The organism is Pantoea sp. X-Soil-MYKO-1289, assembly GCF_059730625.1.
In genome coordinates, this window is sequence record NZ_AP036004.1 from 846528 (window position 1) to 901948 (window position 55421).

Annotated in this window: 53 protein-coding genes, 3 tRNA genes, 3 rRNA genes and 1 other annotated feature (2 of these 60 cut by a window edge); of the genes, 39 read left to right on the forward strand and 20 right to left on the reverse strand. The window is 58.0% G+C overall.

Going from position 1 to position 55421, the window contains the following annotated elements:
- Positions 1-620 carry the end of a glutamate--cysteine ligase gene (gene gshA, locus AC6I7Z_RS04015; RefSeq protein ID WP_497813233.1) on the forward strand. Its footprint begins 985 nt before the window's first position, so 620 of the gene's 1605 nt are visible here — the last part of the coding sequence; its start codon lies beyond the left edge, outside the window; the stop codon is at positions 618-620.
- A 149-nt stretch (positions 621-769) separates the two neighbouring features.
- Positions 770-1285, forward strand: a complete 516-nt coding sequence (gene luxS, locus AC6I7Z_RS04020) for an S-ribosylhomocysteine lyase (RefSeq protein WP_033752034.1) — start codon at positions 770-772, stop codon at positions 1283-1285.
- A 68-nt stretch (positions 1286-1353) separates the two neighbouring features.
- On the opposite strand, the gene AC6I7Z_RS04025 is transcribed toward luxS, so the two are convergent.
- Positions 1354-2640: an HlyC/CorC family transporter gene (locus tag AC6I7Z_RS04025; RefSeq protein ID WP_497813234.1), complete on the reverse strand. Its 1287-nt coding sequence runs from the start codon at positions 2638-2640 to the stop codon at positions 1354-1356.
- A gap of 18 nt (positions 2641-2658) precedes the next feature.
- Positions 2659-3456 carry a cytochrome C assembly family protein gene (locus AC6I7Z_RS04030; protein ID WP_497813235.1) on the reverse strand — a complete coding sequence of 266 codons (798 nt, stop codon included), beginning with the start codon at positions 3454-3456 and terminating at the stop codon, positions 2659-2661.
- A 168-nt stretch (positions 3457-3624) separates the two neighbouring features.
- On the opposite strand from AC6I7Z_RS04030, the gene ffh reads away from it, so the two are divergent.
- The 5 genes from ffh to rplS all read left to right on the forward strand — a co-directional run bounded on the left by ffh (position 3625) and on the right by rplS (position 7132).
- Positions 3625-4986 carry a signal recognition particle protein gene (ffh, locus tag AC6I7Z_RS04035; RefSeq protein WP_033752026.1) on the forward strand — a complete coding sequence of 454 codons (1362 nt, stop codon included), beginning with the start codon at positions 3625-3627 and terminating at the stop codon, positions 4984-4986.
- Between the two features lie 144 nt (positions 4987-5130).
- Complete coding sequence (rpsP, locus tag AC6I7Z_RS04040; RefSeq protein ID WP_033791972.1) at positions 5131-5379, forward strand: 30S ribosomal protein S16; 249 nt, start codon at positions 5131-5133, stop codon at positions 5377-5379.
- An 18-nt stretch (positions 5380-5397) separates the two neighbouring features.
- Complete coding sequence (rimM, locus tag AC6I7Z_RS04045) at positions 5398-5946, forward strand: ribosome maturation factor RimM (RefSeq protein ID WP_497813236.1); 549 nt, start codon at positions 5398-5400, stop codon at positions 5944-5946.
- A gap of 35 nt (positions 5947-5981) precedes the next feature.
- Entirely contained in the window at positions 5982-6743 is a 762-nt protein-coding gene (gene trmD, locus AC6I7Z_RS04050; RefSeq protein WP_033752014.1) for a tRNA (guanosine(37)-N1)-methyltransferase TrmD, read from the forward strand.
- A 41-nt stretch (positions 6744-6784) separates the two neighbouring features.
- The gene (rplS, locus tag AC6I7Z_RS04055) at positions 6785-7132 is read left to right on the forward strand and encodes a 50S ribosomal protein L19 (protein ID WP_033752010.1); all 348 of its coding nucleotides are present in this window, start codon (positions 6785-6787) and stop codon (positions 7130-7132) included.
- A 333-nt stretch (positions 7133-7465) separates the two neighbouring features.
- Here rplS and AC6I7Z_RS04060 read toward each other — a convergent pair whose 3' ends face one another.
- From AC6I7Z_RS04060 to AC6I7Z_RS04070, 3 genes are all read right to left on the reverse strand, one after another.
- The gene (locus AC6I7Z_RS04060; protein WP_497813237.1) at positions 7466-8386 is read right to left on the reverse strand and encodes a HEPN domain-containing protein; all 921 of its coding nucleotides are present in this window, start codon (positions 8384-8386) and stop codon (positions 7466-7468) included.
- 9 nt (positions 8387-8395) lie between these two features.
- Entirely contained in the window at positions 8396-9574 is a 1179-nt protein-coding gene (locus AC6I7Z_RS04065) for a DUF262 domain-containing protein (protein ID WP_497813238.1), read from the reverse strand.
- Between the two features lie 431 nt (positions 9575-10005).
- Complete coding sequence (locus AC6I7Z_RS04070; RefSeq protein WP_497813239.1) at positions 10006-10545, reverse strand: GNAT family N-acetyltransferase; 540 nt, start codon at positions 10543-10545, stop codon at positions 10006-10008.
- A gap of 286 nt (positions 10546-10831) precedes the next feature.
- Between AC6I7Z_RS04070 and AC6I7Z_RS04075 the strand changes: the two genes are divergently transcribed.
- Both AC6I7Z_RS04075 and tyrA read left to right on the forward strand, forming a co-directional pair.
- On the forward strand, positions 10832-11911 hold the full coding sequence (locus AC6I7Z_RS04075) for a 3-deoxy-7-phosphoheptulonate synthase (protein WP_497813240.1): 1080 nt from the start codon (positions 10832-10834) through the stop codon (positions 11909-11911).
- Positions 11912-11917: 6 nt separating this feature from the next.
- The gene (gene tyrA, locus AC6I7Z_RS04080; protein WP_497813241.1) at positions 11918-13039 is read left to right on the forward strand and encodes a bifunctional chorismate mutase/prephenate dehydrogenase; all 1122 of its coding nucleotides are present in this window, start codon (positions 11918-11920) and stop codon (positions 13037-13039) included.
- 31 nt (positions 13040-13070) lie between these two features.
- On the opposite strand, the gene pheA is transcribed toward tyrA, so the two are convergent.
- From pheA to bamD, 4 genes are all read right to left on the reverse strand, one after another.
- The gene (pheA, locus tag AC6I7Z_RS04085) at positions 13071-14237 is read right to left on the reverse strand and encodes a bifunctional chorismate mutase/prephenate dehydratase (RefSeq protein WP_497813242.1); all 1167 of its coding nucleotides are present in this window, start codon (positions 14235-14237) and stop codon (positions 13071-13073) included.
- 22 nt (positions 14238-14259) lie between these two features.
- Positions 14260-14384, reverse strand: a sequence feature (Phe leader region).
- Positions 14336-14383, reverse strand: a complete 48-nt coding sequence (locus tag AC6I7Z_RS04090; RefSeq protein WP_497815393.1) for a hypothetical protein — start codon at positions 14381-14383, stop codon at positions 14336-14338. It overlaps the preceding feature by 48 nt.
- Positions 14385-14482: 98 nt before the next feature.
- Positions 14483-14809: a ribosome-associated translation inhibitor RaiA gene (gene raiA, locus AC6I7Z_RS04095; RefSeq protein ID WP_497813243.1), complete on the reverse strand. Its 327-nt coding sequence runs from the start codon at positions 14807-14809 to the stop codon at positions 14483-14485.
- 272 nt (positions 14810-15081) lie between these two features.
- On the reverse strand, positions 15082-15816 hold the full coding sequence (gene bamD / locus AC6I7Z_RS04100) for an outer membrane protein assembly factor BamD (RefSeq protein WP_103794846.1): 735 nt from the start codon (positions 15814-15816) through the stop codon (positions 15082-15084).
- Positions 15817-15947: 131 nt separating this feature from the next.
- Between bamD and rluD the strand changes: the two genes are divergently transcribed.
- The 9 genes from rluD (at position 15948) to AC6I7Z_RS04145 (ending at position 26969) form a co-directional block, all read left to right on the forward strand.
- The gene (rluD, locus tag AC6I7Z_RS04105) at positions 15948-16928 is read left to right on the forward strand and encodes a 23S rRNA pseudouridine(1911/1915/1917) synthase RluD (RefSeq protein ID WP_033751993.1); all 981 of its coding nucleotides are present in this window, start codon (positions 15948-15950) and stop codon (positions 16926-16928) included.
- Positions 16925-17653: a purine nucleoside phosphorylase YfiH gene (yfiH, locus tag AC6I7Z_RS04110; protein ID WP_497813244.1), complete on the forward strand. Its 729-nt coding sequence runs from the start codon at positions 16925-16927 to the stop codon at positions 17651-17653. Before rluD ends, yfiH begins: the two co-directional genes overlap by 4 nt.
- Positions 17654-17778: 125 nt before the next feature.
- Positions 17779-20352: an ATP-dependent chaperone ClpB gene (gene clpB, locus AC6I7Z_RS04115; protein WP_497813245.1), complete on the forward strand. Its 2574-nt coding sequence runs from the start codon at positions 17779-17781 to the stop codon at positions 20350-20352.
- 473 nt (positions 20353-20825) lie between these two features.
- Positions 20826-22367 (forward strand): 16S ribosomal RNA (locus AC6I7Z_RS04120).
- A 93-nt stretch (positions 22368-22460) separates the two neighbouring features.
- Positions 22461-22535: transfer RNA gene (locus AC6I7Z_RS04125), tRNA-Glu, on the forward strand.
- Between the two features lie 211 nt (positions 22536-22746).
- A 23S ribosomal RNA gene (locus AC6I7Z_RS04130) occupies positions 22747-25652 on the forward strand.
- Positions 25653-25746: 94 nt separating this feature from the next.
- Positions 25747-25862, forward strand: a 5S ribosomal RNA gene (rrf, locus tag AC6I7Z_RS04135).
- Together the 16S, 23S and 5S rRNA genes with 2 tRNA genes alongside form the textbook arrangement of a ribosomal RNA operon.
- 74 nt (positions 25863-25936) lie before the next feature.
- Positions 25937-26013 (forward strand) — tRNA-Asp (locus AC6I7Z_RS04140).
- A 164-nt stretch (positions 26014-26177) separates the two neighbouring features.
- Positions 26178-26969, forward strand: a complete 792-nt coding sequence (locus AC6I7Z_RS04145; RefSeq protein ID WP_497813246.1) for an endonuclease/exonuclease/phosphatase family protein — start codon at positions 26178-26180, stop codon at positions 26967-26969.
- 228 nt (positions 26970-27197) lie between these two features.
- On the opposite strand, the gene mltD is transcribed toward AC6I7Z_RS04145, so the two are convergent.
- Positions 27198-28577, reverse strand: a complete 1380-nt coding sequence (mltD, locus tag AC6I7Z_RS04150) for a murein transglycosylase D (protein ID WP_497813247.1) — start codon at positions 28575-28577, stop codon at positions 27198-27200.
- A 71-nt stretch (positions 28578-28648) separates the two neighbouring features.
- Positions 28649-29404, reverse strand: a complete 756-nt coding sequence (gene gloB / locus AC6I7Z_RS04155; protein ID WP_497813248.1) for a hydroxyacylglutathione hydrolase — start codon at positions 29402-29404, stop codon at positions 28649-28651.
- Between the two features lie 42 nt (positions 29405-29446).
- On the opposite strand from gloB, the gene AC6I7Z_RS04160 reads away from it, so the two are divergent.
- A complete protein-coding gene (locus AC6I7Z_RS04160; protein WP_497813249.1) occupies positions 29447-30184 on the forward strand; it encodes a class I SAM-dependent methyltransferase in 738 nt (245 codons plus the stop codon).
- Here the strand turns inward: AC6I7Z_RS04160 and rnhA are convergent.
- Positions 30166-30633, reverse strand: coding sequence for a ribonuclease HI (rnhA, locus tag AC6I7Z_RS04165; RefSeq protein WP_033752878.1), 468 nt, complete (start codon positions 30631-30633; stop codon positions 30166-30168). The two genes, AC6I7Z_RS04160 and rnhA, sit on opposite strands and share 19 nt — an antisense overlap.
- Positions 30634-30687: 54 nt before the next feature.
- Here rnhA and dnaQ point away from each other — a divergent pair, with 54 nt between their 5' ends.
- Positions 30688-31419 (forward strand): DNA polymerase III subunit epsilon, encoded by a 732-nt coding sequence (dnaQ, locus tag AC6I7Z_RS04170; protein WP_497813250.1) that lies wholly within the window; start codon positions 30688-30690, stop codon positions 31417-31419.
- A 133-nt stretch (positions 31420-31552) separates the two neighbouring features.
- Positions 31553-31629: transfer RNA gene (locus AC6I7Z_RS04175), tRNA-Asp, on the forward strand.
- A gap of 61 nt (positions 31630-31690) precedes the next feature.
- Here AC6I7Z_RS04175 and AC6I7Z_RS04180 read toward each other — a convergent pair.
- Positions 31691-33178, reverse strand: a complete 1488-nt coding sequence (locus tag AC6I7Z_RS04180; protein WP_497813251.1) for an NCS1 family nucleobase:cation symporter-1 — start codon at positions 33176-33178, stop codon at positions 31691-31693.
- A gap of 143 nt (positions 33179-33321) precedes the next feature.
- Here AC6I7Z_RS04180 and AC6I7Z_RS04185 point away from each other — a divergent pair, with 143 nt between their 5' ends.
- The 5 genes from AC6I7Z_RS04185 to AC6I7Z_RS04205 all read left to right on the forward strand — a co-directional run bounded on the left by AC6I7Z_RS04185 (position 33322) and on the right by AC6I7Z_RS04205 (position 38151).
- Complete coding sequence (locus tag AC6I7Z_RS04185; protein ID WP_497813252.1) at positions 33322-34044, forward strand: GntR family transcriptional regulator; 723 nt, start codon at positions 33322-33324, stop codon at positions 34042-34044.
- Positions 34041-34772: an allantoin racemase gene (hpxA, locus tag AC6I7Z_RS04190; protein WP_497813253.1), complete on the forward strand. Its 732-nt coding sequence runs from the start codon at positions 34041-34043 to the stop codon at positions 34770-34772. Before AC6I7Z_RS04185 ends, hpxA begins: the two co-directional genes overlap by 4 nt.
- 34 nt (positions 34773-34806) lie before the next feature.
- The gene (puuE, locus tag AC6I7Z_RS04195) at positions 34807-35763 is read left to right on the forward strand and encodes an allantoinase PuuE (protein ID WP_497813254.1); all 957 of its coding nucleotides are present in this window, start codon (positions 34807-34809) and stop codon (positions 35761-35763) included.
- A gap of 310 nt (positions 35764-36073) precedes the next feature.
- Positions 36074-37285 (forward strand): cupin domain-containing protein, encoded by a 1212-nt coding sequence (locus tag AC6I7Z_RS04200; protein WP_497813255.1) that lies wholly within the window; start codon positions 36074-36076, stop codon positions 37283-37285.
- A 140-nt stretch (positions 37286-37425) separates the two neighbouring features.
- Complete coding sequence (locus AC6I7Z_RS04205) at positions 37426-38151, forward strand: HPP family protein (RefSeq protein ID WP_497815394.1); 726 nt, start codon at positions 37426-37428, stop codon at positions 38149-38151.
- Positions 38152-38153: 2 nt separating this feature from the next.
- Here the strand turns inward: AC6I7Z_RS04205 and hpxZ are convergent, their stop codons facing one another.
- The 4 genes from hpxZ to AC6I7Z_RS04225 are packed head-to-tail and all read right to left on the reverse strand — an operon-like array spanning position 38154 to position 41712.
- Positions 38154-38543, reverse strand: coding sequence for an oxalurate catabolism protein HpxZ (gene hpxZ / locus AC6I7Z_RS04210; RefSeq protein WP_497813256.1), 390 nt, complete (start codon positions 38541-38543; stop codon positions 38154-38156).
- Positions 38533-39930, reverse strand: coding sequence for an AtzE family amidohydrolase (locus AC6I7Z_RS04215; RefSeq protein ID WP_497813257.1), 1398 nt, complete (start codon positions 39928-39930; stop codon positions 38533-38535). Before AC6I7Z_RS04215 ends, hpxZ begins: the two co-directional genes overlap by 11 nt.
- On the reverse strand, positions 39927-40112 hold the full coding sequence (gene hpxX / locus AC6I7Z_RS04220; protein ID WP_033752868.1) for an oxalurate catabolism protein HpxX: 186 nt from the start codon (positions 40110-40112) through the stop codon (positions 39927-39929). The genes AC6I7Z_RS04215 and hpxX overlap by 4 nt, the downstream gene beginning before the upstream one ends.
- Before the next feature lie 13 nt (positions 40113-40125).
- On the reverse strand, positions 40126-41712 hold the full coding sequence (locus AC6I7Z_RS04225; protein WP_497813258.1) for a gamma-glutamyltransferase family protein: 1587 nt from the start codon (positions 41710-41712) through the stop codon (positions 40126-40128).
- A 135-nt stretch (positions 41713-41847) separates the two neighbouring features.
- Here AC6I7Z_RS04225 and hpxU point away from each other — a divergent pair, with 135 nt between their 5' ends.
- The 10 genes from hpxU to katG all read left to right on the forward strand — a co-directional run bounded on the left by hpxU (position 41848) and on the right by katG (position 51389).
- Positions 41848-42687 (forward strand): MurR/RpiR family transcriptional regulator HpxU, encoded by an 840-nt coding sequence (gene hpxU, locus AC6I7Z_RS04230; RefSeq protein WP_497813259.1) that lies wholly within the window; start codon positions 41848-41850, stop codon positions 42685-42687.
- A 181-nt stretch (positions 42688-42868) separates the two neighbouring features.
- A complete protein-coding gene (locus AC6I7Z_RS04235; RefSeq protein ID WP_033788667.1) occupies positions 42869-43654 on the forward strand; it encodes a transporter substrate-binding domain-containing protein in 786 nt (261 codons plus the stop codon).
- Positions 43655-43663: 9 nt separating this feature from the next.
- Positions 43664-44329 (forward strand): amino acid ABC transporter permease, encoded by a 666-nt coding sequence (locus tag AC6I7Z_RS04240; RefSeq protein ID WP_033788668.1) that lies wholly within the window; start codon positions 43664-43666, stop codon positions 44327-44329.
- The gene (locus AC6I7Z_RS04245) at positions 44329-44985 is read left to right on the forward strand and encodes an amino acid ABC transporter permease (RefSeq protein ID WP_497815395.1); all 657 of its coding nucleotides are present in this window, start codon (positions 44329-44331) and stop codon (positions 44983-44985) included. Before AC6I7Z_RS04240 ends, AC6I7Z_RS04245 begins: the two co-directional genes overlap by 1 nt.
- A complete protein-coding gene (locus tag AC6I7Z_RS04250) occupies positions 44966-45697 on the forward strand; it encodes an amino acid ABC transporter ATP-binding protein (protein WP_497813260.1) in 732 nt (243 codons plus the stop codon). The genes AC6I7Z_RS04245 and AC6I7Z_RS04250 overlap by 20 nt, the downstream gene beginning before the upstream one ends.
- 18 nt (positions 45698-45715) lie before the next feature.
- Entirely contained in the window at positions 45716-46948 is a 1233-nt protein-coding gene (locus AC6I7Z_RS04255) for a pyridoxal-phosphate-dependent aminotransferase family protein (RefSeq protein ID WP_497813261.1), read from the forward strand.
- Positions 46945-48204 carry an allantoate amidohydrolase gene (gene hpxK, locus AC6I7Z_RS04260; RefSeq protein ID WP_497813262.1) on the forward strand — a complete coding sequence of 420 codons (1260 nt, stop codon included), beginning with the start codon at positions 46945-46947 and terminating at the stop codon, positions 48202-48204. Before AC6I7Z_RS04255 ends, hpxK begins: the two co-directional genes overlap by 4 nt.
- Positions 48201-48695: a 2-oxo-4-hydroxy-4-carboxy-5-ureidoimidazoline decarboxylase gene (uraD, locus tag AC6I7Z_RS04265; protein WP_497813263.1), complete on the forward strand. Its 495-nt coding sequence runs from the start codon at positions 48201-48203 to the stop codon at positions 48693-48695. Before hpxK ends, uraD begins: the two co-directional genes overlap by 4 nt.
- The gene (gene uraH, locus AC6I7Z_RS04270) at positions 48692-49027 is read left to right on the forward strand and encodes a hydroxyisourate hydrolase (RefSeq protein WP_033752858.1); all 336 of its coding nucleotides are present in this window, start codon (positions 48692-48694) and stop codon (positions 49025-49027) included. Before uraD ends, uraH begins: the two co-directional genes overlap by 4 nt.
- A 103-nt stretch (positions 49028-49130) precedes the next feature.
- Complete coding sequence (katG, locus tag AC6I7Z_RS04275; protein ID WP_497813264.1) at positions 49131-51389, forward strand: catalase/peroxidase HPI; 2259 nt, start codon at positions 49131-49133, stop codon at positions 51387-51389.
- A 78-nt stretch (positions 51390-51467) separates the two neighbouring features.
- On the opposite strand, the gene AC6I7Z_RS04280 is transcribed toward katG, so the two are convergent.
- Positions 51468-52238, reverse strand: coding sequence for an amidohydrolase (locus tag AC6I7Z_RS04280; protein WP_497813265.1), 771 nt, complete (start codon positions 52236-52238; stop codon positions 51468-51470).
- Positions 52226-53386: a pyridoxal phosphate-dependent aminotransferase gene (locus tag AC6I7Z_RS04285; protein ID WP_497813266.1), complete on the reverse strand. Its 1161-nt coding sequence runs from the start codon at positions 53384-53386 to the stop codon at positions 52226-52228. The genes AC6I7Z_RS04280 and AC6I7Z_RS04285 overlap by 13 nt, the downstream gene beginning before the upstream one ends.
- Positions 53387-53518: 132 nt before the next feature.
- Between AC6I7Z_RS04285 and AC6I7Z_RS04290 the strand changes: the two genes are divergently transcribed.
- From AC6I7Z_RS04290 to AC6I7Z_RS04300, 3 genes are read left to right on the forward strand one after another with little or no spacing between them, the layout of a single operon-like run.
- Positions 53519-54133: a methylthioribulose 1-phosphate dehydratase gene (locus tag AC6I7Z_RS04290; RefSeq protein WP_497813267.1), complete on the forward strand. Its 615-nt coding sequence runs from the start codon at positions 53519-53521 to the stop codon at positions 54131-54133.
- Complete coding sequence (mtnC, locus tag AC6I7Z_RS04295; protein ID WP_497813268.1) at positions 54130-54807, forward strand: acireductone synthase; 678 nt, start codon at positions 54130-54132, stop codon at positions 54805-54807. The genes AC6I7Z_RS04290 and mtnC overlap by 4 nt, the downstream gene beginning before the upstream one ends.
- Entirely contained in the window at positions 54804-55346 is a 543-nt protein-coding gene (locus tag AC6I7Z_RS04300) for a 1,2-dihydroxy-3-keto-5-methylthiopentene dioxygenase (protein ID WP_048781551.1), read from the forward strand. The genes mtnC and AC6I7Z_RS04300 overlap by 4 nt, the downstream gene beginning before the upstream one ends.
- 32 nt (positions 55347-55378) lie before the next feature.
- On the opposite strand, the gene mtnA is transcribed toward AC6I7Z_RS04300, so the two are convergent.
- On the reverse strand, positions 55379-55421 hold the final stretch of the coding sequence (mtnA, locus tag AC6I7Z_RS04305) for an S-methyl-5-thioribose-1-phosphate isomerase (RefSeq protein ID WP_497813269.1). Its footprint extends 977 nt past the window's final position; the window shows 43 of its 1020 coding nt (coding positions 978-1020); its start codon lies beyond the right edge, outside the window — the gene reads right to left on this strand; its stop codon occupies positions 55379-55381.

Genomic DNA, 55421 nt, shown 5'->3' on the forward strand with positions numbered 1-55421 from the left:
CGCCTTCCGATGCGCTGCTGCGCGGCGGCATCGAGTATATCGAAGTGCGCTCGCTCGACATCAACCCGTTCTCCGCAATCGGCGTCGACGCCAACCAGGTGCGTTTCCTCGATCTCTTCCTGATCTGGTGCACGCTGGCCGATGCGCCTGAAATGAGCGCCGACGAGCTGCTGTGTACGCGTAAAAACTGGAATCGCGTGGTGCTGGAAGGGCGCAAGCCGGACCAGAAAATTTCGGTCGGCTGCAGCGAAACTGAACATTCGCTGGTGGAAGTGGGTAAAGCGCTGTTTGCCGATCTGCATCGCGTGGCGGAAGTGCTCGACAGCAATCAGGGCAGCACGCAATATCAACAGGTGTGCGATCAACTGGTAGCGTCCTTTGACGATCCTGAGCTAACCTATTCGGCGCGCATTCTGCAGGCGATCAAAGCGAGCGGCGTTACTGATACCGGCATCGCTCTGGCGGAACAGTATCGTCATATGCTGTGCGAAGAGCCGCTGGAAGTGATTAGCGAAGAAGATTTTACGCGTCAGGCGCTGGAGTCGGTGGCGGCACAGAAGAAGCTGGAAGAGGGCGATACGCTCGATTTTGAGGCTTATCTTGCCAGTCGCGAAGGCTAGAAAAGAAAAAGGCCACATCAATGTGGCCAAATTAACATCTCTGTTGTCAGGGATGATGATAACAAATGCGCGTCTTTCATATATTCAGACGTTGGGCGAACAGAAAAGTTTCATCGTTTATAAAAAAATTTCAAAACAGGAGGTGACGTATGCCACTACTGGACAGTTTTACCGTTGACCATACCATTATGGCCGCGCCCGCAGTGCGTGTTGCGAAGACCATGAAAACTCCCCATGGCGATACCATCACCGTTTTTGACCTGCGTTTCTGCCGTCCCAATAAAGAGATCCTGACCGAGCGCGGTATCCATACGCTCGAGCATCTCTTCGCGGGCTTTATGCGTAATCACCTTAACGGCGACGGCGTAGAAATCGTGGACATCTCTCCAATGGGATGCCGCACCGGTTTCTACATGAGCCTGATCGGCACGCCGGACGAGCAGCGCGTCGCCAGCGCATGGAAAGGGGCAATGGAAGACGTTCTGAAGGTGAAGGATCAGAATCAGATCCCTGAGCTGAATGAATACCAGTGCGGCAGCTACAAGCTGCATTCGCTCGACGAAGCGCAGCAAATCGCGCGCAACGTGCTGGCGCATGATATCGGCGTGAACCGCAACGAAGATCTGAAGCTGCCGGCTGAAAAGCTGCAGGAGCTGCACATCTAGTCGTAGTTGGTTACGCGCAGTAAAAAAAAACGCCGCATTGTTGCGGCGTTTTTTATGGGCGGGCGTCGTCAGGAGCCGACAGAGGACTTCAGCGGCGTCTGCGGCGTAATGCGCACCTGCTTTACCATATTGTCCTGCACGTCAAGAATATCGACGGCGTAGTTCGCCAGCTCGACGCGGGTATTGATCTCGGGGATCTCCTCCAGCGCTTCCAGCAGCATGCCGTTAATGGTGCGCGCCTCCTGCTCTGGCAAATGCCAGTTAAACGCCTTGTTGATTTCCCGCACGTTGGCGCTGCCTTCCACCAGCACTGAACCGTCGTTCTGCGGCATAACTTCCTCCGCCAGCGTAGGGGACATTGACGTCGTAAAGTCGCCGACAATCTCTTCCAGGATATCCTCGATGGTTACCAAGCCTTTGATATCGCCATACTCATCCACCACCAGACCAACTTTCTTCTTGTTGCGCTGGAACTTCACCAGCTGAACATTCAGCGGCGTGCCTTCCGGTACGTAGTAGATCTCATCGGCGGCGCGCAGCAGGGTCTCTTTGTTGAACTCTTTCTTCTCGGTCATGGTGCGCCAGGCTTCGCGTACGCGCAGCATGCCGACGCAGTCGTCCAGCGAGTCGCGGAACAGCACGATGCGGCCGTGCGGCGAGTGGCTGAGCTGGCGCATCACCGACTTCCAGTCGTCGTTGATATTGATGCCGACGATTTCGTTGCGCGGCACCATAATGTCGTCAACGCTGACTTTTTCCAGATCGAGCACTGACAGCAGCATATCCTGATTGCGGCGCGACATCAGGCTGCGCGACTCGTAGACGATGGTGCGCAGCTCTTCTTTGCTCAGCGCCGAGCTGGCGGCGCCCTCGGTTTTCATGCCGGCCATACGCATCAGCAGGCGCGTGATGGTGTTCAGCAGCCAGACCAGCGGCGACATAACAATTTGCAGCGGGCCCAGCAGCATGCTGCTGGGAAAGGCGACCCGCTCGGGATAGAGCGCCGCCACGGTTTTCGGCAGCACCTCCGCAAACACCAGCACTACAAAGGTCAGGATGCCGGTCGCAATGGCGACGCCCTCATCGCCATGCAGGCGCATGCCCACGATGGTGGCGAGCGCGGAAGCCAGAATATTCACCAGGTTGTTGCCGATCAGCACCAGGCTGAGCAGGCGGTCGGGGCGGCGCAGCAGTTTTTCCACCCGGCGGGCGGCGCGGCTGCCGTTTTTCGCCTGATGGCGCAGCTTATAACGGTTAAGCGTCATCATGCCGGTTTCCGACCCGGCGAACCAGGCGGAAACCAGCACCATAACGACCAGAATGATAATGAGGGTGGTGGTTGAAACCTGTTCCAACGCAGAACTTCCTTTTGGTTAAGACGAGTGAGTCAGCAGATGCTGTAAGATACGACTGCCGAAGTAGGCCATAGTCAACAGCAGCGCGCCGCCGCAGTTGAACCACACAACGCGACGTCCGCGCCAGCCTTCATGATAGTGGCCCCAGAGCAAAACGATATAGACGAACCAGGCAAGAATCGACAGCACCGCTTTATCTACGTTCTCGGCGCTGAACAGGTTATGCATATAAAACAGACCGGTGCAGAGCACCAGCGTCAGCAGCACGACGCCAACCTGAGTGATATGAAACATTTTGCGCTCGATGCTCAGCAGCGGCGGCATATCCTGGGTGAAGGTCAGCTTTTTGTTTTTCAGCTGATAGTCGATCCACGCCAGCTGCAGCGCGTAGAGCGCGGCGATAATCAGCGTCGCGTAGGCGAACAGCGACAGGCCGATATGGATCATCATGCCTGGGGTGGTTTCAAGATGGGTGATAAAGGCATTGGGCACAAAGGTGGCGAAAGCCAGATTGATCAGGGCGAAGCTGTAGACGATCGGCAGCAGCAGCCAGCCGCGGTTGCGCGAGGCGACGATAGTCATAATGGCGCAGATAAGCAGGCTCACCAGCGAGCCGATATTCAGCAGGCTGAGGTTCTGCCCGCTGTCGACGGCGAAGATGCGCTGCTGCAGCGCCACGGCGTGCGCCACCAGCGCGAAACAGGCGGAAAGCACCGCCATTCGCCGCCAGCCGCTATTGCGCTTCAACAGGCTGGGAATAATCAGTGCAATACTCAGAGAGTAGGCGAACAGCGCCAGGAGCGAGAAAACGGACATAGATCCTTACAGGTATCAGCGAGATGAAAGGAAAAAGGCAGTATAGCGCCAGCCGTAGCCGCCTCCAACCGATCTGAGGCGCAATAGCAGAGATCGTTGCAGCTTCGTGTTATAATCCGCCGCATTATGCCGATCAGGCGCCTCGCGATTTTTTTTGAGTGAGAGACAATGTTTGACAATTTAACCGATCGTTTGTCGCAAACCCTGCGCAATATCAGCGGCCGCGGAAGGCTGACAGAAGACAACATCAAAGACACGCTGCGCGAAGTGCGCATGGCGCTGCTGGAAGCGGACGTTGCGCTGCCGGTGGTGCGCGACTTTATCAACCGCGTCAAAGAGAGCGCGGTGGGTCACGACGTCAACAAAAGCCTGACGCCGGGCCAGGAGTTTATCAAAATCGTGCGCAACGAGCTGGTTGCGGCGATGGGCGCGGAGAACAACGCGCTTAACCTGGCCGCGCAGCCGCCGGCCGTGGTGCTGATGGCGGGTCTGCAGGGCGCGGGTAAAACCACCAGCGTCGGCAAACTGGGTAAATTCCTGCGTGAAAAGCACAAGAAGAAAGTGCTGGTCGTCTCTGCGGACGTTTATCGTCCGGCGGCGATCAAACAGCTTGAGACGCTGGCGCAGCAGGTCGGCGTCGATTTTTGCCCATCCGATCTGAGCCAGAAACCGGTCGACATCGTTAAGAACGCGCTGAAAGAAGCGAAGCTGCAGTTCTACGACGTGCTGCTGGTGGATACCGCCGGCCGTCTGCACGTCGACGAAGCGATGATGGATGAGATCAAACAGGTGCACGCCGCGATCAATCCTGTCGAAACGCTGTTCGTGGTCGACGCCATGACCGGTCAGGATGCGGCGAACACGGCGAAAGCCTTTAACGAAGCGCTGCCCCTGACCGGCGTCATTCTGACGAAGGTCGACGGCGACGCGCGCGGCGGCGCGGCGCTGTCGATTCGTCATATCACCGGCAAACCGATCAAGTTTATGGGCGTCGGCGAGAAGACAGAGGCGCTGGAGCCGTTCTATCCCGATCGTATTGCCTCGCGTATTCTCGGCATGGGCGACGTGCTGTCGCTGATCGAGGATATCGAGAGCAAGGTTGACCGCGATCAGGCGGAAAAGCTGGCGAAAAAACTCAAAACCGGCGACGGCTTCGACCTCAACGACTTTCTCGAGCAGCTTAAGCAGATGCGCAACATGGGCGGCATGGCGAGCCTGATGGGCAAACTGCCGGGCATGGGTCAGCTGCCGGACAACGTGAAGTCGCAGATGGACGATAAGGTGCTGGTGCGTATGGAGGCGATTATCAACTCCATGACGCGTAAAGAGCGCGAAAAGCCGGAGATTATCAAAGGCTCGCGCAAACGCCGCATCGCCACCGGCGCCGGCATGCAGGTGCAGGACGTCAACCGCTTGCTGAAGCAGTTCGACGATATGCAGCGCATGATGAAGAAAATGAAGAAGGGCGGCATGGCGAAAATGATGCGCGGTATGAAAGGCATGATGCCCCCAGGATTCCCCGGACGCTAAGCGTTCGGCAATAAAAGCCCGAAAGGTTGGCCTCACAGGTTGCTTTTTGCGCCGAAATGAGTAAAATTTTCGGGCTTTTTATATTGCACCCGGGCCCCGTTCCCTCAATGGGGCCCGGTTGTTTTATTAACTTAAGAGGATGTTATGGTAACAATTCGTTTGGCACGTCACGGCGCTAAAAAGCGTCCGTTCTATCAGGTCGTCGTTACTGACAGCCGCAATGCACGTAACGGTCGCTTCATCGAGCGCGTAGGCTTCTTCAACCCGATCGCTTCTGGTCAGGCTGAATCACTGCGTCTGGATCTGGACCGCATCGAGCACTGGGTTGGCCAGGGCGCAACGCTTTCCGATCGCGTTAACGCGCTGATCAAAGAAGCAAAAAAAGCAGCTTAATCTGTCACGGTGGTGAGCATGAGCAAAGAAGTTGCCGCACAGCCTCCCGTTAAGCCCCTTGTGTTGGGCAAAATGGGCGCTGCCTACGGCATACGTGGCTGGCTCAAAGTGTTTTCCTCCACCGAAGCGGCCGAAAGTATCTTCGACTACCAACCCTGGTTCATTCAGCGCGCCGGTAAATGGCAGCAGGTTGAGCTGGAAAGTTGGCGGCATCACAATCAGGACCTGATCATCAAAGTCAAAGGCATTGACGATCGGGACGCGGCGACGCAGTTGACCAATTGCGAAATTACGGTCGACTCGGCGCAGCTGCCGGCGCTGGATGACGGCGATTACTACTGGAAAGACCTGATGGGTCTCCAGGTAGTCAACGTTGACGGCTACGAGATGGGCAAAGTCATCGATATGATGGAGACCGGCTCGAACGACGTTCTCGTCGTTAAGGCGAACCTGAAAGATGCGTTCGGTGTGAAGGAGCGGTTAATACCGTTTCTTGATGAACAGGTTATCAAGAAAGTCGATCTCGCTACTGGCGTCATTGAAGTAGACTGGGATCCTGGTTTTTGATCTCCGAATCGCAAGGTAACGTAACGGCGAAAACGATGTGGATTGGTGTTATTAGCCTCTTTCCAGAGATGTTTCGCGCAATTACCGATTACGGGGTAACTGGCCGGGCAGTAAAAAATGGCCTGCTCAGCATCGAGAGCTGGAGTCCTCGCGATTTCGCTCACGACCGGCACCGCACGGTGGACGATCGTCCTTACGGCGGCGGACCGGGAATGTTGATGATGGTGCAGCCCTTACGGGATGCAATCCACGCAGCGAAAGCGGCGGCGGGAGAAGGGGCCAGGGTGATCTACCTGTCACCTCAGGGACGCAAACTTGACCAACAGGGCGTTTGCGAACTGGCGACGCAGCAGAAGTTAATTCTGGTCTGCGGCCGCTACGAAGGTATTGATGAGCGCGTGATTAAAACCGAAATTGACGAAGAATGGTCAATCGGCGACTACGTGCTCAGCGGCGGCGAACTGCCAGCCATGACGATGATTGACTCAGTGGCCCGGTTAATTCCCGGCGTGCTGGGCAAGCAGGCGTCAGCCGAGGAGGATTCGTTCTCTGACGGTTTGCTGGATTGCCCGCACTATACCCGACCTGAAGTGCTGGAAGGCATGGAAGTACCGGCAGTTTTACTGTCTGGCAACCATGCAGAGATTCGCCGTTGGCGCCTGAAACAGTCGCTGGGCCGTACCTGGCTAAGAAGACCTGAACTTCTGGAAAACCTGGCTCTGACTGAAGAGCAAGCAAGGTTGCTGAAAGCGTTCCAGCTGGAACATCAGCAACAAAACGATGAGGCGGCAGAGTAATCTCCGCGACTATCAGTTTACCCAGGATAAGAGATTTAATTATGAGCAACATTATCAAGCAAATTGAACAAGAGCAGATGAAACAGGACGTACCTTCCTTCCGCCCGGGTGATTCCGTGGAAGTGAAAGTATGGGTCGTTGAAGGTTCTAAAAAACGTCTGCAGGCATTCGAGGGCGTGGTTATCGCTATCCGTAACCGCGGTCTGCACTCTGCATTCACTGTTCGTAAGATTTCTAACGGCGAAGGCGTTGAGCGTGTCTTCCAGACTCACTCTCCGGTCATCGACAGCATTTCTGTCAAACGCCGTGGTGCTGTGCGTAAAGCCAAACTGTACTACCTGCGTGAGCGTACTGGTAAGTCAGCTCGTATCAAAGAGCGTCTTAACTAAGGTATCGCTAACGCGACATCTAAAAGTTAATAGCAAACAAGGGGTTGGCGTGATGCCAGCCCCTTTTTTTATGGATTTCTAAAAAAATAAACATAAAATATGTCATTAGCGGCCAATGGTACCTGTAGTAGCCCAAAGCGATATATACCCGCAAGTGAGATACAGGATGTGCACCTTTTAATAACTGACAGCGCATTCAAAAAATTAATTTAGTCTGCATGATTACTCAGCTATTATTCAATTATATAAAAATAAGCAATTAATAATATTATTATTTGGTGTTTTTCTTTCCTTGTTCATAATTGAATATTCCATGAAAGGTTCCTAAATAACTTAAAGGTGTTGGCTATTTCGAGCAGTTTGTACTTTTGTTTGCACTTCATATTCTAAAGCATTCAAGGAGTTTATTAAGACGCTACTTAAAATTTCTAAAAAATCAAGAGCGCCAGTAATGTACTCAGCGTCTGGCCATGTAATGCTTCTTGATGGATGGGCTATTTGATTGCGTTTCTCCATCATTTCATTCAAAAATTTCTCCGACTTGCTTTTAGCACTGTTTGCATCGCTAGTTTCGAAATGAACTTGAATTTGAGATTGTTGAGACATTTTATCCCAAATATTTTTTATTCCGACTCTTTTAAATAAGTCAGATAAGACGTCGGGACGCATGTTTTCATGTGTAACAGATAAGCATTGATGATTAATCTCAGTTAAGTTTGTATCGTCAATTAAGTTGCTAGATAGGATTTTAACGAAAGATCTAACCCCATTATCTGCATGTCCATATTTCCTAGGGTTGGATATAACATCAGAAGTAAATTTAATTAGGTTTTCTCTCATTTCTTTAGGAAGATGTGAAAATCTATCGGCCATCTCCACGATGTTTTTACACAATTCCTCAAATGTTTCTCTTACAAACGATTCGAATCTACCAGCTATAAAAAGCAATAAAGTTCCATTTAAAATGGTTAAGTTTGAATGGTTGTTTCTTGCGCAAAGATGTAATGAGTTTATTTTTTCCACTAAGCTTGTGAGGTCACTTGTTGCTGACTCTTCCGGGTTTTCACATTTATAAGTTACTTCATCTAAAAAGGATTTTGTGTTAGCTGTGGGATCCGTATTGTTGTGGCCTTGGGGAGAAAGCTTACTATTGACTTCACCAATGCCTGAAAAATCTTTTAAGATAATTGTCATCTTTAACAATAATTTTGCTTTAGCAATATCACCATGAAAGTCTTCTAAGGTCGTGTACATGGGGGCACCTTATGATTGAAGGATTTCAGTTGCTAGGTCAATACGTTCTTTTATTGATTCAGTGGTGTTTCCCTTGCCTATAAGAATATCGTAATTTTTAGTTCCCGGTTCAACAGAGCGAATAGCTTTTTTAATATTATCCGAAGTACCAACTTTGCTTTTGTCAATAATGCTATACGCCACCATAAAAGCATCATACAATGGACGGCTTAGTTTACCTGTTGACGGCATAATGAATAGATCAGTTTGAAAAATATTATAAAGTCCGTCTATAGTGTTTTTGAAGTCACTTTTATACTGTTCAATACTCTCGTCCGTTAAAAATTGATATTGCTTAGCAGTCCTATCTAAAATACTTCTCAAAGAACCTTTAAGGTTTTCAGTTATAATTCTTTTTATTGCAAAGTATCTGAGTACTAGTTCGCAATCTGCCATGCTTTTAAATAATGTGTTTTTAAGCAAGCGTTGTGTTGGGTTAATATCCTCATCTGGCTGTGGCTCGGGAATTCCCCAAGCTTCAGCGAATGTTGAGTAGCGTGACAAATCAGCAACTAATTCATTAAATTTACCTGGATAGAGAGCATTTCTTAGTTCTTGAGGATTCAACTGAACGCCACCAGTGTTCAATCTTTTAAAAAGTATTTTTCTTATATCCATGTCGTCACTACTATCTTTCATAGTTTCTGCCAGTAAAACCACTGCATTGATAGTTCTTCTTGCTAATCCTCTTTGAATAATAATCGGTAAGTCATGGTTTCTCTTACCTTCAAGTTCTTTCCAAAATTCAAGACCCCTCAATGGGAATTCATTGTTCATGAAGCTCCGTAATGTATCAATTCGCTGACGTCCATCCATTATTTCGTATTGATTATAATCATTTTCATAAAGAAATATTGGCGGGACAGGGATGTTCATTAAAAAGGATTCAATAAGTTGTGATCGTTTTTTAATGTCCCAGCGATGACGTCGTTGGTACTTTGGCGAGGAGTTAATATATTCTTTGTCTTCTAAGGATTGCTTGAGATGGTGTAACGTAAAATCCATTGAAGTTCGAATTACCCTTAGCTGAGATTGAGCAAACTTTTCTTCAATTGTTATCTGAGTATTGTCATCAGAAGCCTCATTAACTTCATCTTCTGATTCAAACCATTCATCGATTTCATTGTCATCAATAACCTTGTTAGTCATTTTATACCCCTCTTATTGGCCATAAATTGTCTTTGAATATATCATCCTATCTTATCCTTCCTGTAGTTTTTCATAAATATGATTTAGTAAATTAGAGTGAGATTTTCACTAAATTTTGTTAAGGATAAGACATGTAAGCCATACTTTTGCCACATGATGAAGATATGTCAAGAAAACATTGATGAAGAAATTGTGCCAAACGATTGATATGCGTTATATGCGCAGCAAGCCTAGCAATCGGCTCTTGGTGCAGTCAATAGATTGAAATTATTGACATAATTAATTGTGGCCATCTTCAGCCGGTACGGACATTTAAAGTCAAGGGGTACACAACCATCGAGACAAAGCGGCCACTTAGATAAATGCATTTAGCTTATTTGGGTTTAGATCTAGCTCTTCTGCAAGGGGGGACGTGATGCCAGCCTCTTTTTTTATGCCTGCGCTTCGGGACGATGTACATGGTATATCGCCGTATTTACCGGCCCGCTCTCCAGCACGATTAAACCGTAGCGCATATCGATAAAGCGGGCGCCGCAGCGCTCCGCTACCGCGCGGCTGGCGCGGTTCTCTTCCGCCGCAAGAATTTCGATGACCTTTATCTCTGGCCGCGCAAACCCCATCGCAAGTAGCAGCGCAACGGCGCGGCTGGCGACGCCCTGTCGCTGCATATCGCTACGTACCCAGTATCCCAACGCGGCGAACTGTCCCGGCTCGCGGCCAAAACGGATCCCGGCGCCGCCCAGCAAACGATCCCTATCGTCAACGATGGCGAACTCTTCCGCTTCGCCCTTTATTCGCTGCTGCTGCGTAAACGCGATCCAGCTCGCTGCCTCTTCGGGTTGATAGTCTGGATGCGCCCAGACCATCCAGGGTTGCAGCGTATCCAGCGAGGCGTTAACGGCTGCGGTAAAGGCAGGAATGTCGTCGCGGGTAAAAGGACGCAGGCAAACTGAAGAGGCCAGAGAAGTCATAAAGTACCTGAAGAAAAAGGTGTTTTAGCAAATCGTATCAGGTGATAAGAAAGAAAGCTAAACCTGCTTTGTAATTTAATATTTACACTATCTTGAGGCTTGTTTTGTTGGATTTATGTCTAATTAAATGAAAAATATGGGTTTTTTAAGTTGGTGTGCATGCGGAATGCTTAAGTGGTAATAAAAGTGTACATTAATGGATTGCTTGTTTTACGTTCTGTGATAGAGTGTCCTCTATCCTGTCAGAGGATCATTTACCGCATAACGAGGAAAAAGGATCGTAGCCATGCAAAAAGACGCGCTGAACAATGTCCACATTGCGAATGAACAGGTTTTAATTACGCCGGAAGAGCTGAAAGCGAAGTTTCCGCTGACTGCCCATCAGGAAGCGCAGATCGCCGCTTCGCGCCAGACCATTTCCGACATTATCGCTGGTCGCGATCCGCGCCTGCTGGTGGTGTGCGGTCCCTGTTCAATTCATGACACTGAAGCCGCGCTGGATTACGCTCGTCGCCTGAAAGATCTCTCTGACCAGCTGAAGGATCAGCTCTATATCGTTATGCGCGTCTATTTTGAAAAACCCCGCACCACCGTCGGCTGGAAAGGGTTGATCAACGATCCCTACATGGACAACTCCTTTGATATGGAAGCGGGTCTGCACATCGCGCGCCAGCTGCTGGTGAACCTGGTCGAAATGGGGCTGCCGCTCGCCACCGAAGCGCTCGATCCAAACAGTCCGCAATACCTCGGCGATCTCTTCAGCTGGTCAGCGATTGGCGCGCGCACCACCGAATCGCAAACGCACCGTGAAATGGCGTCAGGCCTCTCTATGCCGGTCGGCTTCAAGAACGGCACCGACGGCAGCCTCGGCACCGCGATCAACGCCATGCGCGCCGCCGCGATGCCGCACCGTTTCGTCGGCATTAACCAGGCGGGGCAGGTTTGTCTGCTGCAGACGCAGGGCAATCCAGATGGTCACGTTATTTTGCGCGGCGGCAAAGCGCCGAATTACGGTCCAGAAGACGTGGCGCAGTGTGAAAAAGAGATGGTCAAAGCGGGACTGCGCCCGGCCTTGATGATAGATTGCAGCCATGGCAATTCTAACAAAGACTACCGCCGCCAGCCTGGCGTCGCCGAATCGGCGATAGCCCAGATCAAAGATGGCAACCGCTCGATTATTGGCCTGATGCTGGAGAGCCACATTAATGAAGGCAGCCAGTCTTCCGAGCAGCCGCGCAGCGAAATGAAATATGGTGTTTCCGTAACGGATGCCTGCATCAACTGGGAAACCACCGAAACGCTGCTGCGCGAGATGCATCAGGATCTGCAAGAGGTGCTGTCGGCGCGTCTGTCACACGAGGTGTAATGAGCAATGGTGGCTGAACTGACCGCGCTGCGCGATCAAATTGATACTGTCGATAAGGCGCTGCTGGATCTGCTGGCGAAACGCCTGGAGCTGGTGGCTGAAGTTGGCGAAGTAAAGAGCCGCTACGGCTTGCCTATTTACGTACCGGAGCGCGAAGCGTCAATGCTGGCTTCGCGCCGTAAAGAGGCGGAAGCGCTCGGCGTTCCGCCCGATCTGATTGAAGATATCCTGCGCCGCGTGATGCGCGAGTCCTATACCAGCGAGAACGATAAAGGCTTCAAAACCCTTAATCCGGCGCTGCGTCCGGTGGTGATCGTCGGCGGAAAAGGGCAGATGGGCAGCCTGTTTGCGCGCATGCTGACGCTGTCGGGCTACAGCGTAAAGACGCTGGATAAAGAGGACTGGGATCGCGCGCCCTCGCTGCTGAGCGATGCCGGAATGGTGATTATCAGCGTGCCGATCCACCTTACGGAACAGGTGATCGCGCAGCTGCCGCCGCTGCCGGATGATTGTATTCTGGTGGATCTGGCCTCGGTTAAGAACCGTCCTTTGCAGGCGATGCTGGCGGCACATGCGGGCCCGGTATTGGGTCTGCATCCCATGTTTGGGCCGGACAGCGGCAGTCTGGCGAAGCAGGTGGTGGTCTGGTGCGACGGACGCCAGCCTGAAGCCTATCAGTGGTTCCTGGAACAGATTCAGGTGTGGGGCGCGCGGCTGCATCGCATCAGCGCGGTAGAGCACGACCAGAATATGGCGTTTATACAGGCGCTGCGTCACTTCGCGACCTTCGCCTACGGCCTGCATCTCGCAGAAGAGAACGTCAACCTCGATCAGCTGCTGGCGCTCTCGTCGCCGATTTATCGTCTTGAGCTGGCGATGGTGGGGCGGCTGTTCGCGCAGGATCCTCAGCTTTATGCGGACATCATTATGTCCTCGGAAAGCAATCTGGCGCTGATTAAACGCTATTACCAGCGCTTTGGCGAAGCGATTACGCTGCTGGAGCAGGGCGATAAGCAGGCGTTTATCGCCAGCTTCAACCGTGTCGAACACTGGTTTGGCGATCACGCAAAACGCTTTATGGTTGAAAGCCGCAGCCTGCTGCGCTCCGCTAACGACAGTCGACCGTAAAAAAAACGGCATCCTTATGGATGCCGTTCTGTTATGCGCTGCGCGGCTCCACCGCGACAACATTCTCGCTGGGATAGCATCCCAGCACTTTCAGCATGCGGGTCAGCCCTTTTAGCTCCTGCAGCGCCTGCTGCACGCTGTCGGATTCCAGATTGCCCTGCACGTCGATATAAAACATCTCTTCCCACGGGTTGCCGTTAATGGGGCGCGACTCCAGCTTGCTCATAATCAGGTTATGCTGACGCAGCACCAGCAGCGCCTCCACCAGCGCACCCGCCTGCTGGCCGGTCGCCATTAGCAGCGTGGTTTTCGCCGGAACCTGATCGGAGACGGCGATGGGCTTACGCGCCAGAACGATAAAGCGCGTATGGTTTTGCTGCTGATTCGCCAGATTGCGCTCCAGCACCTGCAGATGATAGAGTTCGCCGCCCGCCTCGCTGCCTAGCGCCGCCGCTTTCGGCGAGTTCAGCGCCGCGACTTTTTCCATGGCGGCAGCGGTGCTCTCGGTATATTCGATCTTCCAGTGCGGGAAACGGCTAATAAACTGGCTGCACTGCTGGAACGGCTGCGGATGACTATAAACAGTTTCAATCTGCTGCAGATCGGTATCGCCTGTGACCAGCACACAGTGCTCGATAGGCTGAGTCAGTTCGCCCACAATTGAGAGGCTGGTCTGCTGCAGCAAATCGTAAACGTCGTTAATCGAGCCGGAGCTGGTGTTTTCAATCGGCAGCACCGCGTAATCAGCCTGACCGTTTTCAACCTGCCGAATAATATCCTGAAACTTCAGGCAGCCTGTTTCCACCATATTGTCGAAGTGGCGCGCGGCATACTGACGTGCGGCCAGATGGGAATAGGAGCCTTTAGGGCCAAGGAAAGCGATGCGCGCCGCCAGCGCATGAGCATGGTTCAGGTTTTTCTGCAGCAGCGCCTGCTGCGTCAGAACGGAATCTTCAATGATTTGCTGAAACAGGCGCTTAATGTAGTGCGCATCCAGCTGATGTTTCTTGCCGAGCACGATCAGATGCTCCAGCAGCGCACGCTCGCGTTCGATATCGCGAATCGGCCGATGCGTGGCCAGTTTCGCTTCGGCGACCTTCACGGCCAGCGCGCGACGCTCAGCCAACAGCGTCAGCAGTTTCTCATCAACGGCGCTGATCTGGTCACGCAGCGCTAGCAAGGGATTATCGGGATTCATAGGGCTCACCTGTAAGCTGTCCAATAAAAAAGCCTCCCGGTTGGGAGGCTTTGTTGTTCGTCTTCGCTTTCGTTTTCACACGACGAATCGCCTCCCAGTCAGGGGAAGGTAAAAAAGAAAGCGAAGAAAAACGACAGAGGTTTCATGATGATTTCCATTCAAAAGGTGATTCGAGAGTACCCGCACTGATTTGAGGCTGTCAATAAAAAACGCGCCCGCAGGCGCGTTTGCTAAAAACAGGTGGATTAGATGGCTGGCGTGAAGTTTTTCACGCTGGTCGCTGCCCGACGGGCTTCAGGCTTATGCTGAACCTTATTCAACTGACGCTCAAGCTTACCGATGAGATCGTTAATCGCCGTATACATATCCTCGTGCTTAGCGCTGGCAACCAGCGTGCCGTTGGGCGTATTGATTGTGGCGTCGGCCACGAATTCTTTCGGCGCTTTAGAGAGAACGATGTGCGGATTTATCAGATGAGCTTGCCATTTTTCCAGCTTGGCGAGACGGTCTTCGACATGGTCGCGGATAGCCGCGGTGATTTCCATTTGTTTGCTGGTAATGTTCAGAATCATAGGTCTACCTCTCTGTCATTTCCGTCTGGGTAGATCCAGCATAACGCGCTTAACAATGAAATGTGTGATCTTGATCACGAAAAAATGTCACTTTTTGTCAATGGCAATGTTTTGTGAGAAAGGCCGGGAATGCGGTTGAAATGCCTTGAATCGATGCGGCGAGAGGCGCATGATTGACGGGTTACATCAGCGAGGAATTAACGAAATCGTCGATTTTTCGCCCATAAAAAAGCAGCCCTTGCGGCTGCTTTTTCATTTTTTTCGCCTCAGTTTTAGCTGGCGCTGTTTGCGGCGATAATTTTCGCCACTTTGTCCGCTTCGGCATTCAGCTGCAGATTGCGATAGGCTTTTTCCATCAGCGGCAGCGCATCGCGCGTGGCCTGCGTATCAGGATAATCGCGCATCATGCCTTCAACACGGTTAACAACCGCGACATAGGCTTCACGCTTAGTATAGAATTGCGCCACCGACAGCTCATATTTCGCCAGGCGGTCTTTCAGATAGACCAGGCGCTTTTGCGCATCGGCTGCATACTGGCTGTTTGGATAGTTACGCACCAGCTGCGAGAAGTCGCGGAACGCGTCGCGGGCATGGGTCGGATCGCGATCGGAACGATCGATGCCGAAGAAGCCCTGCAGCGCAGAGTCGTCCAGCGCCATATCCGTCAGGCCGCGCATATAGATAACGTAGTCAATGTTCGGATGGGTCGGGTTAAGACGCATAAAGCGATCTATGGCAGCCTGCGCCAGCGGTAAATCGGCGTTTTTGTAGTAGGCATAGATCAAATCAAGCTGTACCTGCTGAGAATAAGGACCAAAAGGATAACGGTTGTCCAGCGCTTCCAGTTGCTTAATCGCCGCTTTAAAGTTACCGTCCTGCAGCTTTTCCTGCGCGGTAGCGTAGATTTCGGAAGGCGGGCTGTCCGGTACTGTGTCCTTTGAGCTGGAACAACCCACAAGGGCCAGGCTCAGTGTGGCAGCAGCCACCAGATATTTCATACGCGTCATGACGAAATGGTTATCCTCAAATTTGTTATGGCGGAAGCTGTCCGTATAGCTCCCGGTAATGACCAGGTACGATAGCACATTATATTAAACGGCATCGCCGTGAAAACCCAACGTTAACGAAGAAGCTGTATATGGCACAACAAGTTCAACTCACCGCAACGGTCTCCGAAGCGCAGCTGGGACAACGCTTAGATCAAACTTTGGCGGAATTGTTCCCCGATTATTCACGCTCGCGCATAAAAGAGTGGATCCTTGACCGGCGCGTCAGTGTAAACGGCGCGATCGTCGATAAACCGAAAGAGAAAGTCCTGGGCGGCGAACAGGTCGCCATCGATGCAGAAATAGAAGAAGAGCAGCGCTGGGAAGCGCAAAATATCCCGCTGAACATCGTCTATGAAGATGACGATATTCTGGTGATCAACAAGCCGCGCGATCTGGTGGTGCATCCTGGCGCCGGCAACCCCGACGGCACCGTACTGAATGCGCTGCTTTATCACTATCCCGCCATTGCCGACGTGCCGCGCGCCGGTATTGTGCATCGACTGGATAAAGATACCACCGGGCTGATGGTGGTGGCGAAAACCGTCCCGGCGCAGACGCACCTGGTGGAAACGCTGCAGCTGCGCGAAATCACCCGCGAGTACGAAGCGGTGGCGATTGGAACGATGACGGCGGGCGGCACGGTAAACGAGCCCATCAGCCGTCACTCGACTAAACGCACCCATATGGCCGTGCATCCGATGGGGAAACCGGCGGTAACGCACTATCGTATTATGGAGCACTTCCGCGCCCATACGCGTCTGCGCCTGCGTCTCGAAACCGGCCGTACGCATCAGATTCGCGTGCATATGTCGCACATTAACCATCCGCTGGTGGGCGATCCGCTGTACGGCGGTCGTCCGCGTCCGCCGAAGGGCGCCTCGGATCAGTTCATTGCCACGCTGCGCGCGTTCGATCGCCAGGCGCTGCATGCGACCATGCTGCGCCTCTACCATCCGATTACCGGCATCGAGATGGAGTGGCATGCGCCGCTGCCGCAGGACATGGTGGAGCTGATTGAGGTACTGAAAGCGGATACCGAAGAGTTTCGCGATCAGATGGACTGGCTATGAGCTGGATCCTGCCGGACTGGCCCGCGCCCGCCAGCGTAGGCGCCTGCTCGACGCTGCGCGGCGATGGCGCTAGTCTGGCACCCTGGAATGCGTTCAACCTGGGCAGCCATGTCGGCGACGATCCGGCGCACGTGGCTGCCAACCGGCAGAGCCTGGTAACGCGCGCCGCGTTGCCGGCGATGCCGCACTGGCTTGAGCAGGTTCACGGCACCGAGGTGGTTCGCCTGCCTGTTGAGCAGACGGAGCCGTTACGGGCGGATGCCTGCATTACGCGCGAAGCGGGCGTGGTGTGCGCGGTGATGACGGCGGATTGTCTGCCGGTGCTGTTCTGCTCTTATGACGGCAGCGAAGTCGCCGCGGCGCATGCCGGCTGGCGCGGTCTGTGCGCGGGCGTGCTGGAAAATACGCTGGCGCGATTCGCTGCGCCAGCCAGCCAGATACACGCCTGGCTTGGGCCGGCAATCGGTCCCGACGCCTTTGAAGTCGGCTGCGAGGTGCGCGATGCGTTTATGGCGCATGACGCCCATGCTCAGCAGGCCTTTCGTCCGGCGGGCGCTAAGTATTTCGCCGATATCTGGCTGCTTGCGCAGCAGCGGCTGCAGGCGGCGGGCGTCACCTCCGTGAGCATGACGCGCCGCTGCACCTTTCATGAGAGTGGCGATTTTTTCTCCTTCCGACGCGACGGAACCACCGGGCGTATGGCTTCTTTAATTTGGCTGAGATAACCTTACGCCACAAGACGATCCAGTAGCGTATTTTTTGCTCATGATGCAGGTCATTAACCTTGAAAATTTGAGGGATGACCTCATTTTAATCTCCAGTAGCATTTTGACCTGTAATGGGAGGAATCATGCGTCTGGATCGTCTTACCAACAAATTCCAACTGGCCCTTGCCGACGCGCAGTCCCTTGCTCTGGGACACGACAACCAATTTATTGAACCTCTGCATCTGATGAGCGCGCTGCTCAATCAGGAAGGGGGATCCGTTCGTCCGTTATTAGCCTCTGCAGGCGTTGACGTTGCCGCTCTGCGCAACGGCGTCGAGCAGGCGATCAACCGTTTACCCCAGGTAGAAGGCAGCGAAGGGGATGTTCAACCGTCCGCTGACCTGGTTCGCGTGCTTAACCTGTGCGACAAGCTGGCGCAGAAGCGCGGCGACAATTTTATCTCATCTGAACTCTTTGTTCTGGCTGCCCTCGACTCGCGCGGCTCTTTAGCCGATCTGCTGAAATCGGCCGGTGCGACCACTGACAAGCTAACCAAAGCGATTGAGCAGCTGCGTGGAGGCGACAACGTGAACGATCAAGGGGCTGAAGATCAGCGCCAGGCATTAAAGAAATACACCATCGACCTGACCGAGCGCGCCGAACAGGGCAAGCTCGACCCGGTCATCGGCCGTGACGAAGAGATTCGCCGCACTATTCAGGTGCTGCAGCGCCGCACCAAAAACAATCCGGTGCTGATTGGTGAACCCGGCGTCGGTAAAACCGCCATCGTAGAAGGCCTGGCGCAGCGCATTATTAACGGCGAAGTGCCGGAAGGGCTGAAAGGCCGTCGCGTACTGGCGCTGGATATGGGGGCGCTGGTGGCGGGTGCAAAATACCGCGGCGAGTTCGAGGAGCGTTTGAAAGGCGTACTCAACGATTTGTCGAAGCAGGAAGGTAACGTCATCCTGTTTATCGATGAGCTGCATACTATGGTTGGCGCCGGTAAAGCTGACGGCGCGATGGATGCCGGCAATATGCTGAAGCCGGCGCTGGCGCGCGGCGAGCTGCACTGCGTGGGGGCGACTACGCTGGATGAATATCGCCAGTACATCGAAAAAGATGCCGCGCTGGAGCGTCGTTTCCAGAAAGTCTACGTCGCCGAACCGAGCGTGGAAGACACTATCGCTATCCTGCGCGGGCTGAAAGAGCGCTATGAGCTGCATCACCATGTGCAGATCACCGACCCGGCGATTGTCGCGGCGGCGACGCTGTCGCATCGCTATATCGCCGACCGCCAGCTGCCCGATAAAGCTATCGACCTGATCGATGAGGCCGCGTCCAGCATCCGCTTGCAGATCGACTCGAAACCGGAACCGCTCGATCGCCTGGAGCGCCGCATCATTCAGCTGAAGCTGGAGCAGCAGGCGCTGAAGAAAGAGTCGGATGACGCCAGCATTAAGCGTCTCGAGATGCTGGAAAGCGAACTCGACCAGAAAGAGCGCGAATACGCGGAGCTGGAAGAGGAGTGGAAAGCGGAAAAGGCCTCTCTTACCGGCACGCAGAATATCAAGGCGGAACTGGAGCAGGCGCGTTTGTCGCTGGAGCAGGCGCGCCGCGTGGGCGACCTGGCGCAAATGTCCGAGCTGCAGTATGGCAAGATCCCGGAGCTGGAAAAACAGCTGGCGGCCGCTACGCAGTCTGAAGGTAAAACCATGAAGCTGCTGCGCAACCGCGTTACCGATGTCGAGATCGCCGATGTGCTGGCGCGCTGGACCGGCATTCCCGTGGCGCGCATGATGGAAGGCGAGCGCGATAAGCTGCTGCGTATGGAGCAGGATCTGCACGCGCGCGTTATCGGCCAGAACGAGGCGGTAGAAGCGGTATCGAACGCGATTCGTCGTAGCCGCGCAGGCTTGTCGGATCCGAATCGTCCTATCGGTTCGTTCCTGTTCCTGGGCCCAACCGGCGTGGGTAAAACCGAGCTCTGCAAAGCACTGGCGAATTTCCTCTTCGATAGTGACGACGCCATGGTGCGCATCGACATGTCGGAGTTTATGGAAAAACATTCCGTGTCGCGGCTGGTGGGCGCGCCTCCGGGATATGTCGGCTATGAAGAGGGCGGCTATCTGACAGAAGCGGTGCGTCGTCGTCCTTACTCCGTCATTCTGCTGGACGAGGTAGAGAAAGCGCATCCGGATGTGTTCAACATTCTGCTGCAGGTGCTGGACGACGGACGTCTGACGGATGGACAGGGTCGCACCGTCGACTTCCGTAATACCGTAGTGATCATGACGTCTAACCTGGGCTCCGATCTGATTCAGGAGCGCTTCGGCGAACTGAACTACGCGGAAATGAAAGATGTGGTGATGAACGTGGTTGGTCATCACTTCCGTCCAGAGTTCATCAACCGTATCGACGAAGTGGTGGTGTTCCATCCGCTGGGCGAGCAGCACATTGCTTCTATTGCGCAGATTCAGCTGCAGCGTCTGTATAAACGTCTGGAGGAACGCGGCTACCAGCTGCATATCTCTGACGAAGCGCTGAAGCTGCTGGGGGAAAACGGCTACGATCCGGTTTATGGCGCGCGTCCTTTGAAACGTGCGATTCAGCAGCAGATCGAAAACCCGCTGGCGCAGCAGATCCTCTCCGGTCAGCTGGTGCCCGGCAAGACTATCGAAATGGACGTCAAAGAGGGCGAAATCGTCGCTTATCAGTAACTGACATCAGCGAAACGGGCCTGCGGGCCCGTTTTTTTATGCCCAAAATCGCCTTTTTGATGTAATTTTCAGCGCATTGCCTGGAAAGTAAGCGGTTAGTAAAAAAGTTTAAATTAGCGCTTGTCAGCCAGGAGGAACTGTCTATAATGCGCCTCCACTGACACGGCACAACGGCTTACGGAATGCGGTGTTCAGGAGATTCGGTTCGCTGAGTCGCCGGATGAAATCCCTGAAAAAAGGGGTTGACTCCGAAGGAGAGTCGCGTAATATACGCCACCTCGCAGCAGCAGGCTGAGCCGCTGACTGCACCGCTCTTTAACAATTTATCAGACAATCTGTGTGGGCACTCGGGAGCAGATATCAAAAGCCTTCGGGCTTAAAAAATATCAAGCCTCACGAGTGGACACATAATGACATTCATTATGACGTTTTACAGATGAGCACCGCTTAACTGGTTTAAGCAAATCAAACTTAAATTGAAGAGTTTGATCATGGCTCAGATTGAACGCTGGCGGCAGGCCTAACACATGCAAGTCGAACGGCAGCACAGAAGAGCTTGCTCTTTGGGTGGCGAGTGGCGGACGGGTGAGTAATGTCTGGGAAACTGCCCGATGGAGGGGGATAACTACTGGAAACGGTAGCTAATACCGCATAACGTCGCGAGACCAAAGTGGGGGACCTTCGGGCCTCACACCATAGGATGTGCCCAGATGGGATTAGCTAGTAGGTGGGGTAACGGCTCACCTAGGCGACGATCCCTAGCTGGTCTGAGAGGATGACCAGCCACACTGGAACTGAGACACGGTCCAGACTCCTACGGGAGGCAGCAGTGGGGAATATTGCACAATGGGCGCAAGCCTGATGCAGCCATGCCGCGTGTATGAAGAAGGCCTTCGGGTTGTAAAGTACTTTCAGCGGGGAGGAAGGCGATGCGGTTAATAACCGGGTCGATTGACGTTACCCGCAGAAGAAGCACCGGCTAACTCCGTGCCAGCAGCCGCGGTAATACGGAGGGTGCAAGCGTTAATCGGAATTACTGGGCGTAAAGCGCACGCAGGCGGTCTGTCAAGTCGGATGTGAAATCCCCGGGCTTAACCTGGGAACTGCATTCGAAACTGGCAGGCTAGAGTCTTGTAGAGGGGGGTAGAATTCCAGGTGTAGCGGTGAAATGCGTAGAGATCTGGAGGAATACCGGTGGCGAAGGCGGCCCCCTGGACAAAGACTGACGCTCAGGTGCGAAAGCGTGGGGAGCAAACAGGATTAGATACCCTGGTAGTCCACGCCGTAAACGATGTCGACTTGGAGGCTGTTCCCCTGAGGAGTGGCTTCCGGAGCTAACGCGTTAAGTCGACCGCCTGGGGAGTACGGCCGCAAGGTTAAAACTCAAATGAATTGACGGGGGCCCGCACAAGCGGTGGAGCATGTGGTTTAATTCGATGCAACGCGAAGAACCTTACCTACTCTTGACATCCAGAGAACTTGCCAGAGATGGCTTGGTGCCTTCGGGAACTCTGAGACAGGTGCTGCATGGCTGTCGTCAGCTCGTGTTGTGAAATGTTGGGTTAAGTCCCGCAACGAGCGCAACCCTTATCCTTTGTTGCCAGCGATTCGGTCGGGAACTCAAAGGAGACTGCCGGTGATAAACCGGAGGAAGGTGGGGATGACGTCAAGTCATCATGGCCCTTACGAGTAGGGCTACACACGTGCTACAATGGCGCATACAAAGAGAAGCGACCTCGCGAGAGCAAGCGGACCTCATAAAGTGCGTCGTAGTCCGGATCGGAGTCTGCAACTCGACTCCGTGAAGTCGGAATCGCTAGTAATCGTGGATCAGAATGCCACGGTGAATACGTTCCCGGGCCTTGTACACACCGCCCGTCACACCATGGGAGTGGGTTGCAAAAGAAGTAGGTAGCTTAACCTTCGGGAGGGCGCTTACCACTTTGTGATTCATGACTGGGGTGAAGTCGTAACAAGGTAACCGTAGGGGAACCTGCGGTTGGATCACCTCCTTACCTGAAGATACTGCCTTTCGAAGTGCTCACACAGATTGTCTGATAGAAAAGTAAAGAAGCAAGACGGCTGCGAAGTCGTGACGCATTTTTTGTGTCCCCTTCGTCTAGCGGTTAGGACTCCGCCCTTTCACGGCGGCAACAGGGGTTCGAATCCCCTAGGGGACGCCACTTGCTTGGTGACAGGTGAAAGGTGTCTCCACGAAATATCTCAAAGCCGGCGGCAACGTCAGGTTTGAGATATTGCTCTTTAACAATCCGGAACAAGCTGAAAATTGAAACGACGCGCGGCGTTATTCCCCCGTAACAGGGAATAAAGGCAGCGCGTTCGAGTCTCTCAATAATCACATCCGCGACGTCGCAAGACGCCTGTGGGTTGTGAGGTTAAGCGACTAAGCGTACACGGTGGATGCCCTGGCAGTCAGAGGCGATGAAGGACGTGCTAATCTGCGAAAAGCGCCGGCAAGGTGATATGAACCGCAACAGCCGGCGATGTCCGAATGGGGAAACCCAGTGTGTTTCGACACACTATCGCAACATGAATACATAGTGTTGCGAGGCGAACCGGGGGAACTGAAACATCTAAGTACCCCGAGGAAAAGAAATCAACCGAGATTCCCCCAGTAGCGGCGAGCGAACGGGGAGCAGCCCAGAGCCTGAATCAGCTTGTGTGTTAGTGGAAGCGTCTGGAAAGTCGCAGGGTACAGGGTGATACTCCCGTACACGAAAACACACATTCTGTGAGCTCGATGAGTAGGGCGGGACACGTGGTATCCTGTCTGAATATGGGGGGACCATCCTCCAAGGCTAAATACTCCTGACTGACCGATAGTGAACCAGTACCGTGAGGGAAAGGCGAAAAGAACCCCGGCGAGGGGAGTGAAACAGAACCTGAAACCGTGTACGTACAAGCAGTGGGAGCCTCTTTATGGGGTGACTGCGTACCTTTTGTATAATGGGTCAGCGACTTATATTCTGTAGCAAGGTTAACCGTATAGGGGAGCCGCAGGGAAACCGAGTCTTAACTGGGCGTTAAGTTGCAGGGTATAGACCCGAAACCCGGTGATCTAGCCATGGGCAGGTTGAAGGTTGGGTAACACTAACTGGAGGACCGAACCGACTAATGTTGAAAAATTAGCGGATGACCTGTGGCTGGGGGTGAAAGGCCAATCAAACCGGGAGATAGCTGGTTCTCCCCGAAAGCTATTTAGGTAGCGCCTCGTGAACTCATCTCCGGGGGTAGAGCACTGTTTCGGCTAGGGGGCCATCCCGGCTTACCAACCCGATGCAAACTGCGAATACCGGAGAATGTTATCACGGGAGACACACGGCGGGTGCTAACGTCCGTCGTGAAGAGGGAAACAACCCAGACCGCCAGCTAAGGTCCCAAAGTCATGGTTAAGTGGGAAACGATGTGGGAAGGCCCAGACAGCCAGGATGTTGGCTTAGAAGCAGCCATCATTTAAAGAAAGCGTAATAGCTCACTGGTCGAGTCGGCCTGCGCGGAAGATGTAACGGGGCTAAACCATGCACCGAAGCTGCGGCAGCGACGCGTAAGCGTTGTTGGGTAGGGGAGCGTTCTGTAAGCCGTCGAAGGTGTGCTGTGAGGCATGCTGGAGGTATCAGAAGTGCGAATGCTGACATAAGTAACGATAAAGCGGGTGAAAAGCCCGCTCGCCGGAAGACCAAGGGTTCCTGTCCAACGTTAATCGGGGCAGGGTGAGTCGACCCCTAAGGCGAGGCCGAAAGGCGTAGTCGATGGGAAACAGGTTAATATTCCTGTACTTGGTGTTGCTGCGAAGGGGGGACGGAGAAGGCTATGTTGGCCGGGCGACGGTTGTCCCGGTTTAAGCGTGTAGGTGTGTGTTCCAGGCAAATCCGGTTCACTTTACACTGAGGCGTGATGACGAGGCACTACGGTGCTGAAGCAACAAATGCCCTGCTTCCAGGAAAAGCCTCTAAGCATCAGGCAACACGAAATCGTACCCCAAACCGACACAGGTGGTCAGGTAGAGAATACCAAGGCGCTTGAGAGAACTCGGGTGAAGGAACTAGGCAAAATGGTGCCGTAACTTCGGGAGAAGGCACGCTGGCGCGTAGGTGAAGGGACTTGCTCCCGGAGCCGAGGCCAGTCGAAGATACCAGCTGGCTGCAACTGTTTATTAAAAACACAGCACTGTGCAAACACGAAAGTGGACGTATACGGTGTGACGCCTGCCCGGTGCCGGAAGGTTAATTGATGGGGTTATCCGTAAGGAGAAGCTCTTGATCGAAGCCCCGGTAAACGGCGGCCGTAACTATAACGGTCCTAAGGTAGCGAAATTCCTTGTCGGGTAAGTTCCGACCTGCACGAATGGCGTAATGATGGCCAGGCTGTCTCCACCCGAGACTCAGTGAAATTGAAATCGCTGTGAAGATGCAGTGTACCCGCGGCAAGACGGAAAGACCCCGTGAACCTTTACTACAGCTTGACACTGAACACTGGTCCTTGATGTGTAGGATAGGTGGGAGGCTTTGAAGCGTGGACGCCAGTCTGCGTGGAGCCGTCCTTGAAATACCACCCTTTAATGGCTGGTGTTCTAACGTAGGCCCGTTACCCGGGCTGCGGACAGTGTCTGGTGGGTAGTTTGACTGGGGCGGTCTCCTCCCAAAGCGTAACGGAGGAGCACGAAGGTTGGCTAATCCTGGTCGGACATCAGGAGGTTAGTGCAATGGCATAAGCCAGCTTGACTGCGAGAGTGACGGCTCGAGCAGGTGCGAAAGCAGGTCATAGTGATCCGGTGGTTCTGAATGGAAGGGCCATCGCTCAACGGATAAAAGGTACTCCGGGGATAACAGGCTGATACCGCCCAAGAGTTCATATCGACGGCGGTGTTTGGCACCTCGATGTCGGCTCATCACATCCTGGGGCTGAAGTAGGTCCCAAGGGTACGGCTGTTCGCCGTTTAAAGTGGTACGCGAGCTGGGTTTAGAACGTCGTGAGACAGTTCGGTCCCTATCTGCCGTGGGCGCTGGAAAACTGAGGGGGGTTGCTCCTAGTACGAGAGGACCGGAGTGAACGCACCGCTGGTGTTCGGGTTGTCATGCCAATGGCACTGCCCGGTAGCTAAGTGCGGAAGAGATAAGTGCTGAAAGCATCTAAGCACGAAACTTGCCCCGAGATGAGTTTTCCCTGACCCCTTGAGGGTCCTGAAGGGACGTTGAAGACGACGACGTTGATAGGCCGGGTGTGTAAGCGCAGCGATGCGTTGAGCTAACCGGTACTAATGACCCGTGAGGCTTAACCTTACAACGCCAGAGGCGTTTTGTGAGACGCGAGATTTTCAGCTTGTACCGGATATATTCTGCGCGGCCCGTCGGGCGGCGCGGAAGACAGAATTTGCCTGGCGGCCTTAGCGCGGCGGTCCCACCTGACCCCATGCCGAACTCAGAAGTGAAACGCCGTAGCGCCGATGGTAGTGTGGGGCCTCCCCATGCGAGAGTAGGGAACTGCCAGGCATCCAAATTGGTATCCACCCGCGAGGGTGACACCGGTTATCAGCGAGACCCCGCTGGTAGCAGCAGTATTCGGTGGTGCGGTAGTTCAGTCGGTTAGAATACCGGCCTGTCACGCCGGGGGTCGCGGGTTCGAGTCCCGTCCGCACCGCCACCTAACAGATAAGCCCTGACTGCAAAGTCAGGGATTTTTCTTTTGCGTTAAAAAACGTTCATTAGCACGCGATGATTCCGACAATTACCAACACCGATTGAAACCCCCGACTAAAATCCCTATAACTGACAGGTGCAACGGGTACGGAAGAATTGGGCGAAAACGTGCGAAAAAAAACTTATGCAATGCGCTATGTCGCGGGTCAACCGGTCGAACAGATCTTTCCGCCGGGCGCCATGCTACATCTTGGCCAGGCGCTTCCGCCAGGAGCGCCGCTGTCGCCTGATGCCCATCTCAAAGTGCTGGTTTGGAATATTTTCAAACAACAGCGCGCCGACTGGATGTCCGTTCTGCAGGGATTCGGCAAAGACGCACACCTGGTACTGTTGCAGGAGGCGCAAACCACGCCTGAGCTGGTGAAGTTTGCGACCAGCAACTACCTGGCCGCCGATCAGGTTCCCGCCTTTGTGCTGCCTCAACATCCTTCTGGCGTGATGACGCTGGCTGCCGCTCATCCGGTCTACTGCTGTCCGCTGCGCGAGCGAGAGCCGCTGCTGCGGCTGGCAAAATCTGCATTGGTCACCGCCTATCCGCTGCCAACCGGCGAAATGTTGATGGTCGTGAATATCCACGCGGTTAATTTCAGCCTCGGCATCGATGTATACAGCAAGCAGCTGGGGCCGATAGGTGAGCAGATCCTGCACCATAAGGGGCCGGTTATCATGGCGGGCGATTTCAACGCATGGAGCCGTCAGCGCATCCACGCGCTCTATCGGTTCGCGCGCGAAATGACGCTCAAAGAGGTAAGGTTTACGGACGATCATCGACGTAAGGCGTTTGGCCGCCCTCTGGACTTCGTCTTCTATCGCGATATGAACGTCAGCAAGGCCTCTGTGCTGGTTACGCGCGCCTCCGACCATAATCCCTTACTGGTCGAGTTTAACGCCGCACGCTGACGCCAGCACGCGCCTGTGCGCCTTCTCTGCTGTAATAACGCGAGAAGGCGAAATGGCGCGCCAGCATCTCATTCTCGCATCCTCAGCTTTCATTTGTGCCGCGCATAGCGTTTCACTCCGCATGTGGAGGGAAGGCGTGTTTTACGCTCAGCTATCATGAGATTGAAAAGAGGAAAGAAAAACGATCAGAAATGAAAAAGGCCAACAAATGTTGGCCTTTTCAACGCATCAGGTATCAGGCGATGCGTTATTATTTACGTAGAGCGTTAGCCTGTCACCAGGCTGGATATCTTTCGTGCTGCTCAGGACCGTATTCCAGCGCATCACATCTTTGATATCGACGCCGTGGCGCCTTGCAATACTGGCAAGAGAATCACCTTTACGCACGCGATAGGTGATGCTGTTGCTATTATCAGCCAGGCTAGTGCCGCTGTCGCCGACGGTCAGCGTCTGACCGGTGCGAACGCTGGCGCCCTTCAAATGATTCTGTTGCTTCAGCGATGCAACGCTGACGCCCAGTTTGCTGGCGATGCCGGAAAGCGTATCGCCGCGACGCACCTTATAGCTGCTGCCAGACGCGCTGTTTTTCGCCAGCTGCGTCGGCTGTACCGCTGCGATGTCGCCGGAAGCCAGCGAGCTACGCAGCTTCGCCACGTGGGACTTTGGTACTAAAATGTACTGCGGTCCGTTGGGCGCGGTCGCGCCTTTTTTATAGCCGGTATTGAAGCTTTTGAGCTTGCTGAGCGACATACCCGCCATTTCGGCAGCCTGCGTTAACTGCATCTGCTGACCGACTTCAACACGCGCCAGCGCGCGGCTTTCGTCAGGCGTCGGCAGTTTAATACCGTAGCGCTTGTTGTTCTTAAGCAGATCGCTTAAGGCCAACATTTTCGGTACGTAGACCGTGGTCTCGCGCGGCAGCGACAGATTCCAGAAGTCGGTGGGCTTTCCGCGCGCCTTATTCTGTTTAATCGCCTTCAGCACGCGTCCTTCGCCGCTGTTATAAGCAGCGACGGTCAGCAACCAGTCGCCGTCAAACATCTTGTTCAGACGCTGCATCATATCCAGCGCAACCCTGGTCGAGGCCACCACATCGCGGCGCCCGTCGTACCACTGGTTTTGTTTCAAACCATAGTTTTTGCCCGTTGTCGCAACAATCTGCCAGATGCCGGCGGCATTGGCGGATGAAGTCGCATGGGGGTCAAAAGCGCTCTCCACTATGGGTAGCAGTACCAGTTCCATCGGCATCTTACGTTTATGTATCTGCTCGACTATCCAGTACATGTACGGCTCTGCCCGTAATGTTACATCGTGGAGATAGCTCTTATTTTTTAAGTACTTTTGTTTTTGTTCGCGGATCCGGCTGTTTTCCGGAATCCCCATCTTCAACTCGTCACTAATGAAACTCCAGAGATCGGTATCTTCTGCGAGGCCAGTTCCATCTTCCTGCCATCGCGGCGACAACATTCGATCACCGTACTTTCCATTTTCACCTTGACCAGCTGAAGACAGACTCTGGGCATGCTGTTCGGGGATATTGGCGTCATTCCGTGATGCCTGACATCCCACCAGCAAGACCGAGGCGAGTAATATCGCTTTAGCCTTCATGTGTGTGTCAATAGTTCGCTTAAAAGACGAGCAACTATACGTGACGCCCTGTCACAACACAACCCGAAAAATCAAAACTGGTCTTTCTTCTCCCGTAAAAGGGCAAATGTGTCCCATATGTGGTCGGGTGTTAAATTTATGTTCAATGCCCTTTGCAAATCAGGATCTTGCGTACGCAAAAATAAATTTATTTGCCGTTCGTGCGCCAGTTTTGTGGGTAAAGTGATGCCGTTTTTGGCGCGTAAGTCCTTAATTTTGTGATATTCGGCCATAATTTGCGGGTCATGGGGCAGAATAGCCGCAGCAAACTTCAAATTAGATAAAGTGTACTCATGCGCGCAGCAAACCAGAGTATCGCCGGGAAGCTGATCAAGCTTCTGAAATGACTCATACATTTGTTCGGCTGTGCCCTCAAAAAGCCGCCCGCAGCCGCCGGAAAATATGGTGTCACCACAGAAAAGATAAGGCGAACTGTAATATGAGATATGTCCTAAAGTATGACCAGGCGTATGGATCACGCTGAAGTCCATACCCAGCAGCGACACCGTATCGCCTTCGCTTACTATCCTGGTCGCGCCTTTATCTTCGGTTTCCTGTGGACCGAAAACCTCGATGCCGGGGAGTTTTTCCCGCAGAGCTTGTACGCCACCGACATGATCGTGATGATGGTGAGTCAGTAAAATCCCCGCAGGTTTCCAGCCGTTCGCGTAGACTTTCTCCAGCACGGGTTGCGCTTCGCCGGGATCGACAATCAGACAGTTGCCGGCGTCGTCGTTCAGCGTCCAGATGTAGTTATCCTGTAGCGCAGGAATACTGGTAAGATTCATAATCACCTCTCGCAGGCCGTTAGAAAAGGAAGATGGTAAAGCATGAAGCGCGCTAAAACACGCCAGATTCTGACCGCGCCGCACTCATGGCGCGATATGCCATGGGGAGACTATTTTCGCGACGCGCTGACTCAGCAACTCCAGCCCTACCTGGGAAAGCTATATGGCTTTCATATGCTTAAGCTTGGCAACCTTAGTGCAGAAATCAACACTGAACACTGCGCTATTTCACATCAGGTCAATGTCGGCAGCGAAGGCGAGCTGCTGCAGGTGCTGGCGCATCCGACGCAGCTGCCGTTTGAATCCAAGTCTATCGACGCCTGCTTGCTGGCGCACACGCTCGCCTGGAGTCAGGACCCGCACCGGGTGCTGCGCGAAGTCGATCGCGTGCTGATCGACGACGGCTGGATGATTATCAGCGGCTTCAATCCTTTTTCCCTGCTGGGCATTAGCAAAGCGCTGCCCGGCATTCAGCGCAAAGCGCCCTGGAGCGGAAGGATGTTTAGTCAGATGCGCCTGCTTGACTGGCTGAGCCTGCTTAATTACGAAGTGGTATTCCGCACCCGTTTTCAGGTGGTGCCCTGGCACCGGCAGGGCGGCAAGGTGATTAGCGCGCATCTGCCTGCGCTGGGCTGCCTGAATATCGTCGTAGCGCGCAAACGCACATTCCCGCTAACGCCGACCAAAGCGAAAAAGTCGCTCTCTAAGGCGCAGCTGCGTCCGGCGGTGAACGCCACGCGGCAGTTCCGCGCGGCGAAAGATCAGGATTCGACCTTGTAGCCGATATCCTCTGACTGCGGATGCGACGCCGCGCTGCGCGCCAGCTCGTCGCAGCGTTCGTTTTCCGGATGGCCGGCATGGCCCTTAACCCATTCCCACTGGATCTCATGCCCGGCCAGCGCGCTGTCGAGGCGCTTCCAGAGATCGACGTTTTTCACCGGCTTCTTATCCGCCGTTTTCCAGCCGCGCTTTTTCCAGTTATGGATCCAGCTGGTAATGCCCTGGCGCACATACTGGCTGTCGGTGCTCAGCACCACGTGACAAGGCTCTTTCAGCGCCTCCAGCGCCACAATCGCCGCCATCAGCTCCATGCGGTTATTGGTGGTAAGCCGGTAACCGGCGCTGAACAGCTTTTCGTGCTGACCGTAGCGTAAAATCGCACCGTAGCCGCCGGGGCCAGGATTGCCGAGGCAGGATCCGTCGGTGAATATTTCTACCTGCTTGCGCATCTCTGGTAGACTCCCTTCTGAGAAAAACGCCAAGTCTGACATAAAACGAATCCTATGAGCACTGCAAATAACCGCCAGATCGTACTCGATACTGAAACCACCGGCATGAACATGATCGGTGTGCATTACGAAGGTCACCGCATCATTGAAATTGGCGCGGTGGAGGTGGTGAACCGTCGCCTGACCGGCAACAACTTCCATATCTATCTGCGGCCCGATCGGCTGGTGGATCCGGAAGCGTTCGGCGTGCACGGCATTGCGGATGAGTTTCTCGCCGATAAGCCGACCTTCGCCGATATTGCGGACGAATTTCTCGACTACATTCGCGGCGCCGAGCTGGTGATCCATAACGCCTCGTTCGATATCGGCTTTATGGACTATGAGTTTTCCATGCTCAATCGCGGCATTGCGAAAACCGAAACCTTCTGTCGCATCACCGACAGCCTGGCGATGGCGCGCAAGATGTTCCCAGGCAAGCGCAACAGTCTGGATGCGCTCTGCTCGCGCTATGAGATCGACAACAGCAAACGTACGCTGCACGGCGCATTGCTCGACTCCGAAATCCTTGCGGAAGTCTTCCTGGCGATGACCGGCGGCCAGACGTCGCTGGCGTTCTCGATGGAGGGCGACGGCGCGCAGCAGAACGAGGGCGAAACCATCCAGCGCATCGTTCGGCCTGCCTCGGCGCTGCGCGTCGTGGCGGCGTCGGATGAAGAGGTGATGGCGCATGAGTCGCGCCTCGATCTGGTGATGAAAAAAGGCGGAAGCTGCCTGTGGCGCGGTTAACTGAGTGGTTTCGCTGGTAAAATCAGCGGTAAGCGTAAAAAAACAGCAAACGCACGGCGCGGTGAGAAAAAGCGTTGACGGGATCCTGGGCGGCCATTAATATGCGCCTCGTTCCCGACGGGGAACACAGCGCGGTGCGGTAGTTCAGTCGGTTAGAATACCGGCCTGTCACGCCGGGGGTCGCGGGTTCGAGTCCCGTCCGCACCGCCAACTCTTCAGAAAGGCCGATTCAGTAATGAATCGGCCTTTTGCTTTTCTGCGTGCCTTCCCCTTATTTTTCCTGCATCGCAACGCCGCCGGCGAAAGGCTGCGCCGCGCTCGCTTCGCGCTCATGACGCGCCAGATAGCGGTAGCATCCGCCGCCCAGCGCCGCGCCGATAAACCAGCTGAAGTTAGCCACCTCGTGCAGCGAGGGAATAAAGCTGATCAACAAGCCGATGGCGACCGACGGCAGCAGCGCGGCGATCGCTTTCGGGTTAAAGCCGCCGCGATACCAGTAGCGGCCCTGCGGCGTCGCATCGAACAGATCGTCGACAAAGACGCGGCTGCGTTTGATCAGATAGAAATCCGCCAGCAGAATGCCGAACAGCGGCCCGATAAAGGCGCCCAGCACGTCAAGGGTATAGTGGATCAGCTCCGGCGACTGAAACAGGTTCCATGGCGTCAGCAGCACTGAGCCGACCGCGGCAATCATACCGCCGGTGCGGAAGCTGATCTTCTGCGGCGAGCAGTTAGAGAAATCGAACGCCGGCGAGACGAAGTTCGCCACGATATTAATGCCGATGGTGGCGGTGATCATGGTCAGCAGCCCGATAGCGACCGCCACATCGTTGCCGACCATGCTGACGGTTTCGATCGGATCGGTAATCATCTTGCCGAACAGCGACTGGGTGCCGGAGACGATCACCACCGTGACTACCGAGAAGAGCAAAAAGTTAAAGGGCAGGCCCCAGCGGTTGCCGCGGCGGATTTCGCCCATGCTTTTGCCGTAGCGCGAGAAGTCGCCGAAGTTAAGCAGCGGTCCGGAAAAGTAGGAAACCACCAGCGCGGTGGCGGTGATCATCTGCCAGCTCTGTTCGCCTGCGCTCAGCGACTTGCTCGCCAGGGTAAAAGAGATACCGTCGAAACCGGTCTTGTATACAATCCAGCCCGCCAGCGCCACCATCACCACATAGACGGCGGGACCCGCCACGTCGATAAAGCGCTTGATGGCGCTCATGCCGTGCCAGAATACCATCGCCTGTAACAGCCACATTACGCCGAAGCAGCACCAGCCGAGCAGCGACAGGCCCAGCCAGCTGGCGTGGGTCATCGACGCCAGCGTTGGAAAGAATTTCAGCAGCACCAGCATCAGCGCGTTGGCGGCCAGATAGGTCTGAATGCCATACCAGGCGAAGGCGATCAGCCCGCGGATCACCGCCGGAATATTGGCGCCGAAGACGCCAAACGCCTGGCGACAAATCACCGCGTAGGGCACGCCCGCCATCTGGCTCGGCTTCGCTACCAGGTTGGCGCAGAGCTGCACGATGCAAATTCCCGCCAGCAGACAAATCAGCACCTGCCAGCTCGCCAGCCCAAGGGTGAAAAAGCTGGCCGCGACCACGTAGCCGCCCATGCTGTGCACATCCGACATCCAGAAAGAGAAGATGTTGTACCAGCTCCAGTTTTGCTGGCGCGTCGGCGCCAGATCCTCATTGGTCAGCCGTGGGCTATAGCGCACCTCTGCCGAGGCAGAAGGGCTGTTAAATTGGTTTGGCATGAAACCTGCTCCTCATAATGACGTTAAGGGGTCAACGCAACAGAGAAGCTGTTGCAGGATCCAGGCCAGAATAGAATTCTTGTATACAAAATTTTTCGTTAACGTATACGATATGCGGATGGAACGACCTGAGGGAGCCGGAGATGAGAAGTGAAAAAGGCCACAGCGAGGCCGACAATGCCGGGGATAAAGATGAGCTTATCTATCAGGCGCTGATGAACGCCATAGTGGAGCACCAGCTGCCGCCGGGCAGCAAACTGCCGGAAGAGGCGCTGGCGGAGGTATTCGGCGTCAGCCGCACCGGCATTCGCAAAGTGCTGCAGCGCCTCGCCGCAGTGCAGATGGTGACGCTGCTGCCCAGGCGCGGTGCACAGGTAGCCACGCCCAGCGTAGACGAAGCGCGCGATATCTTTTGCACCCGGGCGCTGATCGAGTGCGCTAATCTGCCCGCGGTGCTGGCGCATCTGCAGCCGCCGCATCTGGCGGGGCTGACGCAGCGTATCGCGCAGGAGCAGCAGGCGCACGACGCGCGCGACGGCGCGGCGGCGATCCGTCTCTCCGCTGCTTTCCATATCGAGCTGCAGGCGATTGCGGGCAATCAGGTGCTGACCGAGCTGGTCACGCGCCTGACGCAGCGCTCCTCGCTGGTGATCGCCGCCTGGGGCGCGCCCTGGCAACAGGGCTGCCGCTGCGACGATCACGACCGGCTGGTGGCCCATCTGCGCGCGGGCGACCTCGGCGCGCTGACCCAGGCGCTGCAGCACCACTTCGACCATATCGTCTCTAGCCTGCACTTCGAGCGCAGCGGCGAAACGCTGCCCGACTTCTCGCGGTTATTTGCCCGTCATAAAGAGGTGACATCATGAGCCTGATCCAGGTGATCAACCCCAACACCAGCCTGGCGATGACGGAAACGATCGGCGCCGCGGCGCGCGCGGTGGCCGCGCCCGGCACCGAGATTATCGCGGTGTCGCCCTCGCAGGGCGTGCCCTCGATTGAGGGCCACTTCGACGAGGCGATCGCGGCGATCGGCGTGCTGGAGCAGGTGAGGCGCGGCAGGGAGCAGGGCGTCAGCGGCCACGTTATCGCCTGCTTCGGCGACCCTGGACTGCTGGCGGCGCGCGAGCTGGCCAGCGGGCCGGTCATCGGCATCGCCGAAGCGGCGATGCACGCCGCGACGCTGGTGGCGACGCGCTTTTCCATCGTCACCACGCTGCCGCGCACGCTGATCATCGCGCGCCATCTGCTGCAGCAGTACGGTTTCACCCACCACTGCGCCGCGCTGCACGCCATCGACCTGCCGGTGCTGGCGCTGGAGGATGGCTCAGGGCTGGCGCAGGAGAAGGTGCGGCAGCAGTGTTTGCAGGCGAAGCAACAGGATGGCAGCGGCGCCATCGTGCTGGGCTGCGGCGGCATGGCGACGCTGGCGCGCGAGCTGACGCAGGAGCTGGGGATGCCGGTTATCGACGGCGTCAGCGCGGCGGTAAAAATGGTGGAGGCGCTGGTGGCGCTTGGCTTCGGCACCAGCAAGCATGGCGATCTCGCTCAGCCGATCGCCAAACCTCTCTCCGGGGCGTTTCAGCATCTAAACTAACGAGACCTTGCCGCAATTAAACAGGAATTGATGAATGGATAGTGCAGAGAAGAAAGAGTACAGCTTCAACAAAAACTATCCGCGCGATCTGATCGGCTACGGCGCCACGCCGCCGCACGCCGCCTGGCCGAACAAGGCACGCGTGGCGGTACAGTTCGTGCTCAACTATGAAGAGGGCGCAGAGAACAACGTGCTGCACGGCGATGCCGGATCCGAGCAGTTCCTCTCCGACATCATCGGGGCGGCCAGCTATCCCGATCGCCATATGTCGATGGATTCGCTCTACGAATATGGCTCGCGCGCCGGCTTCTGGCGCATCCACCGCGAATTCCAGAAGCGCGGCCTGCCGCTGACGGTGTTCGGCGTCGCGATGGCGCTGGCGCGTCATCCGCAGATCGTCGAGGCGATCAAACAGGCTGACTACGACGTAGTAAGCCACGGCTGGCGCTGGATCCACTACCAGTCGATGGACGCCAAAACCGAGCGCCAGCATATGCAGCAGGCGGTCGACGTGCTTACCGATCTGTTCGGCAAAGCGCCCACCGGCTGGTACACCGGCCGCGACAGCCCCAACACGCGGCGGCTGGTGGTGGAGCAGGGCGGCTTTAGCTACGACAGCGACTATTACGGCGACGATCTGCCGTTCTGGACGCAGGTTACCTGTCAGGACGGCACCGTGAAGCCGCATCTGGTGATCCCCTATACGCTGGAGTGCAACGATATGCGCTTCGCCACGCCGCAGGGATTCAATACCGCCGAGCAGTTCTTCACCTACCTGCGCGACACCTTTGACGTGCTCTATGAAGAGGGCGAAACCCAGCCGAAAATGATGTCGGTCGGCATGCACTGCCGCCTGCTGGGCCGGCCAGGGAAATTCAAAGCGCTGCAAAACTTCCTCGATCATATCCAGCAGCATAGCGACGTCTGGATCTGTACCCGCCAGCAGATCGCCGATCACTGGGCCGCGGTGCATCCCGCGCCGCAACCCTGAGGATAACCCGACGCGGCTGCGCAAACAGCCGCGCGTCTCCGCTGTTCTTGTTAAAAAGATGTAACGGATTATTTAGCAGAAATATTAATGCATCTCCTCAACCGTTAGCATTTTGTGCGCGCCTAAACCTCCCTTCGGACGCCATTTTTTAACCGTGGTTAAATGGAATTAAAATATTCCCCTCGCAAAATTGATTAACAAAACTAAGGTTACTCGCCGCCCAGCGGACTGTTACATCTTGCCCGCCGCCGACGGTTCGCTTTGGGCGTATAGATATTCCGGGTCAACCACGGAATAAGGAATCGTACAGATGAGCAAGCTTTCCCGAAGGAACTTTATGGCGTTCGCCGCAGGCGGCACGGTGGCGCTGGCGGCAGGCCAGGTCCACGCCCATGACACCATCGCCTCCTGGCCCGCCGGCACGCCGCGCGATCCCGGCCCGCACGATCCGGCGCGTGAGGCGCAAAACCCCGACATCGTCAATCCGCCCGCCACCGACAGCGGCACGCTGCCCAACCTGCGCTTCTCTTTCAGCGACGCCCACGTGCGCAAAGGCAGCGGCGGCTGGACGCGCCAGGTGACGCAGCGCGAGCTGGGCATCTCCACCACCATCGCCGGAGTCGATATGCGCCTCAATGCGGGCGGTATCCGGGAACTGCACTGGCACAAAGAGGGCGAGTGGGCCTACATGACCTTCGGCAAGGCGCGCGTGACCGCCTTCGATACCGACGGCGGCTGGTTCGTGGATGATATCGGCGTCGGCGACCTCTGGTATTTTCCGCCGGGCATTCCGCACTCGATTCAGGGGCTGGGGCCAGACGGCTGTGAGTTTCTGCTGGCGTTTGACGACGGCGGCTTCGATGAGGACAGCACCTTTCTCTTGTCAGACTGGTTCAAACATATTCCGCCCGAAATTCTGGCGAAAAACTTCAGCGTGCCGGTTTCAACCTTTGCAAAACTGCCTTCGCCGGACGACGAGTATATTTTTGCCGGCAAGGTGCCGGGCACGCTGGCTGCGGACGCCATCAAGGGGGCGCCGAAATCAAAACGCATCTTCACTCATCACATGCTGGCGCAGGCGCCGATCGTCGCGCCGGGCGGCACGGTGCGCATTACCGACTCCTCAACCTTTCCGGTATCGAAAACCATCGCGGCCGCGCTGGTGGAGATTGCGCCGGGCGGCATGCGCGAACTGCACTGGCATCCGAACAACGATGAGTGGCAATACTATCTGGAAGGCGAGGGGCGCATGGGCGTCTTCGCCTCGTCGGGCCAGGCGAGAACCTTCGACTATCGGGCGGGCGACGTCGGCTATGTCCCCTTCGCCATGGGGCACTATATCGAGAATACCGGCACCGGGCCGCTGCGGTTTCTGGAGCTGTTCAAAAGCGATTACTACGCCGATATCTCTCTGAATCAGTGGCTTGCCAGCACGCCGCGCGAGCTGGTGGCGCAGCATTTGCAGCTCGACGATGCGTTCCTCTCGGCGCTGTCGCTGAAAAAGAATCCGGTGGTTAAATAGCCTTTCGGGCTGGCGCGTCGCCAGCCCTGGGCACAATTCCGAATCCTGACCCACCGCCCAACCCTGCGGTTGTTACCACCAAATCGATCGGCGACAATCGCCGCTTCTGTAATTTTTTCTGATGAATAAGCGTTTTGAACATGAATGAATCGCGTCAGGCGAAGGGAAAAGGCAGGCTGCGCACCTTTTTTGCCCGCTTCTGGCCGCATCCGCTGCCGGTAGCCAAAAAAGAGATCGTTATCGCCAGTATCGGCGCCGGGCTTGGCCTGACTATCACCAGTCTTATCAGCCACTGGCTATTGGGGCAGGTTAATTTGTGGTTCGTCGCGCCGATGGGCGCTTCCGCCGTGCTGCTGTTCGGCATCCCGAACAGCCCGCTGGCGCAGCCCTGGTCAATTGTCGGCGGCAATATAGTGGCGGCGGCGATTGGCGTGACCGCGGCCATGACGATTCCCTCTGCGCCACTGGCCTGCGGCGTCGCCGCCTGCCTGGCTATCGCCGTGATGTTTCAGCTGCGCTGCCTGCATCCGCCCAGCGGCGCGGTGGCGCTGACCGCCATTCTCGGCGGCGGCCACGTCCACCAGCTGGGCTACCACTATATTCTGACGCCCGTACTGCTTAACTCACTCTGTCTGGCGCTGCTGGCGATCCTCTTCAATAACCTGGCGGGCCGCCGCTATCCGCATCCGCTGGCCGCCGCCGAAGCGAAACCCGCGCCGGTAGCGCTGGAGGTGCCGATTACCCGCAACGATCTGCATCAGGCGCTGGAAAGCGGCGAACTGCTGGATATCGATGAAGATGACCTCCAGCTGCTGCTGCAGCGCGCCGAGGCGATTGCGGTACAGCGCCAGGCGCGCGCCCGCTAGCCTCAGCTTTCGCTCATCAGGCTCACCTGCGCGGCAACGATGCGCCAGCCTTCCGGCAGCCTGACCCAGCTCTGCTGCTGACGGCCGATTTTCGATGAGCCTTCGCGCGTGAACTCGGTGCTGCACACCGCAAAGGCTTCGCCGAAGGTGGTGATGACGCTGTTGCGCAGGGTGCGCGCCAGCCCGGCGGCGGGACGCTGGGCGCGGAAGGCGCGGATCTGCTCGATGCCGTAGAGGTTCTCGCCCGCGCCGAGGCGCACGGTGCGTTCATCGTGCCAGAAGAGCGCGTCGAGCGTCGCGATATCGTTGCTCACCAGCGCCTGCTCGTAGCGGTAAAAGGCGGCGGTCACCTCCGCGACGACGTGCGGTAAATTAATCTCTTCAGTTTGCATCCGGTTTATCCATAGTGGTGGGCGCGAGGGTAATGCCCTGCTGCTCAAGGGCGAAGGCGACGCGCAGCGCGGCGGCTTCGTTAAAAGGCGCGGCGATCAGCTGGAGCCCAATCGGCAGACCGCTTTTCGTCGCCAGCGGCACGCTGCACACCGGCAGCCCCAGGAAGGAGATCGGCTGCGTCAGCATGCCCATGCTGGCGCGCGACGGCAGGTCAGCGCCGTTAACGCGGATGCTTTGCTGGCCGATGAGCGGCGCGACGCAGGGCGTGGCGGGCGCGATCAGCACGTCGAAACGTTCGAACAGCGGCAGCACCTGCTGCTGGAAATAGCGGCGGAAGCGCTGCGCCTGCACGTACCAGGCGGCGGGCAGCATCGCGCCCGCCAGCAGCCGCTCGCGCGAGGCGGGTTCAAAACGCTCCGGCGAGGCGCGCAGCGCGGGCAGATAATGGTTGCCGCCCTCGCAGGCGGTCAGGATAAAGGCTGCCGAGCGCGCCAGCTCCGCCTCCGGCAGCGTGACCTCGTCATGGATTTCCAGCGCCCGCGCGGCGCGCGCCAGCGCATCGCGCGCGTCGTCGTCGCACCAGGTCGAGAAAAAGCCACCCAGCACGGCGCAGCGCTGACCGCTCACCTCTAGCCCCACCTGCGCCGGATCGGCGGGTCGGTTCGCCTGAAACGCGTCCTGAGGGTCGTGGCCCTGCAGCATGTCGTAGACCAGCGCCAGATCCTCGACGCGGCGCGCGAAGGGGCCGATATGATCGAGGCTGGCAACAAAGGGATGGCTGCCGCTGCGCGACAGGCGGCCGAAGGTCGGCTTCAGGCCGAAGATGCCGCACAGCGACGCGGGCACGCGGATTGAACCGTTGGTGTCGGTGCCGAGCGAGAAATGCGCCAGCCCGGCGGCGACCGCCGCCGCGGAGCCGCCCGACGAGCCGCCCGCTACGCGCGTCAGATCGTGCGGGTTGCGTGTCGCGCCGAAGTGGCTGTTCTCGGTGGTGAAGCCATAGGCGTAGGCGTCCATATTCAGCATGCCGGAGAGCAGCGCGCCGGCGCGGCTGAGGCGGCTCACCGCCCAGGCGTCCTGCGTCGCCGCCGGCCGATCCTGGAACAGGCCAGCGCCGGCCAGCGTGGTATGGCCCGCCACGTCGAACAGGTTTTTCACCGCATAGGGCACGCCCGCCAGCGGCGGCAGATCGTCGCCGCGGCGTCGCTGCGCGTCGACGGCGTCAGCCTCGCGCAGCATGCGTGCGTCGGTAACCTCGGTCCAGGCGTTAATCACCCGGTGCCGCTCGATTCCCCTGAGGGTCTGCTGCGCCACCTCGCGCGCGCTGAGATCGCCGCGCTGGATCGCCTGCTGCAGCGACCGGAGAGATAATTCGCTCAGATTCATGGATGGAACACTCCCGCCACTTCAAGCCGGTCGTCGAGAGGAAACGCCATCAGCGGCGCCGCCAGCGCGGCGATGCGCTCAAGCTGAATCACCAGCTCGGCGCGGCGCGGGTCGTCCAGCTCCAGCGCCAGCAGCTGCTCCATCAGCGCCAGATAGCGCCCCCAGTCTGTTGTCTGATTCATCTTTTCTCTCCTGTCAGAATCCGCTCGCGCTGCCGTTGCTGCGCGGATCGCATGCGCCTTCCAGCATGCCGTTGATATGGCGCACGATGGCGCCTGCGTGGCCGACCGCCTCGCTGAAGTCGGGCAGCAGCTCGACCTCGTGCCCCAGCTGGCGCAGCCTGGCGACGCTCTCCGGCGCAAAGCGCCCCTCCAGCTTGAGCGAGTCGGAAGACTGGCCCCAGGTGCGGCCCAGCAGCCAGCGCGGCGCGCTCACCGCCTGCTGCAGCGGCATGCCCTGGATCACATGGCGGGTAAAGATCGCCGCCTGGGTTTGCGGCTGGCCGTCGCCGCCCATCGCGCCGTAGATCAGCGTGCGGCCATCTTTCAGGCGCGCGGCGGCGGGATTAAGGGTATGGAACGGCTGTTTGCCCGGCGCCAGCGCCAGCAGATGATCCGCGTCGAGGCTGAAAGCCGCGCCGCGATTCTGCCAGGTGATGCCGGTACCGGGGATCACCACGCCGCTGCCGAACTCGTGATAGATGCTCTGAATAAAGGAGACGGCGAGGCCGCTGCTGTCCATCACCCCCATCCACACCGTGTCGCCGGGCCCGCGCCCGGCGCCCCAGGGCGCCGCCTGCGTCTCGCTAATCTGGCTCGCCAGCGTGGCGAAGTGATCCTGGGTCAGCAGCGACTGCGCTTCGCAGGTCATATGACGCGGATCGGTAAGATGGGCGTCGCGCAGCGCAAAGGCCTTTTTGGTCGCCTCTACGATGCGGTGCACCGTCTGCGCCTCGTCAGCCTGCGCCATCGCCAGATGGTCGGTCACGCCGAGGATCGCCAGCGACACCAGCCCCTGCGTCGGCGGCGCGATATTCCACAGATCGCCTTCGCTGTGCGCTACATGCAGCGGCACGCAGCGACGCGCGCGCTGCTGCTGCAGATCCGCCAGCGTTACCGGCATGCCGAGCGCTGACATTTCGCGCGCCAGATGATGCGCCAGCTCGCCGCGGTAGAAGCTGTCGAGACCTTGTTCGCTCAGCAGGCTAAGGGTTTGCGCCAGCGCCGGCTGGGTAAAGCGGCTGCCCTCGCGCGGCGGTTCGCCGTCCGGCATAAAGGTCGCGGCGAATCCCGGCTGATGCGCCAGTTCATGCTGTTTCGCCGCGGTGGCGGCCGCCTGCGAGGCGGTAACCGGAATGCCGTCGGCGGCGTAGCGGATAGCGTCGCGCAGCAGGCGCGGCAGCGGCAGCGGGGCGCCGCCCAGCTCGCCGGAGAGCGCCAGCGCCTCCTGCCAGCCGCTCACCGTCCCGGCCACCGTTAGCGCGGCGGCGGGACCGCGATGCGGAATCGCGCGCAGGCCGCGGTAGAAATCGGGATGCGCCAGCGCGCCCGCCGCGCCGCTGGCGTCGATAGCCACGGGATCGCCGTTCGGCGGCAGCACCAGCCAGAAGCCGTCGCCGCCGAGGCCGTTCATATGGGGATAGACCACGGCGATGGTCGCGGCGGCGGCGACCATCGCCTCAATGGCGTTGCCGCCGTCGCGCAGAACCGCCAGCGCGCTCTCGCTCGCCAGGTGATGCGGCGCGACCGCCATGCCCAGCGGGGCCATATTGCTCTGAATCATAGTGAAGGTTCTTATTGGGTAACAGAGCAGGGATCCAAGCAAGAGCCGTTCCAGTTTTTTGCTGTGGCGCACGACGGCGGTAACCTGGATCGAATTATGCTAGCTTCTGCTGAAACGAAAGTTACAGGACGACGCATGAAACAGCTTGATGAACGACTCAGAAGCCACTATCCGCAGCTCTCGCCGCAGGAGCAGCGTATTGCGGATTTCGTCTTTGACCACTTCGACGATCTAATCAGCTACAACAGCGCCGAGCTGGCGAGACTCAGCGGCGTGTCGAAGGCGACGGTTAGCCGCCTGTTCCGCCGGCTGGGCTACGACAAATATAAAGATATGCGCGACGAGCTGCGCATTCTGCGCCAGAGCGGCATGCCGCTGACCGACAACCGCGACGCGGTGCAGGGCAATACGCTGCTGGCGCGCCACTATAAACAGGAGATGGCGAACCTGACGCAGTGGGTGAACGCGCTCGACGCGCAGCAGTTCGGCGAGGCGGTGCAGCAGATGACCCGGGCGAAGCGTATTTTCGTTATCGGCATGCGCAACTCCTGGCCGCTGGCGCTGCATCTGCGCCAGCAGCTGCTGCAGGCGCGCGCCGACGTTATGGTGCTGCCGCAGCCGGGCCAGACGCTGGCGGAAGAGGTCGTCGATATCACGCCTGACGATATGGTGGTGGTGATGGCGTTTCGCCGTCGTCCGCGCCTGATCCGCCCGCTGATGCAGCAGCTGCAGCAGCGGGATATTCCGCTGCTGGCGCTGTGCGAGCCGCAGGCGCAGTCGATGAGCGGCCTGGCGCGCTGGCAGCTCTGCGCGCCGCTCGACAGCGTATCAGCCTTCGACAGCTACGGCTCGGCGATGAGCCTGATCAATTTGCTGACCAACGCGCTGCTGCATGAAATGCTGACGCAGGGGCGCCAGCGTATTCATCAAATCGCCGATCTCTATCAGCAGCTGGACGAGCTGGAGCACCGTTAAAGAGCACCTTTTTGGTGCTTTGCCTCATTTTGATCCTCTGATATCAGGCGGCGACAGGCCGCCTTTCTTCCCTGAATTTAGCGTTTCTGCCGCGTAATCCGCCGCGCCAGTGGTTGGCACATTAGTTGCAAATCACATTTACAAGAATCTTTTGTTTCAGGTCAACTTACCGGGGTGCATAATGAAAAAGGCGTTAATGGCGGTAGCAGCGGCGGCGTTACTGATGGTTCAGACCGGCAGCGCGCTGGCGGATCAGCTACAGGATATCGAGAAGCGCGGCGTGCTGCGCGTGGCGGTGCCGCAAGATTTCCCGCCGTTCGGATCGGTCGGCACCGATCTGCAGCCGCAGGGCTACGATATCGACACGGCGAAATACCTCGCGAAACAGATGAAACTTAAGTTGCAGCTGGTGCCGGTCACCAGCGCCAACCGCGTGCCCTATCTGCAAACCGATAAGGTCGATCTGGTGATCTCCAGCATGGGGAAAAACCCTGAGCGTGAAAAAGTGATCGACTTCAGCCGCGCCTATGCGCCGTTCTTTCTCGGCGTCTTCGGCCCTAAAGGCGAGACGCTGAAAGACGCGGCGGCGCTGAGCGGCAAGAGCATCGGCGTCACGCGCGGCGCGGTGGAGGATATGGTGCTGAGCAGCCTCGCGCCGAAAGAGGCGCAGGTCAAACGCTACGAAGACAACAACACCACGCTGTCGGCTTACCTCTCAGGCCAGGTGCAGTACGTGGCGACCGGCAACCTGGTGGTGGCGGCGATCGCGCGGCAGAACCCGCAAAAAGCGCCGGTCGCGCAGTTTATGCTGAAGGATTCGCCCTGCTTTATCGGCCTGAAAAAAGATGAGCCGGCGCTGAAGGCAAAAGTGGACGCGCTGATTGAGCAGGGCATCAAAGACGGCACGCTCAACAAACTGTCGGAAGAGTGGCTGAAAGCGCCGCTGCCCGCCAGCCTCGGCGCATAAGGGCGCGCTATGCTCGGGCAACTTAATTTCCCTGCGCTCTGGCCCTACTGGCCGGAGCTGCTCGCCGGGCTGTGGGTCACGATTCAGCTGACGGTGATGGCCACCGTCGGCGGCGTCGGGCTGGGGATCCTCGGCGCGGCGCTGCGCAGCGGCAAAGCGAGCTGGGCCAGCCGTCTCTGGGGCCTCTACGTTGAGATTATCCGCAACACGCCGTTTGTGGTGCAGCTCTTTTTTATCGTGTTCGGCCTGCCCAATCTGGGGCTGAAGCTGACGGCGGGCGAGGCGGCGCTGCTGGCGATGCTGATTAACCTCGGCGCCTACAGCACCGAAATTATCCGCGCCGGCATTCAGGTGACGCCGAAAGGGCAGTGGGAAGCGGGACGGGTGCTGGGCCTGACGCGCGCGCAAACCTTCCTGCGCGTGGTGCTGCCGCCGTCGCTGCAGCGTATCTATCCGGCGCTGGTCAGCCAGTGCATTATCGTGATGCTCGGCTCGTCGGTGGTGTCGCAGGTCTCCTATGAAGAGCTGACCTTCGCCGCCAACCTGATCCAGTCGCGCACCTTTTTAAGCTTCGAGGTCTACCTGGTGACCACGCTGATCTATCTGCTGTTGTCGATCGCCATGCGCCAGGTGCTGCTGGCGCTAGGCCGCAAATGGTTAGGAGCGCAGGCATGATGACGACCTTTACCGACTGGGACATTGTGCGCAACCTGCTGCTGGCGGCGCGCTGGACCCTGCTGCTGTCGCTGACCGCCTTTGTCGGCGGCACGCTGGTGACGCTGCCGCTGCTTTTCTTGCGTCTGCTGCGGCGCAAGTGGCTGACGCGGCTGATCCGCTGCTACACCGAGCTGTTCCAGGGCACGCCGCTGCTGATGCAGCTTTTCCTCGCCTTCTTCGGCGTCGGGCTGTTCGGCATCGACGTCGCGCCCTGGACGGCGGCCTCGCTCGCGCTGACCTTCTACACCAGCGCCTTTCTGCTCGATATCTGGTTCGGCAGCATTCGCGCGCTGCCGAAAGGGCAGTGGGAGGCGTCGCGCTGTCTCGGCCTTAGCTTCGGCCAGACCTTGTACCGGGTGATCGCGCCGCAGGCGATCCGCATCGCCATTGCGCCGACGGTCGGCTTCGCCGTGCAGGTGATCAAGGGCACCGCGCTCGCCTCGATTATCGGCTTTATCGAACTCACCAAAGCCGGGACCATTTTGAACAACGTGACCTATCAGCCCTTCAAGGTATTTGGCCTGGTCGCGCTGGGCTACTTCCTGATGTGTTATCCGCTGTCTCGCTACAGCCAGTATCTGGAGAAAAAATTCCATGCCGCTCATCACCATTAATCAGGTGCAGAAGTACTACGGCGACAATCACGTGCTGAAAGGCGTCGATCTTGATATCGAAATGGGCGAAGTGATCTCCATTATCGGCCGCAGCGGTTCAGGCAAAAGCACGCTGCTGCGCTGCATGAACGGCCTGGAAGGCTATCAGGAAGGGAGCATCAAGCTGGGCGGCATGACTGTTACCGACCGCGATGCTCAGGCGCGCGACATCAGCCGCTCGGTCGGCATGGTATTCCAGAACTTCAACCTCTTTCCGCATATGACCGCGCTGGAAAACGTGATGCTGGCGCCGCGCCGCGTGCTGAAAAAAAGCGAGGCGGAGTGCCGCGCGCTGGCCACTCAAATGCTGGAGAAAGTCGGTCTCGGCGAGCGTCTCGACTACTCGCCAGCCAACCTCTCCGGCGGCCAGCAGCAGCGCGTCGCCATCGCCCGCGCGCTGGCGATGAACCCGAAGGTACTGCTGTGCGACGAGATCACTTCGGCGCTCGATCCCGAGCTGGTGGGCGAGGTGCTGAAAGTGCTGGAGCAGCTCGCCGCCGAAGGCATGACGCTGATCCTGGTCACCCATGAAATGAACTTCGCGCGCGACGTCGGCGATCGCGTGGTCTTTATGCATCAGGGGCGCGTCTGGGAGCAGGGCAGCAGCAAAACCCTGTTCGCCGCGCCGCAGACGCCGGAGCTGAAGCAGTTCATCTCCTCGGTGCGACTCTAATTTAGTAAGGAAATCAACATGGAAAACCGCTATCCGCAAATCAATCCGCCGCAGCGTCTGCTGATGGGCCCTGGCCCGATCAACGCCGATCCGCGCGTGCTGCGCGCCATGTCGACCCAGCTGATCGGCCAGTACGATCCGGCGATGACCCACTATATGAATGAGGTGATGGAACTCTATCGCGGCGTCTTCCGCACCGAAAACCGCTGGACGCTGCTGATTGACGGCACCTCGCGCGCCGGGATCGAGGCGATCCTGCTGTCGGCGATCCGCCCCGGCGATCGGGTGCTGGTGCCGGTATTCGGCCGCTTCGGCCATCTGCTGTGCGAGATCGCCCGCCGCTGCCGCGCCGAGGTGCACACCATTGAGGTGCCCTGGGGCGAAGTCTTTACCCCGGATCGGATCGAGGACGCCATTAAGCGCGTGAAGCCGCGCCTGCTGCTGACGGTGCAGGGCGACACCTCGACCACCATGCTGCAGCCGCTGGCGGAACTGGGCGCCATCTGCAAAAAGTACGGCGTGCTCTTCTATACCGACGCCACCGCATCGCTCGGCGGCAACGCGCTGGAAACCGACGCCTGGGGGCTGGATGCGGTCTCGGCCGGGATGCAGAAATGCCTCGGCGGCCCCTCCGGCACTTCGCCGATTACCCTGAGCCCGCAGATGGAGGAGGCGATCCGCCGCCGCAAATGCGTCGAAGAGGGGATCCGCACCGCCGCGCATCAGGACGGCGACGAAGAGATGATCTACTCGAACTACTTCGATCTCGGCATGATCATGGATTACTGGGGGCCGGAGCGCCTCAACCACCATACCGAAGCGACCACCGCGCTGTTCGGCGCGCGCGAGTGCGCGCGGCTGATCCTCGAGGAGGGGCTGGACGAAGGTATCGCGCGTCACAGGCTGCACGGCGAGGCGTTGCTGAAAGGCATCCAGGGCATGGGGCTGGAAACCTTCGGCGACCTGAAGCACAAGATGAACAACGTGCTCGGCGTGGTGATCCCGCAGGGCGTTAACGGCGACCAGGTGCGTCAGCTGATGCTGGAGGATTTCGGCATCGAGATCGGCACCTCGTTCGGTCCGCTGCACGGCAAGGTGTGGCGCATCGGCACCATGGGCTTTAACGCGCGCAAAGATTGCGTGATGACCACGCTGGCGGCGCTGGAGGCGGTGCTGACCCGCGTCGGCTTCCGCGCGACCCAGGGCGCGGCGATGCAGGCGGCCTGGGATCGCTACGGGAGCGAGGCATGATGATGAACGCTGCGGAGGCGCAGCTCGCCGCTGAACGCGTCATGGCGCGCTGCGACGCGCTGGCGGCGATCAGCGAATCGCCCGATCAGCTGACGCGCGTCTACCTCTCGCCGCAGCATCTGCGCGCCAATGCGCAGGTCGGCGAGTGGATGGCGCAGGCGGGCATGCGCGTCTGGCAGGACGAAGTCGGCAATATCTGCGGCCGCTACGAAGGGGCGAGCGACGGCGCGCCCGCGCTGCTGCTCGGCTCTCATCTCGATACGGTGCGCAACGCCGGCCGCTATGACGGCATGCTCGGCGTGCTGACCGCGATTGAGACCGTGCAGTGGCTGCATGAGAACCAACAGCGCCTGCCGCTGGCGGTCGAGATTGTCGGCTTCGGCGATGAAGAGGGCACGCGCTTCGGCATCACGCTGCTTGGCAGCCGCGGCATCGCCGGCAGCTGGCCGGAGAGCTGGACCACCCATCCAGACGGCAACGGCATCACCGTCGCCCAGGCGATGGCGGATGTGGGGCTGAACGCCGAGGCGATTCCGCGCGCCGCCCGCGATCTGAATGCTATCGTCGCCTATCTTGAACTGCATATCGAACAGGGGCCCTGCCTGGAGCAGGAGGGGCTGGCGCTGGGCGTGGTCACCGCCATCAACGGCGCGCGCCGCCTTAACTGCCGCTTTACCGGCGAGGCGGGCCACGCGGGCACGGTGCCGATGACCCACCGTAAAGACGCGCTGGCGGCGGCCGCCGAGTGGATGGTGTTTATCGAGGCGACCACGCGCGAGCAGGATCCGCAGCTGGTGGCGACGGTCGGCACCCTGAGCTGTGCGCCCGGCGCGGTCAACGTTATTCCCGGCGAGGTCACGCTGTCGCTGGACGTGCGCGGCCCGCAGGATCTGCCGCTGGAGCGGCTGCTGTCGAGCCTGCTGACGCAGGCCGAGGCGATCGCGCTGCGGCGTGGGCTGCGCTTCGAGGCGGAGGAGTATTACCGCATCAGCGCCACCGCCTGCGACAGCGCGCTGCAGCAGGCGCTGAGCAGCGCCGTCGAGACGGTTCAGGGCCGCGCGCTGGCGCTGCCGAGCGGCGCGGGCCATGACGCTATCGCCATCGCCGAGCGCTGGCCGGTCGGCATGCTCTTCGTGCGCAATGAACGCGGCCTCAGCCACCATCCGGCGGAAGCGGTCATGAGCGACGACGTGGCGCTGGCGGTGCGCGCTTATCTGCAGGCAGTGTGCCAGCTGGCGCAGCGAGGCGCGTCATGAATCTTGCCACCTTTAACGCGCTGTCGGATGCGGCGGCGCAGGCCGCGCTGGCCCACTGCGTGGCGATCCCGCGCTGGCGGCAGGCGCTGGCGGCCGCGCGGCCATTCGCCTCTGTCGAGGCGCTGCTGGCAGAGGCGGAGCGGCTGGCGCAGAGATGGAACAGCGACGATCTTGAACAGGCGCTGTCCGCGCATCCGCGCATCGGCGAACGCGCCGGCGGCGCGGAGAAAGAGGCGGCGCTGTCGCGTCAGGAGCAGGCCGCGATGAGCGACGCCGACGCGGCGCTAAAGCAGGCGATGCAGGCGGGCAACCGGGCTTATGAAGCGCGCTTCGGCCGCCTCTTTCTAATCCGCGCCAAAGGGCGCAGCGGCGAAGAGATGCTGGCGCAGCTTCAGCGGCGCCTGACGAATGACGAACCCACCGAAGCGCGCGAAGCGCTGGAACAGCTGCGGGAGATCACCCTGTTGCGTCTGAAGGAGAGCCTGACATGAGCACCATCACCACCCATATTCTTGACACGGCGCTGGGCAAGCCAGCGGTCGGCGTCGCTATCTCCCTGGAGCAGAATAGCCCCGAAGGCTGGTTGCCGGTTGCCGACGGCGAGACGGACAGCGATGGACGCATCGGCGACTTAACGCCGGAGCCGCTGACGCCGGGCCACTATCGGCTGACCGCCGAGATCGGCGACTATTTTGCGGCAGACGGGCGCGATGCGCTCTACGTCTCCGCGCAGATCGATTTCGTTATCGCCGAGGCGGGCAGCCATTTCCACCTGCCTTTTTTAATTTCGCCCTGGTCGTGGTCTACCTATCGCGGCAGCTAATTTTGAAAGTCTACGGCTATCAAAACCGTCGGCTTAGCCAAATGGTATTTTCGCAAACCTGAGGCTATCGTAGCCGGGTAACCAAAAGCCAACGGAGCCGATAATGAGCACGCCCGAAGATAACAATAACGCCGCAGGTAAATGCCCTTTCCCTCACGGAGCATCGCAAGAGAAAAACCAGAGTGAGAGCGGCGTTGACGCCGGTAAATGCCCGTTTAACCACGGCGCCTCTGAAGAGAAAAGCGTGCTGGCGCGCGGCGCTGGCAGCGGCACCACCAACCGCGACTGGTGGCCTAACATGCTGCGCGTCGACCTGTTAAATCAGCACTCCAGCCGTTCTAATCCTCTCAGCGCCGACTTCAACTACCGCGAAGAGTTCAGCAAGCTCGACTATTCGGCGCTGAAAGCGGATATCCGCGCGCTGCTCACCGATTCGCAATCCTGGTGGCCTGCCGACTGGGGCAGCTATATCGGCCTGTTTATCCGTATGGCGTGGCACAGCGCGGGCACCTACCGCACCATCGACGGCCGCGGCGGCTCCGGGCGCGGACAGCAGCGTTTCGCGCCGCTCAACTCCTGGCCGGACAACGTCAGCCTCGACAAAGCGCGCCGCCTGCTGTGGCCGGTGAAACAGAAATATGGCCAGAAAATTTCCTGGGCCGACCTCTATATCCTGGCGGGCAACGTCTCGCTGGAGAACGCCGGTTTCCGCACTTTCGGCTTTGGCGCCGGACGCGAAGACGTGTGGGAACCGGATATGGATGTGGACTGGGGCCACGAAACCGAATGGCTGGCGCATCGCCATCCGGAAAGCCTCGCCAACGCGCCGCTCGGCGCGACCGAAATGGGGCTGATCTACGTTAACCCGGAAGGCCCGGAAGCGAGCGGCAACCCGGCCTCAGCCGCGCCAGCCATTCGCGCCACCTTTGGCAATATGGGCATGAACGACGAAGAGATCGTGGCGCTGATCGCCGGCGGCCATACGCTGGGTAAAACCCACGGCGCGGGCGCGGCCAGCCACCTCGACGTCGATCCAGAAGCCTCGCCGATTGAGGCTCAGGGCTTCGGCTGGCGCAGCAGCTACGGCAGCGGCGCGGGCGCAGACGCCATTACCTCCGGCCTGGAAGTGGTCTGGACGCAGACCCCGACCCAGTGGAGCAACTACTTCTTCGAGAACCTATTCAAATATGAGTGGGTGCAGACGAAGAGCCCGGCGGGCGCCATTCAGTTTGAAGCCAGCAACGCCGACGCGATTATTCCCGATCCTTTCGATCCGGAGAAAAAGCGCAAGCCGACCATGCTGGTCACCGACCTGACGCTGCGCTTCGATCCGGAGTTCGAAAAGATCTCTCGCCGCTTCCTTAACGATCCGCAGGCGTTCAATGAAGCCTTCGCCCGCGCCTGGTACAAACTGACCCACCGCGATATGGGGCCGAAAGCGCGCTACCTGGGGCCGGAAGTGCCGAAAGAAGATCTGCTGTGGCAGGATCCGCTGCCGGCGGCGATCCATCAGCCGGACGCCAGCGATATCAGCGAGCTGAAAGCGAAGATTGCGGCCTCCGGGCTGAGCGTGAGCCAGCTGGTTTCTGCTGCATGGGCATCAGCCTCGACCTTCCGCGGCGGCGACAAGCGCGGCGGCGCGAACGGCGTGCGTCTGGCGCTGGCACCGCAGAACCAGTGGGCGGTTAACGCCAGCGTAATCCGCGACGTGCTGCCGGTATTGCAGGAGATTCAAAAGGCTTCTGGCAAAGCATCGCTGGCGGATGTCATTGTGCTGGCGGGTAATGTGGGTATTGAGATGGCGGCCGCCGCGGCGGGTTCAGCCGTTCAGGTGCCCTTTACGCCGGGGCGCGTCGATGCGCGTCAGGACCAGACCGATGTCGAGTCCTTTGATCTTCTGCAGCCGCTGGCCGATGGTTTCCGCAACTATCGCCGCGTGCAGGGCGGATCGTCGACCGAAACGCTGCTGCTGGATAAAGCGCAGCAGCTGACGCTGAGCGCGCCGGAGCTGACGGTGCTGCTGGGCGGCCTGCGCGTGTTAGGCACTAACTTCGACGGCAGCGATCGCGGCCTCTTTACCGATCGCCCTGGCGTGCTGAGCACCGACTTCTTCGTTAATCTGCTGGATATGCGCACCGCATGGCGCGCTACCGATGAGAGCGAGGAGCTGTTTGAAGGGCGCGACCGTCAGAGCGGGGAAGTGAAGTATCATGCGACCCGCGCCGATCTGGTCTTTGGCTCTAACGCCATCCTGCGTGCGCTGGCGGAAGTCTACGCCAGCAGCGATGCGCACCAGAAGTTCGTGACCGACTTCGTGGCCGTCTGGACCAAAGTGATGAATCTGGACCGCTTCGATATCTGACCGCGCGACGCCTGAAAATGAGAAAGCCGCAGCTTAACCGCTGCGGCTTTTTTTTGCCGGGCACAGACTACTGGCGCGCTAACTCAGGGTAAAGCCGTCGGCGTCGCGCCACGCCGGAAAGCGCTCGCGATAAGCGGTCAGCGCCTCCAGCGACAGCGTGGCGTCAAGCCGCGCTTGGGCGAAGGGCTCCGCCGCGCTGAGGATCTCGCCCTGCGGCGAAATAATCCGGCTGTCGCCGCTGTACTGATGCTGGTTGCCGTCGCTGCCGACGCGGTTGCAGCCCGCGACGTAGGCCTGATTCTCTATGGCGCGCGCCAGCAGCAGCGCCTGCCAGTGCAGGGCGCGCGGCGCCGGCCAGTTCGCCACATAGAGCGCCAGGTCGTAGTCGTTGCGGTTGCGGGAGAAGACCGGAAAACGCAGGTCGTAACAGATCTGCGGCAGAATGCGCCAGCCGCGCCACTCCAGCACCGCGCGCGTCTCGCCCGGCAGATAGTGGTGATGCTCGTCCGCCATGCGGAACAGATGACGCTTGTCATACTGGTGCAGCGTGCCATCCGGCTCCACCAGCAGAAAGCGATTCACCGCGCCTTTGTCCGTCTGGATCGCCGCGCTGCCGCCCACCAGCGCGTCGCTCGCCGCGGCGTGTTTATGCAGCCACGCCACCACCTGCGCCTGCGGCAGCGAACGCTGCGCCGCCTCCATGGCGAAGCCGGTGGTGAACATCTCCGGCAACAGGATCAGATCGCGGCCCGTTACGCCCTCAAGCACGGCGTCGAAATGGCGCAGGTTCGCTTCGCCATCCATCCAGTGCAGGGTTTCCTGCAGAACGGTAATCTTTAAATCTGACATAAGCGCTCCGCGGCGGCGTCAAGCGTCGCTTCCTGTTTGGCGAAGCAGAGGCGGATCAGCCTGTGCGGGAACGGGTCGGCGCAGAACACCGACAGCGGAATCGCCGCCACGCCCACCTCTTTGGTGAGCCACTGGCAGAAGCTGACGTCGTCGAGATCGGAGATGGCGCTGTAGTCCGCCAGCAGAAAATAGGTGCCCTCGCACGGCAGCACCTTAAAGCGGCTCTTCTCCAGCGCCTGCGCCAGACGGTCGCGGCGCGCGCGGTAAAAGGCAGGCAGCTCGCGATAGTGGGCAGGCTCCTGGCGCAGCATATCGGCGATCGCCAGCTGGGCGGGCGTATTCACCGCGAAGGTCAGATACTGATGCACCTTGCGGATCTCCGCGCTGATGGCGGCAGGCGCGACGCTGTAGCCTACCTTCCAGCCGGTCATATGAAAGGTCTTGCCGAAGGAGGAGACGGCGATGGCGCGCTCGCGCAGCTGCGGATGCGCCAGCACGCTGGCGTGGCCCGCCTCGTCGAAGCAGATATGCTCGTAAACTTCATCGCTCAGCACGTAAATCTCCCGATCGGCGATCGCCTGCCAGAGCGCCGCGAAATCCGCTTTACGCCACACGGTGGCGGAAGGGTTGTGCGGCGTATTGAGGATCACCAGACGGGTTTTACTGGAGAGCAGCGCGGCGAACGCCGTCCAGTCGACGCGAAAGCCCGGCGGCTGCAGCGCGATGCGTTTCAGCACGCCGCCCGACAGCTCGACAGCGGGCGCATAGCTGTCGTAGCTTGGGTCGAAGCAGATCACCTCGTCGCCCGGGCGCACCAGCGCGGTGATCGCCGCGTAGAGCGCTTCGGTCGCGCCGGCGGTCACGGTGATATCGCTGTTGACGTCGGGGCGGTAGCCATACAGCTCGGCGGTTTTCTCAGCGATCGCCTCGCGCAGCGGCAGCACGCCGGTCATTGGCGCATACTGGTTGGCGCCCTCGCTGACGTGATGCGCCAGGCGCGCCTGTAAATAGCGTGGTCCGTCAAAGTCGGGAAAACCCTGCGAAAGGTTGATGGCGTTATGCTGCTGCGCCAGCGCGCTCATCTGGGTAAAGATGGTGGTGCCGAGAGCGGGAAGTTTACTCTCCGGCGTCAGGTTGGGCTGCGTCATGGTTAATGGCCTTAAGCGCGAATGTCATTGCGGAGTAACCCTGTGTTGAAGCCACTATAAACAGGATGTTAATATTTGGCAATCGAGACGCTTAGACGTCTAAAACCCACCTTACAGGATGCCCGATACGCTATGTCTGAACTCTCTCCGCTCGATCAGCTGGTGGCCACCTGCCACTGGATTGGCGCCAAAGGCTGGGCGCCCGCCACCGGCGGCAATATGTCAGTGCGCGAAGATGCCCGCTTCTGCCTGCTCAGCGAGTCAGGTAAGGATAAAGGCAGCCTGACGCGCGACGACTTTATCCAGGTGGAGATCGCCACTAACCGCGCGCCGTCAGGGCGCAGGCCGTCGGCGGAAACCGGATTGCATACCCTGATCTACCGGCTGTTCCCCGAGGCGGGCGCAGTGCTGCATACCCATACGGTGAACGCCACGGTGCTGTCGCGCGTCGAGAAGGGCGCTGCGCTGCGGCTGGAAGGCTATGAGATGCAGAAATCGCTGGCGGAGCAGCATACTCATCTTGCGTGCGTGGCGATCCCGCTGTTTGATAACGATCAGGATATCGACGCGCTGGCGCGGCGCATTGAAGCCTACGCCCGCGACAACCCGCTGCGCTACGGTTTTCTGCTGCGCGGTCACGGCTTAACCTGCTGGGGCCAGGACGTGAACGAAGCGCGTCGTCATCTGGAAGGTCTGGAGTTTTTATTTGAATGCGAACGCCAACGTCGCCTGCTGGAGGCCCAATGATCCGCGCCATTGTTACCGATATAGAAGGCACCACCAGCGATATTCGCTTCGTGCACGATGTGCTCTTTCCTTACGCGCGTAACCATCTCGCCGGGTTTATCCGCGCGCAGCATCAGCAGCCCGAGGTCAGCGCTGCGCTCGACGCGGTGCGCGCCGAAGCGGGCCAGCCTGAGGCCGACCCTGAGGCGCTCACCGCTATCCTGCTGGGCTTTATGGATGAGGATCGCAAATCCACCGGGCTAAAAGCGCTGCAGGGGATGATCTGGCGCGACGGCTATGTGAACGGCAGCTTTACCGGCCATCTCTATCCCGACGTCGTGCCGGCGCTGCGCGCCTGGCGGGAGCAGGGCATTCAGCTCTACGTCTATTCTTCCGGCTCGGTTGCGGCGCAAAAACTGTTATTTGGCTACAGTGATGAAGGAGATATTACGGAGCTGTTTAGCGGCTACTTTGACACGCGCGTCGGCGCTAAGCGAGAGGTCGCCTCCTACCGCAATATCGCCCAACAAACCGGCCTGCCCGCTGAGCAGCTGCTGTTCCTCTCCGACATTCGTCAGGAGCTGGATGCGGCAGCGGAAGCCGGATGGAAAACCGTGCAGTTAATTCGCGGCCCCGCAGACAGCGAAAGCCGCCATCATCAGGTGAACACCTTTTCGGGAGTCGTTTTAGCATGAGCGCATTGACCATTTTTACCGATACCGAAGCCACGCTGCCGGTGTGGCACAGTACCGATGCGGAGATGATCCGCGAGCGGCTGAATGCAAAGAATGTGCGCTTCGAGCGCTGGGCGGCGGATCGCGATTTAGGCGACAATCCCCAACCCGCCGACGTGATTGAGGCCTATCAACACGCTATCGATCGGCTGGTGGCGGAGAAGGGCTATCAGAGCTGGGACGTGATCAGCATGCGCGCCGACAACCCGCAAAAAGAGACGCTGCGCCAGAAGTTTCTCTCTGAGCACACCCACGGCGAAGATGAGGTGCGTTTCTTCGTTGAGGGCGCGGGCCTTTTTTGCCTGCATCTCGACGGCCAGGTCTACCAGATCCTGTGTGAAAAAAACGACCTGATTTCAGTGCCGGCGGGCACGCCGCACTGGTTCGATATGGGCTCCTCGCCCAACTTCACCGCAATCCGCATCTTCGATAACCAGGAAGGCTGGGTGGCGCACTTCACCGGCGACGCCATCGCCGACGCCTATCCGCGCCTGCCTTAATCCTGCCAGCCGGGCGCGCTCAGCGCGCCCGGTCAGGGCTGAAAAATCCCCGCCTCTACCGCCTCCGGCGTCACC

What these genes read in the sequence shown, in the direction of transcription:
- ffh (WP_033752026.1), top strand. Translation starts at nt 3,625, where the DNA reads ATGTTTGACAATTTAACCGATCGTTTGTCGCAAACCCTGCGCAATATC.
- yfiH (WP_497813244.1), top strand. Translation starts at nt 16,925, where the DNA reads ATGAGCTGGATCCTGCCGGACTGGCCCGCGCCCGCCAGCGTAGGCGCC.
- AC6I7Z_RS04200 (WP_497813255.1), top strand. Translation starts at nt 36,074, where the DNA reads ATGAGCAAGCTTTCCCGAAGGAACTTTATGGCGTTCGCCGCAGGCGGC.
- bamD (WP_103794846.1), bottom strand. Translation starts at nt 15,816, where the DNA reads ATGACGCGTATGAAATATCTGGTGGCTGCTGCCACACTGAGCCTGGCC.
- AC6I7Z_RS04225 (WP_497813258.1), bottom strand. Translation starts at nt 41,712, where the DNA reads ATGATTCAGAGCAATATGGCCCCGCTGGGCATGGCGGTCGCGCCGCAT.
- AC6I7Z_RS04180 (WP_497813251.1), bottom strand. Translation starts at nt 33,178, where the DNA reads ATGCCAAACCAATTTAACAGCCCTTCTGCCTCGGCAGAGGTGCGCTAT.
- AC6I7Z_RS04065 (WP_497813238.1), bottom strand. Translation starts at nt 9,574, where the DNA reads ATGACTAACAAGGTTATTGATGACAATGAAATCGATGAATGGTTTGAA.
- hpxA (WP_497813253.1), top strand. Translation starts at nt 34,041, where the DNA reads ATGAGCCTGATCCAGGTGATCAACCCCAACACCAGCCTGGCGATGACG.
- dnaQ (WP_497813250.1), top strand. Translation starts at nt 30,688, where the DNA reads ATGAGCACTGCAAATAACCGCCAGATCGTACTCGATACTGAAACCACC.
- rplS (WP_033752010.1), top strand. Translation starts at nt 6,785, where the DNA reads ATGAGCAACATTATCAAGCAAATTGAACAAGAGCAGATGAAACAGGAC.
- uraD (WP_497813263.1), top strand. Translation starts at nt 48,201, where the DNA reads ATGAATCTTGCCACCTTTAACGCGCTGTCGGATGCGGCGGCGCAGGCC.
- mtnC (WP_497813268.1), top strand. Translation starts at nt 54,130, where the DNA reads ATGATCCGCGCCATTGTTACCGATATAGAAGGCACCACCAGCGATATT.
- rimM (WP_497813236.1), top strand. Translation starts at nt 5,398, where the DNA reads ATGAGCAAAGAAGTTGCCGCACAGCCTCCCGTTAAGCCCCTTGTGTTG.
- AC6I7Z_RS04030 (WP_497813235.1), bottom strand. Translation starts at nt 3,456, where the DNA reads ATGTCCGTTTTCTCGCTCCTGGCGCTGTTCGCCTACTCTCTGAGTATT.
- puuE (WP_497813254.1), top strand. Translation starts at nt 34,807, where the DNA reads ATGGATAGTGCAGAGAAGAAAGAGTACAGCTTCAACAAAAACTATCCG.
- mltD (WP_497813247.1), bottom strand. Translation starts at nt 28,577, where the DNA reads ATGAAGGCTAAAGCGATATTACTCGCCTCGGTCTTGCTGGTGGGATGT.
- uraH (WP_033752858.1), top strand. Translation starts at nt 48,692, where the DNA reads ATGAGCACCATCACCACCCATATTCTTGACACGGCGCTGGGCAAGCCA.
- hpxX (WP_033752868.1), bottom strand. Translation starts at nt 40,112, where the DNA reads ATGAATCAGACAACAGACTGGGGGCGCTATCTGGCGCTGATGGAGCAG.
- AC6I7Z_RS04160 (WP_497813249.1), top strand. Translation starts at nt 29,447, where the DNA reads ATGAAGCGCGCTAAAACACGCCAGATTCTGACCGCGCCGCACTCATGG.
- tyrA (WP_497813241.1), top strand. Translation starts at nt 11,918, where the DNA reads ATGGTGGCTGAACTGACCGCGCTGCGCGATCAAATTGATACTGTCGAT.
- AC6I7Z_RS04280 (WP_497813265.1), bottom strand. Translation starts at nt 52,238, where the DNA reads ATGTCAGATTTAAAGATTACCGTTCTGCAGGAAACCCTGCACTGGATG.
- AC6I7Z_RS04205 (WP_497815394.1), top strand. Translation starts at nt 37,426, where the DNA reads ATGAATGAATCGCGTCAGGCGAAGGGAAAAGGCAGGCTGCGCACCTTT.
- katG (WP_497813264.1), top strand. Translation starts at nt 49,131, where the DNA reads ATGAGCACGCCCGAAGATAACAATAACGCCGCAGGTAAATGCCCTTTC.
- hpxK (WP_497813262.1), top strand. Translation starts at nt 46,945, where the DNA reads ATGATGATGAACGCTGCGGAGGCGCAGCTCGCCGCTGAACGCGTCATG.
- AC6I7Z_RS04185 (WP_497813252.1), top strand. Translation starts at nt 33,322, where the DNA reads ATGAGAAGTGAAAAAGGCCACAGCGAGGCCGACAATGCCGGGGATAAA.
- AC6I7Z_RS04245 (WP_497815395.1), top strand. Translation starts at nt 44,329, where the DNA reads ATGACGACCTTTACCGACTGGGACATTGTGCGCAACCTGCTGCTGGCG.
- AC6I7Z_RS04060 (WP_497813237.1), bottom strand. Translation starts at nt 8,386, where the DNA reads ATGTACACGACCTTAGAAGACTTTCATGGTGATATTGCTAAAGCAAAA.
- AC6I7Z_RS04285 (WP_497813266.1), bottom strand. Translation starts at nt 53,386, where the DNA reads ATGACGCAGCCCAACCTGACGCCGGAGAGTAAACTTCCCGCTCTCGGC.
- rnhA (WP_033752878.1), bottom strand. Translation starts at nt 30,633, where the DNA reads ATGCGCAAGCAGGTAGAAATATTCACCGACGGATCCTGCCTCGGCAAT.
- AC6I7Z_RS04250 (WP_497813260.1), top strand. Translation starts at nt 44,966, where the DNA reads ATGCCGCTCATCACCATTAATCAGGTGCAGAAGTACTACGGCGACAAT.
- trmD (WP_033752014.1), top strand. Translation starts at nt 5,982, where the DNA reads ATGTGGATTGGTGTTATTAGCCTCTTTCCAGAGATGTTTCGCGCAATT.
- AC6I7Z_RS04215 (WP_497813257.1), bottom strand. Translation starts at nt 39,930, where the DNA reads ATGAATCTGAGCGAATTATCTCTCCGGTCGCTGCAGCAGGCGATCCAG.
- AC6I7Z_RS04240 (WP_033788668.1), top strand. Translation starts at nt 43,664, where the DNA reads ATGCTCGGGCAACTTAATTTCCCTGCGCTCTGGCCCTACTGGCCGGAG.
- rpsP (WP_033791972.1), top strand. Translation starts at nt 5,131, where the DNA reads ATGGTAACAATTCGTTTGGCACGTCACGGCGCTAAAAAGCGTCCGTTC.
- hpxZ (WP_497813256.1), bottom strand. Translation starts at nt 38,543, where the DNA reads ATGCAAACTGAAGAGATTAATTTACCGCACGTCGTCGCGGAGGTGACC.
- AC6I7Z_RS04300 (WP_048781551.1), top strand. Translation starts at nt 54,804, where the DNA reads ATGAGCGCATTGACCATTTTTACCGATACCGAAGCCACGCTGCCGGTG.
- gloB (WP_497813248.1), bottom strand. Translation starts at nt 29,404, where the DNA reads ATGAATCTTACCAGTATTCCTGCGCTACAGGATAACTACATCTGGACG.
- AC6I7Z_RS04235 (WP_033788667.1), top strand. Translation starts at nt 42,869, where the DNA reads ATGAAAAAGGCGTTAATGGCGGTAGCAGCGGCGGCGTTACTGATGGTT.
- AC6I7Z_RS04255 (WP_497813261.1), top strand. Translation starts at nt 45,716, where the DNA reads ATGGAAAACCGCTATCCGCAAATCAATCCGCCGCAGCGTCTGCTGATG.
- clpB (WP_497813245.1), top strand. Translation starts at nt 17,779, where the DNA reads ATGCGTCTGGATCGTCTTACCAACAAATTCCAACTGGCCCTTGCCGAC.
- raiA (WP_497813243.1), bottom strand. Translation starts at nt 14,809, where the DNA reads ATGATTCTGAACATTACCAGCAAACAAATGGAAATCACCGCGGCTATC.
- luxS (WP_033752034.1), top strand. Translation starts at nt 770, where the DNA reads ATGCCACTACTGGACAGTTTTACCGTTGACCATACCATTATGGCCGCG.
- pheA (WP_497813242.1), bottom strand. Translation starts at nt 14,237, where the DNA reads ATGAATCCCGATAATCCCTTGCTAGCGCTGCGTGACCAGATCAGCGCC.
- rluD (WP_033751993.1), top strand. Translation starts at nt 15,948, where the DNA reads ATGGCACAACAAGTTCAACTCACCGCAACGGTCTCCGAAGCGCAGCTG.
- AC6I7Z_RS04070 (WP_497813239.1), bottom strand. Translation starts at nt 10,545, where the DNA reads ATGACTTCTCTGGCCTCTTCAGTTTGCCTGCGTCCTTTTACCCGCGAC.
- AC6I7Z_RS04075 (WP_497813240.1), top strand. Translation starts at nt 10,832, where the DNA reads ATGCAAAAAGACGCGCTGAACAATGTCCACATTGCGAATGAACAGGTT.
- AC6I7Z_RS04290 (WP_497813267.1), top strand. Translation starts at nt 53,519, where the DNA reads ATGTCTGAACTCTCTCCGCTCGATCAGCTGGTGGCCACCTGCCACTGG.
- hpxU (WP_497813259.1), top strand. Translation starts at nt 41,848, where the DNA reads ATGAAACAGCTTGATGAACGACTCAGAAGCCACTATCCGCAGCTCTCG.